The 57671-nt window shown below is 58.4% G+C and carries 52 protein-coding genes (1 of these 52 running past the window's edge); 48 read left to right on the top strand and 4 right to left on the bottom strand.

Going from position 1 to position 57671, the window contains the following annotated elements:
• The 15 genes from ACS5Q1_RS11035 to ACS5Q1_RS10965 form a co-directional block, all read left to right on the top strand.
• Window positions 1-989, top strand: the end of a protein-coding gene (locus ACS5Q1_RS11035; RefSeq protein WP_473098221.1) for a VirB4 family type IV secretion/conjugal transfer ATPase. Its footprint begins 1462 nt before the window's first position; 989 of the gene's 2451 nt are visible here — the last part of the coding sequence; its start codon lies off the left edge, out of view; the stop codon is at window positions 987-989.
• Between the two features lie 92 nt (window positions 990-1081).
• Window positions 1082-1840, top strand: a complete 759-nt coding sequence (locus ACS5Q1_RS11030) for a hypothetical protein (RefSeq protein ID WP_473098220.1) — start codon at window positions 1082-1084, stop codon at window positions 1838-1840.
• A 34-nt stretch (window positions 1841-1874) separates the two neighbouring features.
• Window positions 1875-3158 (top strand): hypothetical protein, encoded by a 1284-nt coding sequence (locus ACS5Q1_RS11025; protein WP_473098219.1) that lies wholly within the window; start codon window positions 1875-1877, stop codon window positions 3156-3158.
• 163 nt (window positions 3159-3321) lie between these two features.
• A complete protein-coding gene (locus ACS5Q1_RS11020) occupies window positions 3322-3498 on the top strand; it encodes a hypothetical protein (RefSeq protein ID WP_473098218.1) in 177 nt (58 codons plus the stop codon).
• A gap of 24 nt (window positions 3499-3522) precedes the next feature.
• Entirely contained in the window at window positions 3523-4341 is an 819-nt protein-coding gene (locus ACS5Q1_RS11015) for a VirB8/TrbF family protein (protein WP_473098217.1), read from the top strand.
• Window positions 4342-4380: 39 nt separating this feature from the next.
• On the top strand, window positions 4381-6057 hold the full coding sequence (locus ACS5Q1_RS11010; RefSeq protein ID WP_473098216.1) for a TrbG/VirB9 family P-type conjugative transfer protein: 1677 nt from the start codon (window positions 4381-4383) through the stop codon (window positions 6055-6057).
• Between the two features lie 11 nt (window positions 6058-6068).
• Window positions 6069-7838 carry a TraB/TrbI/VirB10 family type IV secretion system protein gene (locus ACS5Q1_RS11005; protein WP_473098215.1) on the top strand — a complete coding sequence of 590 codons (1770 nt, stop codon included), beginning with the start codon at window positions 6069-6071 and terminating at the stop codon, window positions 7836-7838.
• 11 nt (window positions 7839-7849) lie between these two features.
• Window positions 7850-8872 (top strand): ATPase, T2SS/T4P/T4SS family, encoded by a 1023-nt coding sequence (locus ACS5Q1_RS11000; RefSeq protein WP_473098214.1) that lies wholly within the window; start codon window positions 7850-7852, stop codon window positions 8870-8872.
• Window positions 8873-8885: 13 nt separating this feature from the next.
• Window positions 8886-9185, top strand: a complete 300-nt coding sequence (locus ACS5Q1_RS10995; RefSeq protein ID WP_473098212.1) for a hypothetical protein — start codon at window positions 8886-8888, stop codon at window positions 9183-9185.
• A gap of 4 nt (window positions 9186-9189) precedes the next feature.
• Window positions 9190-9705 carry a hypothetical protein gene (locus tag ACS5Q1_RS10990; RefSeq protein WP_473098211.1) on the top strand — a complete coding sequence of 172 codons (516 nt, stop codon included), beginning with the start codon at window positions 9190-9192 and terminating at the stop codon, window positions 9703-9705.
• A 73-nt stretch (window positions 9706-9778) separates the two neighbouring features.
• On the top strand, window positions 9779-12139 hold the full coding sequence (locus tag ACS5Q1_RS10985; RefSeq protein ID WP_473098210.1) for a type IV secretory system conjugative DNA transfer family protein: 2361 nt from the start codon (window positions 9779-9781) through the stop codon (window positions 12137-12139).
• An 85-nt stretch (window positions 12140-12224) separates the two neighbouring features.
• Window positions 12225-12851: a hypothetical protein gene (locus tag ACS5Q1_RS10980; protein ID WP_473098209.1), complete on the top strand. Its 627-nt coding sequence runs from the start codon at window positions 12225-12227 to the stop codon at window positions 12849-12851.
• A 232-nt stretch (window positions 12852-13083) separates the two neighbouring features.
• Entirely contained in the window at window positions 13084-13569 is a 486-nt protein-coding gene (locus tag ACS5Q1_RS10975) for a hypothetical protein (protein ID WP_473098208.1), read from the top strand.
• Between the two features lie 113 nt (window positions 13570-13682).
• A complete protein-coding gene (locus tag ACS5Q1_RS10970) occupies window positions 13683-15584 on the top strand; it encodes an ATP-dependent helicase (RefSeq protein WP_473098207.1) in 1902 nt (633 codons plus the stop codon).
• Between the two features lie 40 nt (window positions 15585-15624).
• A complete protein-coding gene (locus ACS5Q1_RS10965) occupies window positions 15625-16218 on the top strand; it encodes a VUT family protein (protein WP_473098206.1) in 594 nt (197 codons plus the stop codon).
• Window positions 16219-16518: 300 nt separating this feature from the next.
• Here ACS5Q1_RS10965 and ACS5Q1_RS10960 read toward each other — a convergent pair whose 3' ends face one another.
• Window positions 16519-18072, bottom strand: coding sequence for a hypothetical protein (locus ACS5Q1_RS10960; protein WP_473098204.1), 1554 nt, complete (start codon window positions 18070-18072; stop codon window positions 16519-16521).
• A gap of 452 nt (window positions 18073-18524) precedes the next feature.
• Window positions 18525-19640: a hypothetical protein gene (locus ACS5Q1_RS10955; RefSeq protein ID WP_473098203.1), complete on the bottom strand. Its 1116-nt coding sequence runs from the start codon at window positions 19638-19640 to the stop codon at window positions 18525-18527.
• 198 nt (window positions 19641-19838) lie between these two features.
• Between ACS5Q1_RS10955 and ACS5Q1_RS10950 the strand changes: the two genes are divergently transcribed.
• The 24 genes from ACS5Q1_RS10950 (at window position 19839) to ACS5Q1_RS10835 (ending at window position 44541) form a co-directional block, all read left to right on the top strand.
• Window positions 19839-20753, top strand: coding sequence for a hypothetical protein (locus tag ACS5Q1_RS10950; protein WP_473098202.1), 915 nt, complete (start codon window positions 19839-19841; stop codon window positions 20751-20753).
• 40 nt (window positions 20754-20793) lie between these two features.
• A complete protein-coding gene (locus ACS5Q1_RS10945) occupies window positions 20794-22002 on the top strand; it encodes a Rad52/Rad22 family DNA repair protein (protein WP_473098201.1) in 1209 nt (402 codons plus the stop codon).
• A 102-nt stretch (window positions 22003-22104) separates the two neighbouring features.
• Window positions 22105-23100, top strand: coding sequence for a hypothetical protein (locus ACS5Q1_RS10940; protein ID WP_473098200.1), 996 nt, complete (start codon window positions 22105-22107; stop codon window positions 23098-23100).
• Between the two features lie 113 nt (window positions 23101-23213).
• Window positions 23214-26576 carry a hypothetical protein gene (locus ACS5Q1_RS10935; RefSeq protein WP_473098199.1) on the top strand — a complete coding sequence of 1121 codons (3363 nt, stop codon included), beginning with the start codon at window positions 23214-23216 and terminating at the stop codon, window positions 26574-26576.
• Between the two features lie 73 nt (window positions 26577-26649).
• The gene (locus tag ACS5Q1_RS10930; RefSeq protein WP_473098198.1) at window positions 26650-27078 is read left to right on the top strand and encodes a hypothetical protein; all 429 of its coding nucleotides are present in this window, start codon (window positions 26650-26652) and stop codon (window positions 27076-27078) included.
• Between the two features lie 137 nt (window positions 27079-27215).
• A complete protein-coding gene (locus ACS5Q1_RS10925; protein WP_473098197.1) occupies window positions 27216-27626 on the top strand; it encodes a single-stranded DNA-binding protein in 411 nt (136 codons plus the stop codon).
• Complete coding sequence (locus ACS5Q1_RS10920) at window positions 27623-28099, top strand: hypothetical protein (RefSeq protein WP_473098196.1); 477 nt, start codon at window positions 27623-27625, stop codon at window positions 28097-28099. The genes ACS5Q1_RS10925 and ACS5Q1_RS10920 overlap by 4 nt, the downstream gene beginning before the upstream one ends.
• Before the next feature lie 2 nt (window positions 28100-28101).
• Window positions 28102-28422, top strand: coding sequence for a hypothetical protein (locus tag ACS5Q1_RS10915; protein ID WP_473098195.1), 321 nt, complete (start codon window positions 28102-28104; stop codon window positions 28420-28422).
• 14 nt (window positions 28423-28436) lie between these two features.
• Window positions 28437-30593, top strand: a complete 2157-nt coding sequence (locus ACS5Q1_RS10910) for an ATP-dependent helicase (RefSeq protein WP_473098194.1) — start codon at window positions 28437-28439, stop codon at window positions 30591-30593.
• A gap of 74 nt (window positions 30594-30667) precedes the next feature.
• Window positions 30668-31225 (top strand): hypothetical protein, encoded by a 558-nt coding sequence (locus ACS5Q1_RS10905; RefSeq protein WP_473098193.1) that lies wholly within the window; start codon window positions 30668-30670, stop codon window positions 31223-31225.
• A gap of 157 nt (window positions 31226-31382) precedes the next feature.
• The gene (locus ACS5Q1_RS10900; protein WP_473098192.1) at window positions 31383-33263 is read left to right on the top strand and encodes a hypothetical protein; all 1881 of its coding nucleotides are present in this window, start codon (window positions 31383-31385) and stop codon (window positions 33261-33263) included.
• A gap of 195 nt (window positions 33264-33458) precedes the next feature.
• Window positions 33459-33800, top strand: a complete 342-nt coding sequence (locus ACS5Q1_RS10895) for a hypothetical protein (protein ID WP_473098190.1) — start codon at window positions 33459-33461, stop codon at window positions 33798-33800.
• Window positions 33801-34609: 809 nt separating this feature from the next.
• Window positions 34610-35005: a hypothetical protein gene (locus ACS5Q1_RS10890; RefSeq protein WP_473098189.1), complete on the top strand. Its 396-nt coding sequence runs from the start codon at window positions 34610-34612 to the stop codon at window positions 35003-35005.
• A gap of 42 nt (window positions 35006-35047) precedes the next feature.
• On the top strand, window positions 35048-36814 hold the full coding sequence (locus tag ACS5Q1_RS10885) for an AAA family ATPase (RefSeq protein ID WP_473098187.1): 1767 nt from the start codon (window positions 35048-35050) through the stop codon (window positions 36812-36814).
• Between the two features lie 58 nt (window positions 36815-36872).
• Window positions 36873-37442, top strand: a complete 570-nt coding sequence (locus ACS5Q1_RS10880) for a hypothetical protein (RefSeq protein WP_473098186.1) — start codon at window positions 36873-36875, stop codon at window positions 37440-37442.
• Between the two features lie 2 nt (window positions 37443-37444).
• Window positions 37445-38047: a hypothetical protein gene (locus ACS5Q1_RS10875; RefSeq protein ID WP_473098185.1), complete on the top strand. Its 603-nt coding sequence runs from the start codon at window positions 37445-37447 to the stop codon at window positions 38045-38047.
• 40 nt (window positions 38048-38087) lie between these two features.
• Entirely contained in the window at window positions 38088-38798 is a 711-nt protein-coding gene (locus ACS5Q1_RS10870) for a hypothetical protein (RefSeq protein WP_473098184.1), read from the top strand.
• Between the two features lie 77 nt (window positions 38799-38875).
• A complete protein-coding gene (locus tag ACS5Q1_RS10865; protein ID WP_473098183.1) occupies window positions 38876-39343 on the top strand; it encodes a hypothetical protein in 468 nt (155 codons plus the stop codon).
• 170 nt (window positions 39344-39513) lie between these two features.
• Window positions 39514-40074, top strand: coding sequence for a uracil-DNA glycosylase family protein (locus ACS5Q1_RS10860; RefSeq protein ID WP_473098182.1), 561 nt, complete (start codon window positions 39514-39516; stop codon window positions 40072-40074).
• A 74-nt stretch (window positions 40075-40148) separates the two neighbouring features.
• Window positions 40149-42551 (top strand): DNA cytosine methyltransferase, encoded by a 2403-nt coding sequence (locus ACS5Q1_RS10855; protein WP_473098180.1) that lies wholly within the window; start codon window positions 40149-40151, stop codon window positions 42549-42551.
• 29 nt (window positions 42552-42580) lie between these two features.
• Window positions 42581-43390 carry a hypothetical protein gene (locus tag ACS5Q1_RS10850; RefSeq protein ID WP_473098179.1) on the top strand — a complete coding sequence of 270 codons (810 nt, stop codon included), beginning with the start codon at window positions 42581-42583 and terminating at the stop codon, window positions 43388-43390.
• A gap of 104 nt (window positions 43391-43494) precedes the next feature.
• Window positions 43495-44025 (top strand): hypothetical protein, encoded by a 531-nt coding sequence (locus ACS5Q1_RS10845; protein ID WP_473098178.1) that lies wholly within the window; start codon window positions 43495-43497, stop codon window positions 44023-44025.
• Complete coding sequence (locus tag ACS5Q1_RS10840) at window positions 44018-44236, top strand: hypothetical protein (protein ID WP_473098177.1); 219 nt, start codon at window positions 44018-44020, stop codon at window positions 44234-44236. The genes ACS5Q1_RS10845 and ACS5Q1_RS10840 overlap by 8 nt, the downstream gene beginning before the upstream one ends.
• On the top strand, window positions 44233-44541 hold the full coding sequence (locus ACS5Q1_RS10835; RefSeq protein WP_473098176.1) for a hypothetical protein: 309 nt from the start codon (window positions 44233-44235) through the stop codon (window positions 44539-44541). The genes ACS5Q1_RS10840 and ACS5Q1_RS10835 overlap by 4 nt, the downstream gene beginning before the upstream one ends.
• Before the next feature lie 29 nt (window positions 44542-44570).
• On the opposite strand, the gene ACS5Q1_RS10830 is transcribed toward ACS5Q1_RS10835, so the two are convergent.
• Window positions 44571-45515 carry a COG3904 family protein gene (locus tag ACS5Q1_RS10830; RefSeq protein WP_473098175.1) on the bottom strand — a complete coding sequence of 315 codons (945 nt, stop codon included), beginning with the start codon at window positions 45513-45515 and terminating at the stop codon, window positions 44571-44573.
• A 106-nt stretch (window positions 45516-45621) separates the two neighbouring features.
• Here ACS5Q1_RS10830 and ACS5Q1_RS10825 point away from each other — a divergent pair, with 106 nt between their 5' ends.
• Genes ACS5Q1_RS10825 through ACS5Q1_RS10815 form a run of 3 tightly spaced genes read left to right on the top strand, consistent with a single transcriptional unit; the run spans window position 45622 to window position 47872 of the window.
• A complete protein-coding gene (locus ACS5Q1_RS10825) occupies window positions 45622-46440 on the top strand; it encodes a DUF7007 domain-containing protein (RefSeq protein WP_473098174.1) in 819 nt (272 codons plus the stop codon).
• Window positions 46441-46470: 30 nt separating this feature from the next.
• Entirely contained in the window at window positions 46471-47523 is a 1053-nt protein-coding gene (locus tag ACS5Q1_RS10820; protein ID WP_473098173.1) for a hypothetical protein, read from the top strand.
• The gene (locus ACS5Q1_RS10815; RefSeq protein ID WP_473098172.1) at window positions 47507-47872 is read left to right on the top strand and encodes a hypothetical protein; all 366 of its coding nucleotides are present in this window, start codon (window positions 47507-47509) and stop codon (window positions 47870-47872) included. The genes ACS5Q1_RS10820 and ACS5Q1_RS10815 overlap by 17 nt, the downstream gene beginning before the upstream one ends.
• A 9-nt stretch (window positions 47873-47881) precedes the next feature.
• Here the strand turns inward: ACS5Q1_RS10815 and ACS5Q1_RS10810 are convergent, their stop codons facing one another.
• Window positions 47882-48514, bottom strand: coding sequence for a hypothetical protein (locus ACS5Q1_RS10810; protein WP_473098171.1), 633 nt, complete (start codon window positions 48512-48514; stop codon window positions 47882-47884).
• Window positions 48515-48688: 174 nt separating this feature from the next.
• Here ACS5Q1_RS10810 and ACS5Q1_RS10805 point away from each other — a divergent pair, with 174 nt between their 5' ends.
• The 6 genes from ACS5Q1_RS10805 to ACS5Q1_RS10780 all read left to right on the top strand — a co-directional run bounded on the left by ACS5Q1_RS10805 (window position 48689) and on the right by ACS5Q1_RS10780 (window position 57491).
• A complete protein-coding gene (locus ACS5Q1_RS10805; protein WP_473098170.1) occupies window positions 48689-48967 on the top strand; it encodes a hypothetical protein in 279 nt (92 codons plus the stop codon).
• A 32-nt stretch (window positions 48968-48999) separates the two neighbouring features.
• On the top strand, window positions 49000-49272 hold the full coding sequence (locus ACS5Q1_RS10800; RefSeq protein ID WP_473098169.1) for a hypothetical protein: 273 nt from the start codon (window positions 49000-49002) through the stop codon (window positions 49270-49272).
• Window positions 49265-49615 carry a hypothetical protein gene (locus tag ACS5Q1_RS10795; RefSeq protein WP_473098167.1) on the top strand — a complete coding sequence of 117 codons (351 nt, stop codon included), beginning with the start codon at window positions 49265-49267 and terminating at the stop codon, window positions 49613-49615. Before ACS5Q1_RS10800 ends, ACS5Q1_RS10795 begins: the two co-directional genes overlap by 8 nt.
• Before the next feature lie 201 nt (window positions 49616-49816).
• Window positions 49817-55951 carry an Eco57I restriction-modification methylase domain-containing protein gene (locus ACS5Q1_RS10790; RefSeq protein ID WP_473098166.1) on the top strand — a complete coding sequence of 2045 codons (6135 nt, stop codon included), beginning with the start codon at window positions 49817-49819 and terminating at the stop codon, window positions 55949-55951.
• Window positions 55952-56019: 68 nt separating this feature from the next.
• Complete coding sequence (locus ACS5Q1_RS10785; RefSeq protein WP_473098165.1) at window positions 56020-56514, top strand: hypothetical protein; 495 nt, start codon at window positions 56020-56022, stop codon at window positions 56512-56514.
• Between the two features lie 164 nt (window positions 56515-56678).
• Window positions 56679-57491, top strand: a complete 813-nt coding sequence (locus ACS5Q1_RS10780) for an outer membrane protein (protein WP_473098164.1) — start codon at window positions 56679-56681, stop codon at window positions 57489-57491.
• The last annotated feature ends 180 nt before the right edge of the window (window positions 57492-57671 follow it).

Below are 57671 nucleotides of genomic sequence, written 5' to 3'. Positions count from 1 at the left end.
ACCTGTTCGATAGTTTGAACGGGTGTGAGGTCTTCGTCCGTTGCGCCGGAGGCGATTACATTGTCTTCGACGGGGATGCCTCATCTGCCAAGATGAACCCGCTCCTTCTGGAAGATACCCCCGATAACCGTCAGTTTCAGCAGCGTTGGCTCCGCCTCCTAGGTGACGCCAAGGATGCGTTCGACGAGGAAGAAATCACCCGAGCCCTCGACATCAACTATGCTCCGTACCTGGACGCGAGCTTCCGCAAGCTGGAGTCCCTGCACAAGGCGGCCTTCTCACCGCACGGTCATCTAAGGAAGTCCCTGCAGCCTTGGATCGATCCCAACATGCTTGGCGGCTACTTCAACGCGGAGCAGGACAATCTCGATCTGACGAAAACCCGATTGGTGGGGTTCGATATGACCAAGATCCTCACCGACCAGCGCCTTGCTCCTCCAATCGTTGAGTACATTATTCATCGCATCCGCTCGAACGCGACAACAACGGGCTCTCCGTCGCTCGTGTTCATCGATGAGACGGAGCCGATGCTTCAGAACGAGTTGTTCCGAAACAACTTCGTAAAGGTAGGCTTGCAACAGGCTCGTAAGCTCCGCCAGGCATTTATCTTGGCCTTCCAGCGGCCAGAGGCCATCAAGGCAACCGGGATGTCTGAGTTGATCCGCGGCCAGTGCCAGACCGTCTTCTTTTATCGCAACAAGCTCGCCAAACCTGAAGACTATGATGATTGGGGCCTTAACGAGAGCGAGCTCGCCTTTGTTCTGGGCAAAGACTTTGCAGGACCGGAACACAAGTACGCTGTCCTTGTAAAGAAGTACTCCACGGGTCAATCGGCGATCCTGGATATCGATCTGTCCGTTCTCGGTCGGTACCTCAAGGTCTTCTCGTCCGGTCGACCGGCCGTCATCGAACTCACCAAAGCTATCGAGAAATACGGCCAGGACGCATTCCTCGAACCCTACCTCAACGGCGAATTCGCCACTCGCTAAGTCCCTCCCACTGACCAACAGAGGCTATTATGACCCTACATTCCCTTCGATCCCGGCCATCGGCCATCTCTTCGATGCTGGCTGTTATGCTCATGTCCATCTGGCTGAGCGCGGCGGGTGGAAGCTTCGCCAACGCCCAGGTGCCTGTTCTCGATTCCAACGTCTTCGGCCAGGTCCAGCAGACCATGAAGACGGTGACCAACCAGCTCGGCCAGTTACAGAACATCCTTGGCACCGTGAACCAGTTGCAGCAGGCGCTCGGCGAGCTTGGGCCGAGCCAGATTTCCGGACTCCTCGGCCGCCTCTCGTCGATGTTCTCGGAGATCAAAGGGGCCGGCGGCATCGGCCAGATGATGAGTTCCCTTCATGGGATCAAAGCCACTCTGGGCTCCCTCGAGAACTTCGGAAATCTCGGGCGCAATGGCAGCTTCACGTCTTCCTTCAACACGCTGCAAACGGCTTTCGGCCAAGCCTCACAGGGCGTCGGGACGATCCAGAGCGGGATTACCCAGGCTCTCTACGTAAACAAGGCCAGCGGCACCCAAGCGGACGTTGAAGCTATCAATGCCGTGCGAGCGATCAATACGCGCACGGCAGCGACAAGCGCCATGGCTATTGCCATTCAGGGCAAGGATCAGGTCTCCAAGACTTCCCAGGACATCCAGAAGATCTCGGATCAGGCCAAACAGTCCCAGGACATGCGCGGCGACCTCGCCGTCAACAACGCGATCATGATCAAGATGTTGGAGCAGGTCATCCAGAGCAATGCCCAACTTTCCGCCATGCTCCATCTCCAGTCGGCCAGCGCTATCGGCAACGACAGCTACAACAGCCAGTCCAGCGGCCAATAAGACGTCTGCTCACGTCAACGAAATGAGGAGTGCCATGCAACGCAAGAAGGTCATACTCGCCTCCACGGCGATCATCGTCGGGCTCTTTTCCAGCGATATGATCGGGCAAGCAAACCGGCCCCTCATTTCAGAGGCTCAGGCGAAATGGAAGACACCCTGCCAGTGGGCGAGCGGCGGCGCCCTCTGGGGGTGGTTCCCCTGCCCTATTATCGATCCCAAGCGACTTGCAGATGAAGTCCAGACGACCATGGACGAGAACCTGAAGCTAGGAGCCATGATGGAACAGCTTCAGGCATGGCAAAAGACCCTCAGCAGTGTCACGGCTCCAATCTCCCAGGTCCGAGCCTTCCTGAACAGCCTCTTCTCATTTGGCGGGTCCGCAGGGCCGCTCACGACCTTTAAGGATGACGGCAGGATCAACCTTCCCCAGGTGATGGCCTCGGCAAACCCGGCGAACGTCCCGGACATGTCACGCGCGGTCGCGGACTTCTACCTCCGCCCCGGCTCTTCAAACCCGGCTGAACGAACCCAACTTTCCCGCTCCGTTTACACTGACGGCTTAGGGGCGGCCGTGGCAGCCAAGTCTGTGGTCACCAAGAACCAGGACGAGATCAAGAAGCTCTCCGAGGAAGTCGGAAAGGCTAAGACGCTGCGGGACGACTTTGTGGTTAACGCGAAGATCCGCCTGACACTTCTCCAGGTCCTTGAGGAGCGTAATCGTCTCGTTTCTCGCCTGACATCGGGCCAAGCCGTCACTCACCTTCGGCAGATGGGCCAGGATTCGTTCGCCAGCAACAGCAGCTGGACCTCTAGCTCCAATCCCTATGGAAACCCCCAGGCCTACGCGAACAGCGTAGAGCAGGAAGCCCGTTCAGAAGATGCTTTGAGCGCGAAAGCCCTCTTGCAAGCTCAGGATGCTCTAAACGCCGGTCGCCAGTCTCTTGTGTATGCTGTCGAACTCCACAATGGCCTTATCACTGGACACAATCTTAACCAGAGCATTCAATCCGGCGGCGGGTCCGACACCAACTACCTCAGAGACGAACTCCAGACCCTCAGCCAGCGGTATGGCGCTCCTCTCGATACGCCAGAGCAGGTCCACGCGTTCATCAATAAGCTCGCTGCGGAGACCCAAAAGGGTATCCGAACCGCTACGCAAATCATGCAGCAGCATGCCTCTCTCCGCTCAGAGGCATCGCTGCGGCGGATGATTGCCGATCAAGAGACCATTCTGGAGAATCTGCGCAACGATTCGAGTTACCGGTCATACATCTCGGTTAACGCAAATGTGCCTCCATCAGGCGCGCTCACTGACTGATCTGACCCGCGTTAACCATCTGAAACTCTTACATTTTAACTTACCTAGTCATTTCCTACTCATATCCCCGCGGATTGTTCCGCGCGCCGTCGAAATAGATTGGACGAGCGAATTTAAAGGTATAGAAGCGAATTAAAGAACACCGATCACCAGGAAAGATCGAATGTTGATTCGCATTGTTGTTATCGCTCTTACTGCCCTTGCTCTTAGCGCCTGCGGAACCTTGACCCAGGACGATCCTATCGGCATCGGCCGCTCACCAAACGACCTGAAGAAGAGCCCTTGTGCCTGCATTCAGCTGCCAAATGCAGCGAATGACGTGCTTGTGCTGCCAGTTTAATCCTTTCAATCGGCGTCGTTTACCATGACCTCCAGCGTCTCCCGCCTCCAGCGTCTCACCGATCGTATCTCTCCTAAGAAGGAAGGGGATGCTGCACCCGCAACCTCGGCGCCCGAGCCCCAGGTTCATGCTGAGCGTGTGGCCCACTTTCCCTCCATCTCTAACCAGAAGCCGAAGGACAAGATCGGCGGCTACCTGCGTGACCATGATGCGCCTCATGCCGCTGGCCGGCGCGCTGCGGTCTCGGACAAGCTCCTGATTGCCGTCGCGGGCGTGTCGCTTGCCATCAACGTGGTGCTCTCTGTCGCGATCATGCAGCTTATCCCGCTCTACCGTGTCGTACCTTTCTTCGTCACCTGGTCCGACAAGTCCGATCAGGTGGTTCGCGTCGAGCCGCCGACAGGCAACTTAAAGTCGCTGGCCATCCTCGAAGAGGCGAATGTTCGTGAATACGTGACGATGCGCAATACGATCACTGACGATCCGCAGCGCACGATTTACCAATGGGGCACCATCGTCCGGCTGATGTCGGCCAAGCCCGTTTACGACCAGTTCCTTGCGGAGACGAAGCCTGTTTATGACTCCCTCAAGGAGAGGCGCTTTACCCGTAGCGTGTCGCTCAAGAGCGTTCTGAAGATCCAGAACGGCTACTGGCAGGTTGAGTTCGATGTCATTGACCGGCGCATCGGCTCCGGCCTCACCGACGGCGGCGACGAACGCAGGACCTTCGTTGCACAGCTGCGTGCTCAGAACGTCGAACAAAGCATCAGCTACGACAACCGCTTCCTGAACCCGCTGGGGTTTACGGTCACCGCTTACACAGTGGCGTCCAAGAAAGACTAAGCCGTCGCGGCGCCAATAAGATCACCAGGACCTAACCCAATGACCTCCTCGCGCTCTCGTAATCTCTCAACTGTCGCGCTGGCTGCCTTCATCGCCGCTTCTGGGGTGAATGCTGCCCTCGCGCAAGGCACCCCAATGGGCGGTGCCGGCCAGATCACCCAGGCACAGGCAAACGTGCCAGTCGATTATGCCAAACCCGGCGTTCCCGGCCTGGCGCCGGAACCCCTCGACATGCCCTCGCAGGTAACGTCACAAGGAACGTCTCGGATTGCGACGGCAGTCGCCTCGAAGCCCCTCGGGCTAGAGCAGATGGCATGGCTCGATCCGAATAAGCACAAGTCGCCTCGCCAGACCCGTCCCGGCTTCGTGAAGATCTCCTGGCGTCCTGACGACGTGATGGAGGTTAATGCTCGCGAGGGGCTTCTCAGCGTGATCAAGTTCCCGCGCCAGGAAGAAGTCGTTCAGGTCATGTCCTCGGATCCCGGTTCGTTCGAGACATCGACTGCCCCCAACAAGCGGTCGGTTGCCATTCGCGCCATCTACCCGGGCGTTGACGGCAACCTGATCGTCTACGGCAGCTCGGGCAACGTTTATAACTTCTATCTCCGCTCTCTTCCCTTCAACGCTGACCGTCTCCCGGACACAACGGTAGAGGTCGTGGTCGGCGGCATGGAGGCTGGCACGGGTGAAACCCTTGCGTCGACTGCCCCCGTTTCGATGCCGTACACAAACTACAAGGACCTCTACGAGCCAGCGGTGAACAAGGCGACTGCCTACTTCGACGCCGGTGGACGGGAATATGCCCGTGGCGCTCCGGTCAACCCAGGCGACATGCGCAACAACATCAGCATCGAGGCCCGCTCGCAGGAAGATGCCGTCATTGCTCCGATCCGCGCTTGGCACGATGGCCGGTTCACCTACCTGGATTTCGGTCCTAACGCCTCGTCCATGACCGAGTGGCCCGTAGCTGCCCTTGTCATTCAGGGCGTCGAGAGCCCAGTTGGCACCCGCGTTGCTGGCAAGGACCGATCGATGATGGTCATTGAGGCCATTGGGAACATCACGCTGCGCAATGGCGGCCGTCTTGTTTGCCTCCGTCTGGCTCGCCCCCTGGACGATAATCGCTACGCCAAGGACGCGCCAATCGTCGACCCGCGTCGCACCGTCGTGGTTGAGAAGCCGGTGATCGTAGAGCGCGAGGTTCCTGTCGAGGTCCAGAAGACCGTCGTCATCGAAAAACCGGTTCCCGCGCCTGCCGCGAGGCCCGTTGCCCCAGTGCCCCAGCCTCCCCTCATCCGGAAAGGTGCAGTCGAGCCTGTCGAGAAGAAGATCGTGGCATCGGCCGGTCCTCTCGTCGCTCCAATGGCAATTCCCGCAGCAGCGGTTGCTCCTGCCCCGGCCGCAGCTCCCATTCCCGCTCCGGTAGTCGTTCCCGCGGCCCCGCCCCCGCCTCCGGCTCCTGTTTCCGGCGCCATTATCCTCGGCCCATACACCAAGGCAGAGGGCGAGCAGGTCTGGAACCTCTATCGGGCAGATAACCGCCTGCAGGCAGGTAAAGCGAAACTGTCGTGGCAGTCCCAGACCGGTGGGTCCCTCAAAGCAGCTCCCTCCTCAGGGCGCGCCATGATCAGGATCAGCGGCGTGAATCCCTCTGCGGCGGCTTCGATCTGTGACGTTCGTCGTCGGCATGGCGACACCTGCTTGGTTGCGGAATAAGGGGCTAGACAATGAGCGATGATCCCAAGCGCAAAACCAAAATCCGGCTCCTTACTGCAACCAGCGCCTTTGCCCTTCTCGGCGTCACCCTGTTCCTTCTGACATTGCCCGAAAGGAACACCGCGCTTTCGATGAGACAGGCTGCCCTGCCGCCGTCTGAACCCGTGTTTGCGCCCGCCCAGCCCGAGGCTCCAAAGGCACCGCCACGGGAGGGCGATATCTCTCCTGATCGGGCGACGATTGAGGCGCGTGACATTCCGGCAGGTAAGGAACGCTTCACGTCGACATTCTCGATCCGAGCCACGGACATGCCGGCGACCATCAAGACTGTCACCATGCCTTATGCGCAGGAGGCTGGAATTCGTCTCGACGCCAGCAATTGCGAGGGCATCCGCCTCGAAGTGGATCAAGCCTGCTTGGTCCAGTTCGTCTATGATCCCGCAATCCCAGGGCGCGTCGATGGCCGTATCCTGATTACGGCCGCCTCTGAGCGGTCCGATGGTTCAGTCCGTAACCTCACAAAGGTGGTCAGCGTCGATGCCACGGCGATCACTCCCGTTGTCGCCGAGCCGGTGGTCCTTGCTCCAGCTCCGCCCCCGGAGCCGGAATACGATCCGGCCGCAGAGGCGGTCCTCAGGAATCGTCGCTCCGCCAGTCTTCTGACCTCCCAGTCTGATGCTGAGAACCTGACCTACCTCGGCCCGCAGCGACCGAGCGAGGAGGATTGGGAGTCCATTGGCTACAAGCGGAATTCCTCGAGCTACCCGGTCGACATGAGCCGCGTCGTCACGATGGACAAGCCCATTCCCGCAGTCATCAAGATTCCGATCGATACCCGCAATGCATCCCGTGCTGTTGCAACCGTCGAGCGCGACATCTACGGCGGCGACGGACGTCTTGTGGTCATCGAACGTGGATCGACCCTCATCGGAACCGTCGAAGCTATTGGATCAACGGGCGAGGAAAAGGTCGCCATCGCCTGGGAGCGCTTGGTTCGCCCTGATGGTGCGGCATTCGCCTTCCAGGCTACCAGCGGCGATGCGATGGGACGCGCCAGCATCCCGGCCCACATGGATAACCGCTGGTTTGAGCGCTTTGGCACCACAATGCTGATGTCGGCGCTCAACGTGGGCGTGACCTTGGGGCTCAACGGCTCCCAGACGGTTGTCACTTCGGTCAGCCCCTACGGTGCCGGCTCAGCCAATATCGGCCAGGACGCCAGGGGAATTGCCACCCAACAATTCCGCGAGGATACCCAGCCTCTCATTCAACAGTTCACCGAGGAGCAGCTGGCACTGCCCCCCATCCGCACTGTCCCGGTTGGAACCCGCATCACCGTCTTCCCCAACACCGATCTGTGGCTCAAGCCGATCAATCCCACCCAGAAAATGCGTGAGGACTACGCCAGCAAGGTTCGTGCCTCGCCAGAGTACCAGGCAGCTCGCAACAATCCAGGCCGCTCGTTTGGCCAAGGCGCTACTCAGCAGGCGGGCGCGGCAGGGCCGAACCGCTTCAATGCTCCGATTGGTACCAGCGTCCCGCAGTACATGCAGAACGGCGGCGTCGTTCAGAACCCGACCTCCGGCATGAACAGCCCAATGGTTCAGGACCTAACCCAGGCCGGAACTCAGAAGCAGCGGGCTAAAGCAGACGACAGCCTGGATTTCATCACCGCCCCGTCGGCGAGTGAGAAGCTCCAGCAGCGGCAGCAGGCTCGCCAGAACTCGCAACAACAGTCGGCGGCCGGGACCCCTATGGGTCAAAACTGGTCACCCTTTTGAGAGACGGTCCAATGAGCAGCACGAGCACCCAGGTCCTCCTCCAGAAATTCATTGGGCCTCTCTATGAGCGCCTCCTCCACCCTGAGGTGGAGGAGATCGCCATCAACAAACCCGGCGAAATCTGGGTTCGTCGGCGCAAGCCTGACGAGCAGGGGCGCCAGTGGATCCCCGAAGAGGCTCCCGACCTCACGGGACGGTACCTCGAGAACATCTGCCACATGGTGGCAAACCTGCAGAACATCCCGAACTTCGGCGCAGCCGGAATGCCGGTCGTATTCGGTACCGTCCCAGGTGGGCATCGTTTCGCCGCGGGAATCGGCCCGAACATCCAGTCCGAAACACCCGAGGGAACCAGCGAAGAAGGCTCGATCTGTGTCTGCGTCCGCCAATACAACAAGGAGCAGACGGTCGACCTGCAGGACTACGGCATCACACCAGGCCAAAGGCTTCGCCCTCCGGTAGCCTCGATCTTCACTCGGGCGACCGACCCTGATGACCCCTTCGCCCAGATTGTGAACTCCCTGACACGAGGCGACCACATCCTCCTGTCCGGAGCGACCAGCAGCGGCAAGACTACCTTCCTGAACCGCCTTGTCTCGTTTCTCGATGACCGCAAGCGGATCCTCACAGTCGAAGACACGCGCGAAATCCGCGTTCTTCAGCCCAACCGGGTCCACATCCTGATGAGCCGCACGCAGCAAGCCAACAAGTTCGACTACCGTGCTGTGCGCGACCTGATCGTTCGAATGACCCCGGATGTGGTCATGGCCGGCGAGATCTCCAACTCAAATGCGGCCACGATCTGGGAACTGATGACGACCGGCCACGGACACTTCATGACAACCATTCACGCAAGATCCCCGGACGAAGCGCTCACCACCTTCATCAACTGCATCTCAAATGCACGGTCGATGGCGGGCAACACGGATGCCATCGATCGCGACGAACTCCGAGCCCAGATGGCGGAGCACATCCGCGTCATCCAGATCGAAAAAGACTCTCTCGGCCAGCGCCGCATTTCTGCCGTTGCCTAAAATCGAGGCTCCCATGATTTTCCTGATCGCCATATTCGTCCCGCCTATCTCTCTCGTGATCCGAGACGCCAAGTATGATGCCATCGCCAGCTTGGTGATGATCTGCCTCTGCATACTGCTTGCGCCAGCCGTTCTTCCGTACATCTGGATCGCGGCTGTTGTGCACAGCTTCCAAGTCATTCGCCGCCAGGACGACGACCGCAGAACCCAGGAGGTCATTGCTGCGATAAAGGGCCACCCTGCCGCAAGCGACCTTATCTCGGCTCCTGAGGCGACGGTGGGCGGCCAGATCGCCCTACAGACGGGAGCATAAGGCGATGGCAACCAAACTCCCCACGGGTCAAAGCCTCAGCGCGACGCTGACCGCGGTCAATTCCATCGCACTCAACGTTTTTCCTGCTCAGCATTATGGGGCCCATCTTCTGCCGGCTCGAATGCTGTTCAAGGGTTTGATGCTCGCTTTTATCGACAGCCGTGCACAACACCCTGGACTAGACGACGAGGACGCTCCCGCACCGACGCTCGAACAGTTCGCCGATGCCACGCTCTCCGATCTTCACGGCCACTTGGCTGGAGGAGCCAATGCCCCCTTGCTGCAATGGGTCAACGACAAGAGCGCACTTGGCAAATCGCCGACACCGCTGCGCCAGATCGCGGTCACCCATCTATTGACGGTCCTGCAGGATCAACCGGCGGCACGTTACGGCATCATGGCTGTATTCGATGCTCTCGGCCAACATATCACGGATCGTTTTGCGATCGTGGATGCCCAGGAAATATCTGCTGACGCCACTGGCGCTGAAGCTCCGACGACTCTTTCAGCCGCAGCCTGAGATCTGAAATCCGGGAAGCTCCGCCTCCCGGGCTCCTGTTACGCCCCTCGCTCTCTCTATTCCGGTTTCTGTCATGAAGCTCCACAACCCGCTCAAAACAGAGTATCTGCCCGAACACATGACGGAAAGTCAGCGGAAGCATTACCGCTGGCTCGGGACCACAGCTGCCATTGGCCTTCCGCTGGCCGGTGTCACAACCCTGTGCACCCCGCTCTTCCGCTGGCTGATCGACCAGTCGATGAACCAGCGAACCCTGGACGGCGTCGGCGCCTTCTTCGGCCGCGTTGCGGGTGGCGACATACTCTCGATGAACTATGCCTTCGTCGTCTCGCCTAACTACGGCGGCTTTGACGCGCTGAAGGCCTATCTGGGCGTGGCGTTGGTCAGCACTGTGATCTACATGGCCCCGGCTCTCCTCAATCCCTATCTCCGCCAGGTAATGAAGGGCGGCTTTGCCGATTGGTGCGATGACGAGACGCTCGGTGAGATGGAGGCTCGTGAACAGGTAGGCATTAAGGGCGGGCACCTGATGGCCCTAGGCCGATGGCCGAAGGGTCCTCGTAAGGGGCAGATGGTCATGATGATCGAGACCCTCTCTGCTCTTTGCCTTGCCCCTCCCGGAACAGGTAAGACCGCAGCCTTCGTAGTTCCAACACTCCTGAAGGGCGACAACGTTTCCTTCATCGTCAACGACCCGAAGCCCGAGCTATATGAGATGACCGGACACTATCGGTCACAGGTGAGCCACGTCTTCATGTTGAACTGGGCAAAGGTGGACGAACCCAATTACGTTCTTACATTCGATCTGAATAAAGCCAGCCCGTTCTGGGACGTGTTTCTCGAGCTCTACGGTAAGGGCACCAAGGGTCAAATTCCCGAAGAACTGGTTGTCGGCTACAAGGCCCGGAACGCGGCCGGGCGCGACGACGGAACGTTCGACGCTCCGATTGCCCCTGCACGGTTTGAAGCGGTCAAGGCTTGGATCAATGAGCGAGATGGCGCAGGGGTCTACGCAGTTCGGGACCCGGTCTACTATCCGCGCTTCAACTTCCTTTCGCCGAAACTCGTCCCGCCGCAGGGACCGGACCGTGACACCTATCTGGACACAGTCGCGAAGACCCTGATCCCGAACCCCGATGGCGGTAAAGGGAACGACTACTTCGTAACCAAGGGTCGTGCTGCGCTCACTGGATTCATGCACTACCTGATTTCCAAGGTGGGCGACAAAAAGCATTACGACGGGCTTCCGGCTAAATGGAATGGCTACGAGCCTTCAATCCCGATGCTGTCTGACTGGCTTGCCGTCTCGCAATTTGAGAGCACTAAGAAGACCGGCGACGAAGATCCCATGGCAGCAATGGGCGCTGACAAGATGGGCGACTGGATTCGCACCCTCTGCGACGATGTTGTTCCGGCCGAGCAGGGCGGGAAGTTCCCCTCGCCGCGAGCCTTCGTCGAGTTAAGCTCGCTGGTCAACATGGCCGACAAGGAAAGGTCCGGCGTGTTCGGCACAATGGATCAGGCCCTGCTCCCGTTTAAGAATGCCGCCGTTGCGCAAAGAACATCCGCCTGCGACTTTACCCCGGATGACATGCGCGGGATGAAAGCTCCCGGATCGGACGAGGTAAAGCCGGTCACCCTCTACATCTGTGTGAACCAAGCCGAGGCTGGAGCCTTCGAAACTGTCACAGCGCTCCTCTACGAGGTCTTCTCGCAGAGTTTGATCTCCTACGGTCCCGGCGAATTCAATCACAAAACCGGCCGGGAGCTCGGTCCATTCCCGGTCTGCTTTGCCTTGGACGAATTCGCCAAGCTGCCGCGCATCGAGTCCGTCATCACCGGCCCGGATCTTGGCCGGTCCAAGAAGGTTAGCTACCTGCTGGCCGCCCAGGACTTCGGTCAGATCCGGAAGAAGTACACAGCCGAAGACGAGTCGGTCATTATCACGACCACCGCCGTCAAGTACGTATTGGCTCAGAACAACACCGACACGATCGACAAGTTCAAGAAGATGGTCGGTGAGACGACGATCCAACGGGCGCAGAAGACCTATAACGAGGGCCTCTCAAAATCGGCAAACCCGATGGCTTGGAGTCGTTCGGAGCAGATCGAAAACATCAGCTTCTTGCGCAGTGAGGATGTGGCCTCTCTCAAGCCAGGTAAGAACATCGTCCTCGTCCAGAACTTCCTGAACCGACCCATGAAGCTCGATACCCCCTACTTCTTCAAGGACAAGGACATGGTGAAGCATGTCCGCTCCCGCGGGAAGGGGCCGATCGCGACCCAAACCGTTCCTGAGTTTATCTTGAGAGACCGCCTGACTGCAGTCGATCCCGCCGATGCGGCGAAACGGAAGGCCGGTCGGCTCAGGAGGGAACGGGATGACCAGGAAACCCGGCACCTCACGCCGGAGGTTGTGGCGTACGAAGGTTAAAGGCCCTTGCATCTCTACTCAGGCCTCATCAGAAAGGCACGCTCGTAAGAGCGTGTCTACCCCTGTAGTTGTCCATGAGGTCATCATGAGCGCCCAATCGCCGCAAACAGAGTTGCCATTTATCTTCATTCCGGCGGTGTATCATGCCGGAAATCTGACGATCCTCGAGAAACGGGTCGATCCCCTCTACAATCGCAATTGCGACTTCGAGCTTGGATTACTTCCGGTTTCCCTCGATCCGGCTGAATGGGTGGCCCGGAGTCATCTTAAAAACCCTACGATCTACAAACTCATCTCTGGCGAGGACCTAAAGTTTCTCGACGCTGAATGGACAGTTGCGACTCATGCTGCCAGGATCGCTCGCGACGCTGAATATTTCGGCATCGCGGACGCTTCTTCAGGTACTCTTCAAGGCACAAAACAACTTTGGGACGCGCTCAAGATTGCCCAGAATTCAATGCCGAATGGTGGAGGGCATGACCAGAAGATTTGGCTGCTTCATATGTGCCTCGCGGTTCTTGCGACGGAGGATAGATCTATCGACGGTCTTTGGTGGAGTGACCTCCAACAGGGCGCATTTCCGACACAGCGAGGAGGTCTATATCAACATCGGCTTGCCCAGTACACGGTAGCCGAGACCGAGCTTCCATGCTCGAGCACACCTGCAGCCCCATTGACTATCCCAACCGTCATTCTGCCTGAAACCCGATAAGTCGAGAGAACCCAAAGCGGGATCTCTGCTCATTTGGTGCGATCCGTCTGCGTCTAAACCCCAAAAGTGAAATGGCTGTGACCACTTCTAAGAACATCCTCGTACAGCTGATCTCAGAATTAGCGGATCTCGCTTGGTTTGATCTGATCCGGTTGTGGCCAATTCCGACGATACTTCTTGCGCTAATCCCAATCGTAATTGGCAGTCGTCGTGCTCTGGCTGGAATTAGATCTTGCCGGACCGAGATCGAAAGGCTCAGGTACCGGGTGAATTGGTATCGGAGGGGGTCGACTTTCACTCCAAAGCGCTTGCCGTATCTGTCGTTCTCGCCGTTGCCTTATGGGTTCAGGAGGCAGTGCTTTCCGAGAATGGGCCTGGACTTGTACAGTTCCTCCAGCCGTTTGGCTTTGCCTTTCTTGGTGCGATCATAACCTTGGAGGTCATTACGAACCTAAAGCTGTCGGCGCGTCGCTGTAGTGGCAGCAACATAGTCACTCGGCTCTTCAAGCGCGGTCCGGTAGTCTACATAGCCTCGTTCCTGATTGCCGCTACCATCATGGGCGCGATGGCTTTAACTATGCAGTTTTGGGGGGCAGCAGTGAACAATGCCGACGCGTGGAAGGGATTCGGGACTATAGCGTCCGCCGTAGTAATTGCCGCACCAATCTTCCTCTTCCTTACACGTCGATCAGAGGAGAGGATCTACAAACCGCGTTGAAGGCACCCAAAGCGGAAGCTTTAAGCACTTCTAGGATTAACAGAAACCATTGATACCAGTCTCATTTTTGTGGGCGAGAGAATTGTCCTTTCAAACCCCAATAAGAGACCACCATGCCAGACTTGGCCTTTCCGATCTCGGCACAACCCTCGATCGAGGCTTCGCTCACTGATGGCCTGAACCCCCAGCAAAAGGCTGCTGTCGAGGCGTTCCATAAGCCGCTCTTGGTCCTGTCCAGTTCCGGAACCGGGAAAACCCACGTTCTGGCGACCAAATTCATCTACGCGGTCCAAGTCCTCGGCTATAAGCCCGACGAGATCATGGCAGTCACTTTCACCAGAAAGGCCGCTCATGAGTTGAAAGAGCGCATCGGCCGGAAGATCGTCGCTGACGTAGAAAACCTCTATGTCGGGACGTTCCATTCCCTTTCTTCCCGTATGCTGCGGATCCACCAGGCGATCCATACCGGCGAGAAACCCTTCACCATTGTGGAGCCGGAAGAGATCAAGATGACCCTGACGGGCATCCTCGCAAGCCTGGACGGTTTCGGAAACTCCTCCAGCAGCCGAGAGATCGACAAGCGGATCAATGCGCTCCTCAAGACGATCGATGCCGCAAAGAACATTGGCGCCAGCCTTGGCACCGACAGCAAGTCGACATGGATCACGAGCGCTCCGGGGCTATCCAAAGAGGATAGCGATATTCTCGCTCAGTATGAAAAGACGATGCGGGAGAACCGCTGTCTCGATTACAACGATCTGATCCTGGATTTCATCCGGCTCACGAACGGTAATCCTATTGTTGCGCGATCCTGGCGAAAGAAATTCAAGCTCGTCCTGGTGGACGAGTATCAGGACACCAATCCCGTTCAAGAACGCTGGCTACAGATCTTCTCTGACGCGGGGAACAATCTTGCATGTTTCGGAGACGATGATCAGGCTGTCTATGGTTGGCGCCACGCGACTGTCGATAACATCCTGACCTTCGAGAAGCGGTATCCCAATTCTGTCGTCATCAAGCTCGGAATCAATTATCGCTGCCCTGAGCAGATTGTCAGGAAAGCAGGGAAGCTAATTTCCGCTAACCAGAAGCGACACTCGAAGACGGTCCGATCCGGCAACAAAGGTCAGGGCGATATCGCAAGTATCTCCTGCAACGGGCAGCAGGGGATGCTCAACCAAGCTTTGGTTCTGATCCAGTCAGTCGCAAAAGCTCAGCCCAGGGACATTACCGTCCTTGCCCGCACGAACAGCGATGCCGACGAGGTGGCCCAGTTCCTCAGCCGCCACGGGGTTAACATCTTTCGGTTCAATCCCGATGCGGACTCCTCCCCTCAGCTTCAGACGTTCCTTGCTTGGCTGCGTCTGTTGGCAAATGAATCCGACAGCCCGGCAGCGATCAAGATCATGACGAGCCTCGCCGGCCTCGGTACCGCTCAGGCAGTTTGGCGAGCCGCCAGGATGGAGGGCCTTCCGGTGATGCGGTGGCTGAGCAAGCGTGCGGACGCCGGCAGCCTGAGGCAGGACGGCCTTCTCAGGCTGATAGAGATATATCAGGGCCTCCGGAGTGCGACGATGATCTCGAGCACATCCGAGATGATCGAGCTCGCTCTCTCCTATACGGATCTCGATAAGGACATCGAGGCTCTCAATCCAGCCCGCCGGGCTCGCTTCTTCCGCCAGTACATGGCGATCTCAGAGCACGCGCATCGGGTCGAGGATCTCGCCACAATCATCGCGACGGCCCAGACGGAGATCGCTGATGTCGATGGTCGACCCGACAATGCGGTGGCGGTTTCAACGATGCACGCCATGAAAGGACTGGAATCGCCCGTTGTGATCTCCCCCGGATGGAGCAAGGGGAAATTCCCAAGTGGCTTCGATAAGGGAGATGAGATCGACGAGGCCCGCCGCCTCGCCTTTGTCACCATCACCCGCGCGTCGGCCCGATGCTACCTGCTCTGGGACAGCCAACTCGGCCCCTCTCCGTTCCTCAACGAGATGGGTCTCGCCTGATCCTGAGCCGAACTTCTACTCCGAAAGATTGAACCCCAACATGATCAAACACCGGATAGCCGGCTTTGCCAGCCTGGTTGGCTTTCTGCTGACCGTTCCCCTCGCCAACTACTTCGTCTCACGGATTGGCACGATCTGCCCGCCCGACGGACCATGCCTCATCCCCGTGGCTCCTGGGATCATGTCCCCGAGTGGCGTGATCTGGGCCGGGGTCGCCCTCATCCTCCGCGATCTCGTCCAGCGGCAGCTCAGCGTCGCGTGGAGTACGGTCGGTGTCCTGGTGGGGGCGGCGCTCAGTTACTTGATCAGCCCTGCCTTAGCCCTTGCGAGCGCCGTCGCCTTCTTGATTTCGGAGCTCATCGATCTGGCCGTCTACACCCCGCTTCAGCGCAAGGGGCTCGTCATCGCCGTCATCGGGTCGAGCCTAGTTGGACTGCTGGCCGATTCAATATCGTTTCTCTGGCTGGCCTTCGGCTCGCTCGAGCATTTTGCAGGACAGGCCCTGGGGAAAGCGTGGATGATCGTTCTTTCTCTGCCGCTCCTCTATTGGCTGAGAAATCGCGATACACGAGAATTGAAATCAAGCGATCGCCTCCCGAAAGGGTCGGCGCCCACTCATTTCCAGACATCGTAGTTTCAGCACGCCGGGGGAGCCCTCCTGGCTCCTCCGGGATCGCATTTCATGGCCCACTCTTCCTGCCTGCACGCCAGCCTCGTCCTTTCTGTTGTTCTTTTTGGAGCGACAGCGGCCCATGGCAGGGCCGCAAAGAAGCAAGAGAACGTAGCCCAAGCTCACAAAGTTGAGACCGTCAGCGCAGTTCCGGTGGTCCAGCCGGAGACTTCAACTTGCCGGAAGGTTCGGCGCCGCCTCTGGGTTGAAGATCAAGGATGGGTCGTTCGACAGGTTTCGGGCTGTTCTTAGGATCACTGCCTCTCAGGGAGCGACCATTCCATTGGTGAGAACAAGCTTACCGTTCGCTTCCTGCACGAGTCCCTCGACACGGGCGTTACACTGAGACCTTGGGACGGGGCCACTACAGTTCGCCAAAACCCATTTCATACTTCCCAGGTCCAGCGTACCCCGATCGAGAATGATGTCGCCCACCCGTTTCGACCCATCGTATACGGCACAGGAAGGCGTGCTCATCCCGATCAGGTAAATGGTACAGAATTCGACCGCGACGTGTTCCCCGATCACTTCCCGCCACAGGCTGATGAAATCACGGCTGTCGAGGGAACCATCGGCAGCCCGTTTCAGCTTTAGGGCCTTGCTGGATGCGTCGGAATGCTCTTGCTCAGTCCGCTCCACGGTGCATTCGGTTTCATGGACTGTCCTCAGGTAGCGAAAGTCACTCCCATCGAAAACGAAATAGTGGAATCCGCTCTTACCATCACTCGGATCGTGCCAGGTACTTTCATCGTACTCGAACTTGCCAGTCATCACGATGAGGGAACTGTCCAACTCAAATCCGAAATCTGGCCCGCCCACAAAATGTGTTTTGTCGCTACACCAATTCCCGGTCCCGGTGACCACGCTGAAGGGAAGCATCTTGACCTTTCCGGTGGCCACATTAACCACGGCACCGCGATTACAGCCGGTCCCGCAGCCCCAAGTCGTGATTACGTATCGGCCGGCGAAGTTCGGGGGCTGTTGAGCTGCATCCCGGATGCGCGTGCGGTAGTTGTTTTTGTCTGGGTCGTCTAAAATCGGTTTCGCGTTGGCGCCCCTGTGGATTTTACTGACCGGATAATCCGGGAATTGTGGGACCGACACCGGAGGTTGCTTTAGCAGGGCGGCCTCTGCCTTTGCTACCGCAACCTGCTCCTGGACAGACGTCTTTGTCGCCTCGAGTGTGTGCACCAGTGATGGATCTGCTTCGCCCGGCTTAGGGTTCGCCTCACGAGTGCTGGGCGCGGTTTGGGGGGCCTCTGTGACCACCTGGACACCGTGACCAGACCCCGATGCAACTTCGGCCTGCCGCATGATTTCGCAGCTGGTCCGGGCCCATTGCCCATCAGGCGGAATATCCGAGGTCTCTGGCTCCTGATCATTCCGCATACGGAACTGCCTAAAGGATTCCGAGATGGCATTGAGGCTTACCGAGCCGATCTCCCCGGCCGCATCCTTGTATAGGCGCAGCTCTCCTCCAAGCTCTTTCCCGGCCTCGGATGCTCCTACCGCAACGAGCATTTCCTGATTGTCGCTCTTCCGCCGCTGCTGCCGGAATTGAAAAGTCTCGCCCGTTTCGATGATCCTCAAGTCCCACGGCGCGTCGGTTCTCCGGGAATCAGAGATCAGGAAAAATCCGAAGGCGTCCTGGATAGGTGCGAAGACGATCCGATCAGTGTTGCACGGATAAGGACCCGGCGCATACCGCAACCGGCCGATCATCTGGTCAACCGCCCGGGGAAGGTCCTGCAGATAGGCACCCGCCACGAAGCCGGACCCGGTCCCCTGGCCAAAGATCCGGTCATGCTCGGCTGACATTCGGTCGACATCAGCCTTACAGGCCTTGAGACCCTCGCTAAGATGGGTGAAGACGTCCTCCGGCTGGTGCTGACGCTTTAGGGTGCGTTGCACGTGATCAGCGACACATTTCGTGGCAACCCTGACGAAAGGCACATGGGCCCTTCGTTTCGCCTCTCCGGAAGCCTCCTCCGCTGACAGGCGAGCACCCGTTCCGGTACTCGCACAAATAGCTAAAGACAAAACCCCAAGCACGAGCCCCTTAGATAGCATCCTGCTCTCGCCCCCACCCATAGCCACCCAGTATGAATATCGTCCAAAGGGAAGTAAACGGATGCCGGGTGATCCAAATGGCGCATTGGTCGAGATCTTCGTGGGGAGCGCCTTTTGGAGAGACAAGGGATGTCAATGCCCATAAGAAAAGAGCGGCCCACCGGACCGCTCTCGTAGACGAATAAATTTTGATCGATGGGTTACAGCCCTGGGCTGTTTTGCTCCATCATACGCCGGCGCATCTGAAGCCGAGAGAGTTGGGCTGGCTGCGCTGCCGGGTCTTCGGCAGCAGGCTTGGACTCGGCCGCCTGGGCAGGCCGCCCCTGCGATTGCAGAGCTGCCTTATAGACCCCACCCTCCGATCGGCCAATCGTCAGCCGATAGCCCGACGGCATCCCGAAACGCTCGACGTGGATCTTCTCCAGGGCATTGAAGCCGCGCCGAAGGGAGTCCATCGGGATCTTGTCCTGCTGATCCAGCGTGACACCACCGCCCAGACGCTTTTGATCGTCGAATTCGAAGCGCATAAATGCACCGCGCAGGACGAACTTCGCCTCGGTGTTCTTTCCAGACTGGATGTTCTCGACAGCCCAGGTAATCCGGTCTTGGAACGCCTTGTCGTGATCAATGGCGCGAGCCAGCTTCTCGACTTCAGGCAAATGATTTTGGATAGCGTGGTCGAAGCGCGCGAACTTCTCCTTGTTGTCCAATTCCTGGAAACGCTTCACCGTCCGGTCCAGAACCTCGGTAATTTCCTCACGGGAGGCCTCACGGATCATGTTGAGTTGCTGATCCCGTCGATCCGGGTTTCGGTCACCGGCAAGCATCAGACCGCCGCGGATGTAGGCTGCTACCAGCTTCAAGCCCTGATGGGCAGCCGCCTCGGCCCGGGCCGAATGTGCAACCTGTTCATCGCTCACCTGGCCCTGCTGCCGACGCTCCGGGGTCGAGGTAACTTTCGCCGAGACCGGAGCGGCAGCCTCGCGGACCTTCGCCATCTCGGGCTCCCGGCTGATTGCGTCAGCCGCCCCGAAAAGGATTTCCTCGAGATTGAGCTGGTTGGACCGGTCTTCCTTCCAAAGCGCGTGCGATTTGGAGTCCACTCCATAACGTCCGACCGCAGGATGGTTAACATCCGGGATCGCTCCAGTCGGGGCCGCGTAGCAGCCGAAATCCTCATTATAAGTGGCGCGGATACCCGCTTGGCCGAGCTCCTTGAGCATCGTGTCCGCCTGGGCGCGGGGCGCGAAGAAGCCTGTGAGCCCTTCGGACACGAGCCCCAGAGCCACGAAATCAAGTCCTGACTTACCACTCACACCAGCTTCCATACTTACCTGACTTGTCTGCATCGCGGGATCTCCGTCTCCGATAGCGAATTAAGGACACAAGACCTGTACCATAAATTCGGGTACAATGCACCTAATTCGGTACGATTTGCAAAACTCGGACGCCCGAGAGGCAAAAGGCATGTCTGGTCAAACAAACCTATTGGTTTCCAATCCCCGGAAAAATCGATGAGCCCAGATCCAGACTATGTCATTCAGGCCCGATACGTGCCGACGCTCCTTGGCCTCAAGAAGACCCCGTCCCCGTGGGAACTCTGGCACGTGCTCAAAGGCAACATCCCATCCGCGCAGGTCGAGTCCAGCCGCGGGTTCTGGAGCCGCCGCCTTCACAGGGAGTTCGTCATTGGACTCCAGGAGCGCTACTCCTGCATTCTGTTCGATCGCAGCAAAGAGCAAATCTATCCGACCAAGCAGATCCTCTCCCGGAATCTCGTTGAGGTTCGATCGCGCGGGCAGCTTCCCCTTAGCCACGATACGAAGCACATCCACCTGGTCCAGATCTCGTCGGAGAACTACGCGATCAACTGGAATGTGAACGGGGTCGTCCAGGCTCCTCCATATATCATAGCCGAAGTCCACCCCATCATGGCGGCGCTCGGGGTCGAAAGTCTCGCGGTCGCTCTGATTGTGGCCGGCGGTGAGTTCGAAGCGTTTGTAGAGATCGATTTTGATCCTCCCCTTTGGGAGCAAATCAAAACGGCGACGACCGAATTCATCTTCTCTCTTGATATGGATGACGAGCCGGCGCCCGACTTCGCCATCGACGGAGACGCTATCGAGAAGCGGTACCGCCCGACGAACACCGAGCCGGCCGATTACACGGAAGACCGGGCATTCAACAAGCTCGTCACGGAATACGAGACCATCACTCAGGAGATCCAGGGCCTCGAACGCGACGTGCGGGAAAAGGATAAGACCAAGCGCAAGTTGAAGGCTCAGCTCATCACTGCTCTCGGGGACCGTTTCGCAGCCCAGGGTAAGGGGTTCCGGCTCCTCCGGGACGAACACCACGTCGGAGAGCAGAAACGACCCGCCTATTCCTATTCCAAGCTGAAGATCGACCGCCAATCCCAGGCGGTCTGATCGTCGCTGAAAATCTTAGAACGAATTTCAAGAGGTTCACATGCCTGCACGTACTAACTCTGATGTGGCGATAGCCCTTAAAGAAAAGGTCGCCAACGAAAACAAGAAGGATCGCCAGGGCGATAATCGCTCGAAACTCTATTATGTTAAGATGGAGTACGACGCGACAAAGCTGGACGAGATTTTCGGCCCGGAGAACTGGACTGCGGAAATCCTTGATCAGGGCTCTCGTGTCTGGGAGCAGGAGCTCATCAGCTTTAATAGAGACAAACGGGAACCCTACAAGGCACGGGTCGCGTCAGCCTGGGCCACCGTTCGCCTCACAGTCAAATTCCCGGACGGAAGAGAGACCTTCCGTGACGGCGTCGGCGCTGGGGATGCCATCCGTCGCGCCGATAACCCGAACTCTGTTGAAGCCGAGGGCTTGGCTCTTAAAGCCGCAGGCACAGACGCAATCAAGCGAGCCGCCACCCTCCTCGGCAATATCTTCGGCCGCGGCATGGAGAAGGACGGCAGCCAGCGTTACGACTATGACTTTGTTCCGCCCGAAGAGGACGAAGCTGACGCCGAGACACGACCCACCTCGGAGGTCGAGATCGCCAACGACGTCGGCCAGCCTCAGTATCAACCCCAGGGGCGGTCCCAACGCCCTCAGGTCGAGCCCCCAGCCTCACCGCAAACGCTCCCCGCTGCGCAGCCTCAGACGAGGCCCCAGTCCCAGTCCGAACCCCAATCGCAGCAGAGGTCGCAGTCTCCACAGGCGTCCCGTCCACAACAGTATCAAGAGCCGCAGGTGACGAGTGGGCTGGCACGGCAGGCGCACGGACAGGGTTCGGCTGCTCCTTCGTCCCCACCGCGCTCTCAGCCTGACAGCCAGCGCAAGCAGGCCGATGACTTCGAAACGGCACTGGGCGAAGCCCCCGTCGATATCCGCACCCTCACCGATCCGCTCTCCGAACACCTCCGGCTGATCATTCCGCAGGGCAACCTGCTTGAGGTTGGTATCCCCGACCGGTGGAAGAACATCTTCTCGCAGCTCAATGAGGCCCGGAAGAATTGGGTCACGACGGTCGAAGAGGTCGGGACGATGAAGGTGCACATGGCGGATTTCCGGCGGCGTGCCACCAACGAAAACATCATCTCGGGCAATTCCGCCGGTGCGAAGGACATCAAGCATTACTTCGACACGATGGACACGTTCATCGACAAGCGCCGCCTTCAGATCCTAGGCATCAACCAGGCGGCATAGGCCTAAACGGGCCCCGCATCCGTGCGGGGCTTTTTCTGTGCTCCCATCAATAATCCCTTGGAACCAGGGGAAAGTGAAAACCCCAAAAGCTCGTTGAGTACAATGACAGAGAACCTCAAGCTCTCCGCAGGTGACCTTGCCAAACAGATCGGAAGTGGAAAGGAGCGCCGCTACAGCGACGACGAATGGGAGACGCTGTGCCCTGCCCATGATGACCGGAAGCCTTCGCTTGTCATCACGCAGAAAGGGGACCGTCTTCTTCTCTACTGTCGGGCCGCCTGCGCCCAGACGATCATACTCGATAGGCTCAGGAGCAAATACCAGATCGAGCCCAGGCAACTCGGGCGCACCCAGAAACGGGAACTGCGCTGCGACGGTGCCCAGCCGCGCCAACGCGTGGCGCCCACGGAGCGTCGAAAGAAAAAGGGTCTTCCGGATGGTGCAATCTATGTGGGGACCTCCCAGCAGGGGAAGCCTCCCGCGTTTCTACTCAAGGACAACAACGGGGTTTGGTCGTGGCACGACAGGCATGGCCGCGAATGCTTCTACACGGTTCGCTTTGACGACCCGGCCGGCGGGAAGGATATCAAGCCCCTCACGCCCTGGATGATCGAGGGCAAAGTGAAGTGGATCAGGTACGCGCCGCCGGATCCGCATCCGATGTACGATCTTCACCTCGATGATGGGGAAAGCCCTGTCCTCGCAGTCGAAGGGGAAAAGACCGCTGAGGCTGCGAAGAAGCTCGTTGCCCGCCCCTCGGAGATTTTCGGCGGCGCTGTTCCATGGACCACGACCACCCTCGGAGGGTCCCGTAAGGTCCACATGGCCGATCTCGGTCCCTTGGAGGGCCGAGACCTCTTCATCGCTCAGGACATGGACGCCGCCGGCCTCAGTTATGCGTCCCAGTTTCTCAGGAGCAAAGCAAGGACCATCACTTTGCTCCGAATGCCCAGATCCGTCCTGCCGAACGCGAGCGGTGCTCGGCCGGAGGACATCGAGCCCGGGTATGACTTGGACGATTTCCGGCAGGAGGGCTGGACAATCGACCATTTGGAGGAGATCGCCCGCAAAAAATATCTGCTTTTCCGCCTCCGATAACAGATCAAGTGACGAAACCGATATGAAAAGCGGCAAAACTGCGTTATAATTCGTTTTGCCGGGATACCCCATCCACCCTTTGTTCTTTTCATCGTGCCAGGAGCAAACTCCCGATGAGCGCTAAGTCCTTCCTGAACCATTCCGATGCCCCGTTCCGGCGAGACATTACTGTCATCACCATCGGTGACCGTCACCCGATCCAGGACCCCAACCGCCCGCAGTTCGGCAGCGACCGTGATAAGGCCGCCTCGTTCGCGTTCCACATCGAACAGTCCCTGACGCAGGATAACGATCTTGCCCGGGCTTCCTACTGGAATGAGCTTCGCGCCATCGCCGCAGTCGCCACTCGCGGCGTCCTGTCGGCGGAACAAGGCCGTCGCCAGGTCCGCGACCGCGCCAATCAGGCTCTCGAAGCCAGCGACGTCGACCTGACCCCTCGCCAGATCGGGGGCACGATGAATGTCACAATGGCCAAGCGCCAGCTGACGGACCTCATGCCGAAGAACCTGACGGTGGCTCAAACCAATCAGGTCCTTACCCGCTTGGTCAACGAGGCCATCGGGACCGCTCAGGGTCACGTCATCACGGATGATAGCGACTCCACCGTGGTCCGCCTCCGCAACACGCAGGCCTACCGTACCCTCACCAAGGCAGTCGGCGACATCTATGCCGACACCACGGTGCCCTTCAAAGACGACGAGGATGAGCTCGGGAATATCGTCGACGTCTCCGCTGACCGGCGCGAGCAGATGACCCGCCAGATCCTTCGTTCCTCCTTTGCGCCCGAAGGCAAAGCTCCGGTGCAGCAGGTTGCAGACCCGTTCGTCGGCAACGAGACCTTCGAGCGCGCCGTCTACAACCGCCTGCGCCTTGGCGCGGTGATCTCGGAGGTGATTTCCGACGAGAAGGAGCGCCGCATGTTCACGGCGTTCCTCGACAACGCCGCCATGGGCGTCCTCGACGGCACGAAGGACCGCCCCGAGTGGATCCTGCGGACAGATATGGAGAAGCAAAAGGAGAGCTACGACCAACTCGTCGCCAGCGGTTCTGAGCGGGCCGAGAAGCACGGTTTCACGGCTGACCTCAATGCTCTCGCCAAGGAAGTCCTCGCTTCCGACCTCTTCCAGAACCAGAAGCAGACCCTGGCCGACCTTCAGAATGGCGGTCTCGACCGGAATGCGATCACGGCTGCCATGAGCCGCCATGCCTCGCAGCAGATGGACCGGACCGACTTCGTCATGGCCTCCCGTCAGCAGGCGCTGATCGCCGAGGCCTGGGTGTCCTTTGCGGCCTCGGCAGGTCCGAACGTCCCTTCCCGCTCGGCGATCGCTAACGCTGCGAAGCAGATCCGTGAGGACTTCTCCCGCCCGGTGGAAATGGCATCCTACAAGAAGGCTGATGACGGCAAGATCGTGCCTGTGAAGATGACGATCCGCCCGGCGCTCTTCGGCCCCGAGACCAGCGGGCTGAAGTTCCCGACGGTCGCTGTTGAAGGTTCCCGGTTCTATAAGAATGCCGGCGCCATTAACGACTACGTGGCTCAGATTGCCGTGGCCAACAAGGCTCTTCCGCCCCACACCCGCACCAGCCTTGTCGTGACTGTGGATGACAAGTCCAAGTCCTATAAGGCCCTCACCGAGGCCGCGGAGAAGAACGGTTTTGGCGTGATCAACGCCACCGTCTCCGCCAAGACCACCCGCATGAAGATCGTCGGGGAGAACGGTGCCAAGTCGTTCAACGAGCGCAAGATGCAGATCACGGTGCCGAACCCGGCCAATCCGGACGAGGCATTCGATCTGTACTCCCGCGACGGCCAGCGCGCTGCTCGCGGCAAGCTCATCGTCCTGCACCCGGACGGCAAGTCCGACAACCAGGCTCGCATGATCGGCTGGCAGGTTGCCCAATCCATCTCCAACAAGGTCGCCGTCTTCGGCCTTGAGCAGAACGATTACAATACCTGCCAGCACGTCCGGCGCGGCGTCGAGGGTGGCAAGCAGATCGAGGTCCGGGATAACGCCGGGGCCCCGGTAAACCTGGAGGAGGCCTACAAGACTGCCGTGATGGGCGCTCCGACCCCCCAGGAACGTGCTCGCCGCGAGATTCAGAGCTGCGCTGCCGGTCTCATCAATCCTGAGGCTCCCGGCATCACCCCTGAGCAGAAGACCATTGCGACGGTCAACAGCCTCGCTCTCGCCCAGGTCTGCGGCATCAAGAACCTCGGCGTCATCCAGAAGCAATTCTCGACCCTGGGCGACGTGGTCGAGTTTGCCTCGCGTTCCGGCAAGAACGTCGTGACGCTCAGCAAGGAGGAAATGGCATCCCTCCGTCCGGTCGCCGCGGCCCTCCGGGGCGGTGTCGAGAAGCTTCGCAACCCGGCCGCTCTCGAAGCCCTGCTTCTCGAATCGTCCATGAAGGTCGAGGCCGCGAAGCAGAACGACATGCGGTATGACCTCACCTCCGACTTCGCCAAGGCTCGCAGCCTGCCGGTCGTTGTCTTTGGTGAGCCGTCGGTCGGCAACGCTGTTGCGATCATTGGACACAACAACGAGATCGGCGACAAGACCAAGGGTGCTATCGCCCAGCTTGTGGTCGAGGCTCGCGACAAGGGAGCCATCATCCACACCACGGCCGAAAAGGGCATTGGTGAAGCTGTGATCGAGGCAGCCGCGAAGCACGGGGCGAAGTTCGTCGCATTCTCGGCCGACAAGGACGCCTCTGGACTGTCCGACAAGGCCGTGGATGCTCTCTTCGTTGCCATTGAGAACGGCAGCGGCTCCATGGTTTCAGCCCAGGGCTTTGGAAAGAACGAGGTCGCGGCCAACCGGACCAAGGTGCTCCAGATGGCCACCGAGACGGCAAAGAGCGTCGTGCTTGCCGCTGCCAGCGATAAGGACGTTTCCGCTCTCATCGCCGTCGAATCCGGCCAGACCCGCCCGGTCGCCACTCTCTCGCCCAACCCCGAGGAGTTCATGAACTTCACGGCCAACGTCGCCCTCACCCGCGAAATGGGCTCCATCACGGCCAAGACCGGCCGCGGCGGAAACACCGTCAGCCCGGTCGGCGTGGGCTTCCAGGGCGAGGACGGTGTCTTCGAGAGCAATGGCTACAACGCAGACGGCGGCATGGACCCGCAGTCCAGCCCGATGGTCCGCGTCGCGTCCTTCTCTCGTCCGGCCACGGTCATCATGAAGTCCGGCGAAATGGGAGCGTTCATCGAGAACGTCGAAGCTGGAAAGGCAAATACCCTGACCCGCGACGACCTCAATGGCCTGACCGCGGCTCAGATTGCTCTCAAGTATGGAGTTGTGAGGCACCCAAGCGAGTATGAGCAAAAGAGTGCTAAATCCCCTGAAGAGATCTCCGTTGCCATCGCGGATAACGACAAGCGCGAATTGGAAACGAAGCTCTCGAAGCTGGCAGCCAACGACAAGTTCCGTGTTGTTGCCAGGGCCCAGCAGAATGGGGTTGGGATCTAAGCTCTTCTGACAATCTGACGACCATCAGCCCCGGCCCTCGGCCGGGGCTTTTTCGTTTCAAAGGAGACAGACAATGATGCAGGACATTCAGACCCGCCAGCAGGCGTTCCTCACCGTAGGTGAATGGGATGCCCGCCCGGTTTATGTCACCCGTCGGGTCTACCAGCGTGCAATTGGCACAGATCCCGATTTCACGGGTTTCGATGGGGCTGATATGCGGGCATTAGCACTGGTCGAGGCTTTCGCCAGCGCTGCAGCAGCTCCGCTGCGCTCCGACCCAGAGGCGAAATCGGTCACCTTCTCCCACAAGGTCGCCGATCGCGACTGGAATGGAGATCCGGAAAAGATTGAGGATCAGCGCGTTGCGCTCGTTGCCACCATCTCCCGCCGGTCTGTCACTATTGATTTCAACGTGCGTCGCGTTTCCTACGACAAAGCCGATGAGGCACGGTGGCTCGATTTGTGTTCCAAATCCCGCCGGCGCTTTGCCAGAGATGTGTAATCACCGCCACTGTTAACCATCAAATCCGGCGCACGAAATAATAAGCGTTCTTTCTGCATTACACTTCGCACTCGGGCGGGGTATACACGGATTAAGAGCAACCAAGTTTCTTGATTTGCGAATCAACGGAGAAAGCCATGTCGTGGCTTAATCAAATCTCCCTCTGCGGCACCGTGAAGGGCGATATCAGCATCAAGTCCTTTGACGGTTCTGGAGGGATGATCGCTGAGTTCACCCTTACGACCAAGGCGTCTTTCACCAAGGGCAAAGGGTCTCCAAAAGCCTCAGTGGTGGAAAAGGACGAGAACCACCGGATCGTGGTCTATTCCAAGGAAATCATCACTGATGAGATCCAGGGCGTTCTCAAAGAGGGCGACTGGGTCACCTTGAGCGGCCGCCTGCAATACCGTGCCGAGAATGAGGGGGACATCGGATCTCCCTACATCTCCATCAAGCGCGGAAACCACTTCAATCGGTTCAATTTTGCTCCCGCCCATTCGGCGGAAGTAAGCCCTGAGCGGGCCGCTCCCAGTGAGCTCGCCGCATGACCCTCCGTCTCGTCTCTTCGACAGATCGACTTTCCCACCCCTCCAACAAGCCACGTGAAGGTTTTCTTACTATGGTCCCCCAGCCCAAACCCGACGATTCAGGATCCCGCGTCGTCGTTACCAAAGTTGTCGTTGAGCAATACGCCGTTGAAGGCCAGCAGACGCCTGCCAGCATCATCTCCAGTCTCGAGCGGCAGCTTGGCGACCAGTTCACCCTGAAACGTATTTCCATCGCCGAGCCTTCAGAGGGAGGCCTGATGGGCGCCCATGTCCTGAAAGAATATGACGCAAACGGCAAGGACCTGGCCCGTCGCAGTGCGGACATCGTCGACCGAGACAACAAGCTGGTCGTTCGCTTGAAGTTCGACGGCGAAGAGGTTGCCGGCTTTGAGTTCAAAGGAAACGGAAGCGCAAAGGCGGTCATCGCGCCGCAGCTCGCAGCTCTCTGGCGTGACGGTTCAATCGAGATTTGAAAGTGGCGGGAACCCAAACCCCAAAAGTTCTGACGGCCGAAGGCAGGATCGTCTTTGTCGATTTCGACACTAAGACGGTCCACCCGACGACCGACACAGGATCAGCGGACACCGTGATCATCGGAGCACTCACTCCGGAGGGCGCGGTGAACGTGGGCGGCCGGGTTTACCGATTCATCGACATCGCTGGCAAACGTCCTGACGTCGCTGTCAGGGCGGGCCGGCTCATCGCGCTGATTGGCGCCGAGCCCCGCCAGGAGCCCGCCACCCAGAAGGTCGCCATACGAAGTCCCGAGAGGGCCCTAGAGCCCGCCGGAGGTTAGAAGGATAGAATCCCATGTCTCTCGATCTCGTTTCTGCCAATCCCTTTGATCAGTTTGATCTCGACGAGTCCGAGAGCCCGTTCCTGCCTTCGACGCCAGACTATGCCCTGGAAGACGATGTCTTCTCCGAAATCGAAGACCATAGCTCCCTTGGGCATGCTGCGGTCTTCGATGCGGAGGAATCCCGCACCAGAGCTCTTACCAGCCTCATTGAGATCCAGGAGGCTGCGGTCACCCATGGAATCGATCCACTCCTGATCCTGGCCGGCGCCGGAACCGGCAAAACGAAGTCACTTACCTCCCGCATCGGCTATCTTGTCGGGTCGCAGCGCGTTCAGCCTCATCAGGTCCTGGCGGTTACGTTCACCCGTAAAGCCTCTCAGGAGATGAAACACCGCCTCGCGAACATGATGGGACCCGTGGCGAAGGCCATGGACGTGGGCACCTTTCATGCCATTTCGGCTCGCCTTCTCCGGGACAATGCCGACCGGGCCGGTCTGGAGCCGAACTTTTCCGTCTTGGATGCCGACGACCAGAAGAACGTCGTCAAGGATTGCTACGCCAGCCTCACCTATGGCGAGCATATCGTTCCTCCCGATTCCACTGACGCCCGCCGCCAAGTCGACTATGCATTCATCCTGGACTGCATTGAGGCCAAAAAGACAGGCCGCGGATTCCCGCCCAATTTTAATCGCGGCACGTTCCTGACGCCCCACGGTATCGAGCAGATGTACCACCGCTATGAGCGTTCCAAAGAGCGCATGAACGCGGTCGATTACAACGATATCCTGATCAAATGCCGTGACCTTCTACGGGACGATGAAGCTGTCCGCCGCTACTATCAGACCCTCTGGCGTGCCGTCCTGGTCGACGAGTATCAGGACACCAATGACATTCAGCAGGAATGGCTGGATCTCATTACTGACCACGGCCAAGGGTGCTACTTCACCTGCGTTGGTGACGACGACCAGTCCGTCTACAGCTTCCGTGGCGCCAACATCGACAACATTCTCAGCTTTGCCGACCGTTACCCCGGTGCCCGGATCATTCGCCTTGAGCAGAACTTCCGCTCGACCCGGGCCATCCTCGATGCCGCCAACCATGTGATCGCCGGAAACGAGAGCCGTCACGGCAAGGCCCTCTTCACCAAGGGAACCCAGGGCAACCCTGTTCTCGTCCACGAATTCTCTGAAGATCGGGGGGAGGTCTCCTGGATCGTCGATGACATCGAGAGAAAACTGAAAGGCGGTCTTCGTCCCAGCCAGATTGCGATCATTTCCCGGGCATCGATGGAGCTCAACGGCTTCCAGCCGGCACTGACGATGCGTCGAATCCCATTCACCGTTACCGCGGGCCGGAAGTACAACCAAACGGCCGAGATCAAGACCCTTTCGGCATACCTCCGCCTTATGCTGAACCGGTCCGACAATGCGGCCTTCGAATATGCGATCGACGCCAAGCCCAGAGGGTTCGGCAAGGAGAGCCTGGCGAAGCTGTCAGATACCGCCCGGATCACTGAACTTCCGATGATCGACATTCTGGCAGACCAGATCCGGAACGGCGCAATCCGAAAGGCAGCTGTCGAAAAGGTCAAAGCCTTCATCGAGTTTATCGACGAGATCGGTGACGATTACCGCCTGGGGGTTCCCCTAGACGAGGTGATCCAGAAGGTCATTGTCGAATGCGGCATCAATGAGCACGTCCAGGAACTCCGCGAGAAAGCCGAGAACCAGTCTGACCGCAAGAAAGCCGACCAGTTCCGCAAGCAGGCGTCCGCCATCGAGGAGCGCGTCGAGCAATACCTGTTCCACGCCAAGGAGCAGGCGAACATCCAGGACTTCGTGGACTCGATGAGCCTTCTGGAGACTGACAGCTCAGTCGATGACGCCGTATGGCTCGGCACAATCCATGCGGCCAAGGGGCTGGAGTTCGATTACGTCTATCTGGTTGGCTGGGAGGAAGGGATTTTCCCTGTCGTTCGCCCCGACACCGACCTCGAGGAGGAGCGTCGTCTGGCCTATGTCGCGATGACCCGCGCCAAGCTCAGCCTCCTCATCAGCTATGCCAAAAGCCGGATCAATCGGACGAACGACGGATCAGAAAGGCGCCCGAATGTCTACATTAACGATATCATCGAAGCCAATCTGTGCACGTTCAAGCAGTTCCATTAGAGCAATCTCTTGCTTCCTTTCCCGAAGCAGCGGTTGAGGATATGACTTTTTAATTCCCCAGGTAGGAATTCACGATGAAGAAGACACTTTTGACCTTTCTCGCAGCGACCTTCAGCCTTTCCGGCGCTGCTTTGGCTCAGGACTGGCAGGTCCTGACCTACAGCAATCTGCGCAAACCTGCTGCCGAAACGCCAGCAATGTCGCAGATCTGGGGCGATCTCATTGCGGATAACAACCGCTACTTCCGCGACGAATTGCAAGATCCCCGATTCAAGACCGGCAACGCTCCGGCCGAATTCCTGTCCCACACCTTTACCGACGGCCAGGAGCAGATCACCGTGAGCCTGATCAACATCGCCCGTCGGTGTGACAACGGTGCTAATTCTGCATCGAGCACGGACATTCACGGCATTTGCCCGCTTCGGGTGGTGGTGACCGGGCCCAGCGGCTCCAAGACAACCCGAACCACGGGATGCTTCCTTGTGGTCCCGCCAGGCGATCCGTCAAACCTAGACCCGCGCAAGAACGCCACCTTTGCCGCTTACGACCCCAAGCAGCGGACGGTGACGGTCCGGGCCCTCCGCGACGGCCGCCCGCTCAATGGATGCACCGCAACCGTGAAAATTGACTAGACCGATCTGCGAAGTATAACGCGAAAGGCCGAGTTAAAAAGCATATTCCCGATAGAAAGAGGGCTGGCGCCGTGGTAACCCACGAGATGGCGTCAGCCCTTTTTTTGTTGAAGGGCCGATGATTTGAGAACGCAACCACGGTGTCGGCTGAATGAGAATGAGCGCCCCCTTACGCTGGATTGCCCTTCTGGCAATCCTCCTTGTTGGTAGTGTCGGCTTCATATCAGAGGCATGGGCTGGAAAATCGCAACTCGGGCCCAAGACAAACTACTCGGCCAGCGATATTGCCAATGCAGTGCGCAACTCCAACCTCAACCCGAGCCTGCGCCAGTATGCCGACCAGATGGGCAATCTTGGAATGTTCGAGTCCGGAGGCAACGCAGGCATTTACAACGGAAGTTGCTGCACCGGCGTGTTTCAGCTCAACCGCTCAAATCTCGCTGCCGCCGGCTACACGCCCGAGGAATACGCAAACTCCAGCCTCGACGAGCAAGTACGGGTGTGGGCCAACCTCACCAACCAGGGAGCCAATACTGCCGTCGTTCGCCAGCTTCAACAGATGGGAACATTCGATGGCCAGCCCGTCGATGGCGCCATGATCATGGCCTGCATTCAGCTGGGCACAGGGAACTGTCAAAAGATGGTTCAGTCCGGCAAATGCTCGGGCTTCTCAGATATCAACGGGACCACAATCTGCAAAATGGCAGACAAGATGCGGACCGGCGCGTCGACTCCAACGGAAGTCTCTGACCCATTCCAGAACATTGCCGACGGGACCGACACCTCCGATCTGTCCTCTCGCCCCGACCTCCAGGTCTCGGAATGCTGGGGCTGCGATGGAGTTGCCCGCGTCATTGAGATCACGGGCCGCATCGGCCCCGCTCTCATCAACAAGTTCGGCACGGAGGCAGCGAAACTCATGGGGGTGATCTTCAGCATCGTCTTCGCGCTGCTGATCGCCGGCAGGCTGTTCTGGATCACCCGGTCAGGCGGATGGAACGACATCTTCTGGTTGGTGATGCGGTTTACCTTCGTGATCACGCTGATCGGAACCGGATCCGTCTATACAGAAATCGTCCGCCCCTATGTCCTCGTCCCGTCCATGTCTCTCGGTGGGGAACTCGGAACGAAATTGGCCAGTGTGGGAAACAACGCGTTCAAGAACAACAAATCCACTGGTGTCTGCCGCTATGATCGGATCAGCGGGACCGACCAGGAAATCATCCGTGCTGGTGAGAGCGTGATCAAGCTAGTTTGCGCTGTCCATCTGACGGTCAGCGAGGCAATCAAGAAGGGTTCGGAGCCAGCAAGCAAAATCGAAACAGCTGATTCCTCGGTAAGAAGCACAATAGTCAGCTTCGCCCTTTCGATCTTCTTTTTCATTGTCTTCGGACTTTACTGGCTCGCGCTCTTGCTCTTCGCCTTCCAGATCGTCGAAGCACTGGTTCGCATGGGGTTTTTCGTGGCCTTCGCTCCCTTCCTTGCCTATGCGTGGGTCTACAAATCCACCCAGAAGACCTTCACCAACGCGCTCCGGAGCTTCTTCTACGGCTCGGTTCTCCTCGTTATGTCCGGCCTCCTCTCGGCCATTGTCCTCTTTGTTCTCTCGCAAGGGATACAAAAGGCTGGCACCCCGACCGACATCTCGATCGGCAGCGCACAGGGTATGGGCAACGCCATCTACTTCCTGATCTATTCCTTCGCTACCGCCGCAATGTCCGCCTCCCTCATGCGAGCCGCGCCGAGCCTCGCGGCATCGATCTCGAGCTATCAGGGAATGGCAGGGGAGAATTCCTTCGCTGCAGGCGCTGTCTCTGGCATCATGCACGGGGCGCGTGTTGCAGCCTCGCTGGGTGGGACTGTTGCCCTCGGGGCTGGAGGACTGGCAGGCAGGACCATCGGGTTTGCCGGCCCCAAAGCCTTCGACTTCCTCAAGGGCGCAGCCAAGGGCGCTGTTGGCGGCGCCACAGGGATCCCAAATATCCCAGGGGCAGCTTCGACCACGCAGACGGTCAAGGCGTTCTCCGCTGGCCCATAAGCATACCATTTTTCTATCAGGAAAAGCCCTCGGCCGGCTGGCGCGAGGGCTTTTGATTTTGAATTTGGTTGACAAGAACGGGCCCGGGAAACTCTTATGAGCCGGAGATCGCCGGGGCCTACGTTGCAATGTTATTTCTGATTAGTGAAGTGTGAAAATCGGGACGCTAGAATCCCCTAAAAGAAAGATCATCACATGTTCATCTTCGCCATCATCCTCGCTTTCCTCGCGCCGTTCTTCTGGCGTGTGTTCTGGAAGAGCTACGATGAATTCGACGACCTGGAGAACCGGCTTCTGGCTGGCATGCCTGAGGTCGTCGGGCACATCATCGGCGCTCTCGTCTTTGCCGCGATCATCGCACTTGGCCTCTACAAGCTGGCTGAGTTTACGATCGAGGCTGCCGCCGGCACCGCCATCACGGTTGCGGCCGTTCTCCTGCGGCTCAATCTCGGTACTTTCGAGAGCCGGATCATCGCCAGGATCGTCGCTTCGGTCTATGGCGGCGTGATGGCCCTTAAGGCTCGAAGCATCCGGTAGTCTTACCAAAACGAAGGGGGCGGTTTTCCGCCCCCTTTTTCTATTCGCTCCGAGTGCCCTCGTCCTCGTCTCCAGGACGTTTCGGTTGCGCATGGCGTACCAAGCCAACCAGCCTTCGGCGGGCCTCTGGCTCCCTTGCCCGCCAGCACAACAAGCCGATCAGCCCGAACAAGATCAGGACAGCGAGGCCCAAAACCACTCTGATCACCAGCTCGCCTCCAGTTGAGGTCAAGAATGTCAGAGCCAGGTAACCAACCACCCCGATCACGCCTAACAGGGCTAGTTCAGATCGGTGGCGAAATCGTCTGTCCCGGGTGCCGGAGGATTCGAACCAGCTCATCCTCTATGCCTTGTGAGTCCGAGAAGTTTCCTCCTCAAGGAGCTTACGCTCGACGTACTGGCAAAGGCTCGGGTAGGTCACCAGGAACCCGTCACCAGTAGGCTCCTCACGGCGGCAGAGTGCCGGTTTCAGGTTTTGATAGTCGGCCACAGAGCCCCAGCACGCGAGGATATAGTCGTAAATACGCCCCTGTTGGATTTCGCGCTCCGAGATCTCGAAGTGGTGGATGAAAGGGGCACCGTCAGAGTTCCTAAGGAAGATTACGCTGCACTTCGTTTTTGGCTCATCCTGGGCGGCTCTAATTTTTGTTACGGCGTTCATCAGCGACAAAGCTCCATGAGAAAGTTTCGACCACCTGGGGGAACTCAAATTCGCAAATCAAGATTTGCAATGCGTTAGAAGGTCGGTATAACTCTTACCATAAACGTCGGGTTTGAAGCACACATAAAAACCCAAAAGGGTTGGTCCCATGCGCGGCACACCATTTGCGATTGCCAACAGCTTTAAAAGCGCCTCCCTCGCTTTCATTTTCCTCGTCGAGTTGGCCGCCCCGTACTTGCCTGACTTCATTGCGAGGTACGTCGTCGGCACACTCCTTCCCATCAACGAGCGATACCCCATCATTCTTCTTCTCGTAGTGGTGCTCGCAGTTATCTTCATCGCAGCATCTATGAAGGAAGTTCGCCACTGGATGAGGTTCCTGTTCAATGGCCTGGTCACCCTAACAGTGATCACCGCACCCATCGTTGTGCTCGCTCGCTTCGTCCCGCTCACCGTTGCGGTCGCCGTCGTAACCGTCTTCTTCCTCCTGACTGGGCTTATCATCACCTATCTCACTCCCAGGTCAGACAGCCGGCTTGCCTGACGCAGGCCCGCCTTAAAACCATCTCTTCACTTCAGGATCGAAATGCACATCAGGCTTTCACGCGCTGATATCGACCGTTATTGCCAGGACACCAGAGACTACGAAGATCTCGACCAGCCCGAACTATGGCTATCGCACAAAGCCCGAAAGATCCTGTTCCATACTTGCGGAATCAGCCCAAAGCTGCAGGACACGCTGGAGGCTCATTATGGAGGGCGGCTCCCCTTCGTCCTCGCTACTGATCCCTTTCGCCTCTTCGCCGAGATCGACGCCATCTCCTTTGAAAAGGCCGCTCGTCTTTGGCGGAGAACCGCGGAAAGCGCAGACCGGCGCTGCATGCTCCGGGCCGCGATCCTCGAAGCCTTTGATCACTTCGAACGGGCCGGCCACACCTTCGCCGACAGTCTGACCATTCTCGACCGTATGGCGACGACCTCAGGCGCATCCACCCAGGAAATCCAGTGGGGGTGGCGCCAGGCTGTTGAAACAGGCCTGATCGTGGAACTCAGTCTGCACGGCGTCCGGCGGGCAATGCTCAATCGAGTGTTTTATGAGGAAGCCACGATTGCCAATGAGATAAAGCAACGCCTTGGTACGGTGCCGTTCCGCGTCACGGCCGCCGATGTGATCCGCCACGCCACGCGCCTGGGTATCCCGCAGATCGACGACAGCCAGGTTGACGCGGTCATGGCAGCCTGTACCCACCGCACAACGATCATTTCGGGCGGTCCAGGGACAGGAAAGACGACGATCATCAAGATTATTGCCTCTATCCTGATGGAGGCGGACCAGACGCTTGTTCCCCTATGTCTTTCCCTCCCCGCCCGGATCGCGAGAACGATTCACGAAAAGACCGGATTGGCCGCCGATACGCTCCACAATAGGCTTGAATACCTCGACGGCACGTTCGGGCGAAACAAGGAGAACCCACTCGATGAAGGACTGATCTTCCTTGAGGAAGCCTTCATGATCGGAAACTCCCTTGTGCTTGCTCTCCTCCGTGCTCTGCGCCCGTCAGCAAGGCTGGTGATCATCGGCGATGCAGAACAGATTGCGCCGATTGGCCGAGGCAAGCCGATCGAGGCCCTTCTCGCTTCGGGCTCGGTGCCCTCTGTCATCCTGAACACGAATCATCGCTCGGGAGCAGGATCTACGATTCCCAGTTCAGGTAAGCGGGTGATGAAGGGCCTTATGCCCTTGGTTGGTTCTGACATCCTCTATACCCAGACTATAGGGCCAAAAGACACCCTATTGGCTGTGACCAAGGCATGGCACGCAGCCAAGAACGCCGTTGGCATTGACAATGTCCAGGTCCTTACGGCCCGTCATGAGGGCCCGGTCGGCACCAAAGCGATCAACGACGCTATCACCGGTCGACGGGAGTTCGCCGTCGGCGATCGGGTCATGCAACTCAAAAATGATCGCGATCAGGACTTCTTCAACGGTGAAACGGGAACCATCGCCGACATCAGCTCAGGCACGATCAGCGTCGTGACCGATGCCGGCGTTGTCGCCGAGTTCGACCTCAGGGCTGCAGGTACCCTGTCCAAGGCCTACTGCATCACCTTCCACAAGTCGCAAGGATTGGAATTTAACACCAGTATCATAGTCGCCGATCCTGGTAACGCCAACATGCTGGACCGCAACATGATCAATGTCGGGATCACCCGAGCTCGCGAAAAATGCGTCATCATTGATGAACGGAACCAGCTTCGGGTCGCCCTATCCAGGTCATCAAGTGCCAAACGCCGGACCCTCCTTGCACCCCTGATGGCAAGCTCGCCTCAGGTTCATAAGCTCGGCGGCTGATGTTTTAATTCGGATTGCCGTGGTATATAACGGGCGCGAGATAAAAGGAGCGCCTGCGATGGATGACGATAGCCTCGAAGATCAGATCAATCAGACCAGGCACAATCTCCCGGCGCGGATTCCGGAGCTCTTCGGAGACGGGCCAAAGAGCGGGACCACCGGGCCGGAACTTCGAACCGCTGTCGCAGAGCCGACTTCGGAGGACAAGTCCAACGATACTCGTGGCAAGTCAGGGGCCAATGATCGTAACCGAACCGGCTCCCGACCCGACTACACGATGAGAAATCAGGCGCGCAAGGTCGGCCGGGCTTTGAAGGAGGCTGCGCTCTCAGCAAATGAACTCGGGAGGGATAACCTGAACTCCGCCTCCCAAGAACTGAATACAGAGGCTGCCGATATGGCTTTCGCAGGAGCGGCTGGGTTCATCCGTGGGCTCAAAGCCGGATACGCCTCGCACAAGGAGCACGCCAAATCCTCCCCCAAGGGGAAGGACGGCGAGATTGCCCCTGCCGATCCCGCGGCCATCGATACCTTCATTGCAAGTTTGCCTCCCCCGCCAAAAGCCATCGCGGCCCCCCTGAGGCGGTTACCCCCGCCAAGGCGCTACTCCGGCCCTGAAAGGGATTGATCATGCTGATGGATCGACAGACTGTATCGGATGCCACCCTCGGTGTTGTCTCCCAGGGTGTAGGGTCAGCCACGGAATGGGCTGCGGACAAGGTCTCCTCAAAGGTCGCCGCTCGGTTTGCCGCGAAGGCCGGCTCGCGAATGATCCCAGGTGTCGGCACAGCCCTACTCGCTTACGATGCTGTAGACCTCGGGCTTTATGCAATCACTGGAAAGTCGCTGTCCGACCGTATTGGCGAGACGGCCGTAGGCCAGGCCATCGGTTCGACCGTTTCCAGTGCCGGAACAAGCGTTTTCGGAGCGGCCGGTAAGCTCTTTGACAATATGGGCTTCACATCAGTCGGTAATTACGTCCGCCAGGACGCCTCCTCCTACTTCTTTGGAGCGGAGGTTCCTAAACCATCGCCAGCTGGACACGAGGCATCCGTTTCTCAGAATAAGTCCCAGGTAAAAGAGCTCGAGGACTATCTCCCGTTCGGCACAAAACAAAATCCCCGGAGCGTCATCGATCAAGCTCTCAAAATGTTCGGATCGGCAGAGCGCATGGACGAACCATCCATGCCTGCCCTCGGCAGAAGGAGAGGTCGAGATTTCGGTCTCGATTAGGCGAGGACCAGGGGCACAGATCACAGAGGATGTGCTCTTGATGATGAACTATCTCTCTCCATCCCAAGATGGCCGGTCAAACCCGGCCATTTTTGTTGATAAGCCTACCCACGTTTTCTTAGGCGAGAAACGCGCCACAAAGGATAATGGCGACGGATTGTTCTCATTCACCGTTGCATCCCGACCGGCTGACATTCCCGATGACCTGAAATTCGCCCCAGCGCGCAGCAACTTTCGGCTCGCCGTCGCGGTGATCGATGACGCTGCCCCGGTCATGGGAGTAACGAAAGCGCAGCGGCTGCCGATCAGCGACCTCGGCAACGGTTTGGTTTCACTCGCCTTCGCGGTGCTTCCGAATTCCCTTTCCGACGAGATCCTCTATGCGAAAAGAGGAACGCAGATCAGGATCTCGGCACAACCCGACCCAACTGATGATGTCGACCACACTGGGTACGCTCCAGAGCAGCGCCGCAAGACAATGCAAAGGATTGTCCTTCTTTGCAAAGAGGACGAATTCCGCCTCTGGCTTGGGAAGCACCATGACCCGGCTGGACTGATTGCAAAGGTCTCGGGCTCGCCTGACCTTTCAGAGCAAGCCGCAGCTGAAGCTATCCTGAGGCGCATTGGCGCCCATAGCCGGGCCGAGATCCTCAGGAATGCCATCGTTTGCGAGCGAGCCGAACTGTTAGTTCGGCTTTGGAGGGAAACCCGATTTGATCCTATCCCGATTTCCCTTGGCATAGCTGCTTAAACCAGCCTGTAGAAGCTTGAATTGTTGCGCATAAAAGTTCATTTTCGACATCAACGATTTATGATTTGAGTTTGTTGATGGCCGACGACGCCGAATTGAAAAAGTTAGTATCCGGCGCGGCCGAAAAGGTGCTGGAGCTTGTGCAGAATAAACACGAACTGCAGCATACGATGCTGATGCTCGATCCCCAGGACGTTATCCGATCGATCAGCGTCGCGTCGGACCTGGTCGAGGAGATCAGTTCCAGTTGTGATGACGAGGAAACGGTTAACGAGTACCTGCGCGACAGCTATGCGTCGATCTTGCGAGTTCACAAGGCGACATCCTACGCGATTGTGACCCCGGCCTACTTCGAGGACCCTAGCACCGGAGCCAGTGATCTGGTTGTGGTGATGGGAGCTTACACCGGGCATAGCAGCATGACCGGCTACTTTCCCATTCGCACTGTGGCTGGAAATCCGAAGGTCGAGCCATTCGTTAGCGATCAGGCGGTCGAGAAGGCATTCAACTTCAAAGGCCTTCTGTCCCCCATCACAGTCCACTGAATTGACCATGAACCGCGGCAAGCCAAATCGAGTGGCAAACCCCGAAAAGAACCTCTTCAGATCATCAGGGGCGAGATCGACACGACGATCGACGCCCTGGTGACAGGATCCATAGAACCATGCGCAATGCTCTCCCGCCCGGAACGCTGGCAGGTCCAATCGGACCCCAGTTGCCGATCTCCTCCTGGAATGGTCTAGCGATCATCGGCGAGGCGCCAGGACGGCAGGAGATCATCAATGGCGCACCATTCACTGGGCCTGCTGGCGAATTACTGAACAAGCTACTGGATCGGGTTGGGATCAAGCGCGAGGAAACTCTCATCACAAATTGCTTTGCGCACCAGCCCGCATGGAGCGCCAATCAGGATGGAAAACGTCGTAATAACGACATCCTGAATTTCTTCACCCTCGATCAAACTATCGCAAATCCGAATTTGCCCGCTTATCGCGGCCGTTATCTCCTTGAAGACCTCGCAAGTGACCTTCGTGCCACTTGGCGATTGCTCCGCGACATGAAGCCCAAAGCCATTCTGGCAATGGGATCGACAGCCCTATGGGGCATGGCACACCTCGAGGGTCTAACCGAGAACCGCGGCCAGACGTTAAGCACGCGCGCCTGCGATGCCCCGCTGATCCCAACCTACCACCCGGCTTTTGTCCTGCATCGCAAGGACGACAAACTCGCCGACCGGATCGAAGAGGATATGAGGAAGGTGCTTCCTCTCCTCTGACTTAACCAGAAGATCCAAATCTAAAAACCCCAACATAAAAATCGGCTGTCGCCTTAACCCGTTGAGGATTCTCAATGTCCGGGAACAATCCTGCTTATTCTCGTTTCGCTGCAAACGCTGCTGCTCTGGAAGCAATCAGCGCAGCAACAATCAACTGCACCGACGACTCGACCGGCACTCCTGCCAATGACGATGCTGCCGCATCAAGTGATCGTCCGGCTCTCACCTTGTATGAGAATCGCAAGCACCACCAAACTGCACTCGATGCCCTGGTCGGAGGATTGATTGTTGATTCCTTCGCTGGTGGCGGCGGAGCCTCAACCGGAATCGCAATGGCGCTTGGGCGACAGCCTGACATTGCCATCAATCACGATGGCGAGGCTTTGTCGATGCACGAGGCCAATCACCCCTCGACAGTTCACGTCCGGCATGATATCTGGCGTGTAGATCCGCGAAAGTATACCAATGGTAATCCCATAGGTTTGGCGTGGTACAGCCCAGATTGTAAGTCATTTTCAAAAGCTAAGGGCGGTAAACCGCGTAGTAAAAACATCCGCGATTTGGCTTGGGTTGTTATTCGTTGGGCTAAGGTTGTTCGTCCGAAGGTCATTCTGCTTGAGAATGTCGAAGAGTTCGCAGATTGGGGACCGCTGAACGCTGACGGAAGCCCGTGCGAAAAGCGCAAAGGGCAGACGTTCGCAGAGTGGGTGTCAAAGCTTGAGCGCCTTGGCTACCGCGTCGAGAAGAAAGAGCTCCGCGCTTGTGACTTTGGCGACCCGACCATCCGGAAGCGGCTCTTCATGGTCGCCCGTTGCGACGGCAAGCCGATTGTCTGGCCGGAGCCGACGCATGGCGATCCCAAGAGCGCCGATGTTCAGTCGGGTCGACTGCTCCCCTGGCGAACTGCTGCTGAGATCATCGATTGGGAGCGTCCTTGCCCGTCGATCTTCATGTCGAAGGCCGAGGCCCTCCAGTTCAAGGAGGAAACCGGCATTCAGACAAAACGTCCGCTTGAGCGTGCGACCCTAGCTCGCATCGCCAAAGGCGTTAAGCGGTACGTAATCGATGCCGAGCGGCCTTTCCTTGTCTCCCTAACTCACCAGGGTGGCGACCGGTCTGAGAGCGTCGACGATCCGATGCGGACCATCACGGCAGCCAATCGTGGCGAGAAGGCGCTTGTTCAGCCTTTCATGACGAAGTTCCGCAACGGCGCCGTCGGCTCGGCCGCAAATGATCCGCTGCCGACGGTCACCGCCAACAGCTTTGAGAAGGGGCCTGGTTGCGGCGTTCCGATGGGCCTCGTTGCACCGGTGATGACATACGCCCAGCAGGGCGGACTTAATCGCTCGCCCGAGAAGCCGCTCCATACGGTCACCGCCAGCCGCAAAGACCAGAACGCAATCATCGCGCCCTACCTTGTGCCTCGCTACGGCGAGCGTGCCGGGCAGGAGCCCCGCACCTACCCGATTGACCGTCCTGGGCCGACCATTGTTCCTGACGCCAACGGTGGCTCCCTCGCTGCCGTTTCGCTGGTCCGCCACTTCGGTGCCTCTGTCGGTTCTGCCGCGGATGAGCCGGTCGGCACCGCAACAGCCGGCGGCGGCGGAAAGACGGGCCTGATCGCCACGTTCCTGTCGCAGAACAATACCGGCATGATCGGTCATTCTCCGGAGGAACCGCTTTCCACAATCGTCGGCAAGGGTTGCACCCAGAGCGTCGTTGCTGCTCACCTGACCAAGTTTCAGGAGAACAGCATCGGCCAGATGCCGGACGAGCCGATCCATACGGTCATGGCCGGCGCTCCCCGCCACGGTGTCGTCGAGACCCATATGGTTGCTCCTCATGTGATCAACATGAAGGGCTCCGACATGCGCTCTTCGGCGGCCAATGATCCGATGCCGACCGCGACGGCCCAAGGTAACCACATCGGGACGGTCGGCGCGTCCCTGGTCGCCTACTATGGGTCAGACCAGGACACCCCTGTTACGGAGCCTGTCCATACGATCACGACCCGCGATCGCTTTGGCCTGGCCGATGTAAAGGGCGGTATCCCACCGCTTTCTCCCGAGCTCATGGAGAAGGCTCGCAAGGTCGCCGACTTCCTTCGGGAGTTCGGCTGCTGGGACGACCGGGAGGTGGTCACCGTCGGGGGGACTCACATCGTCGTTGATATCGGATTGCGTATGCTCACCCCACGGGAGCTCGCACGTGGCCAAGGCTTTCCGGATGACTACATCCTCGAGGCCCTCCACGACGGTAAGCCGCTGACCCGTACGTCGCAGACACGTATGATCGGCAACTCGGTCTGTCCTGGGGTCGCAAAGGCACTGGTACACGCCAACATCGTGGTTGCGTCGATGATCAAGGAACCGCCGCCGATCTATCGTGCCTGGGGTGCTGACCTCAAGGCTCGCCTCCTTGCTCGTCAGCAACAAGCAAGCATCCAGCAGATGTCGTTGTTCGGTGAGGCGGCATAAGCCGCCTCACACTACCTTCTAGGGCCCACATGACTGACGATGTTGCCAGGGTCACTGGCGTCGAAGCATACTGTCTCGGCAAGATCCTCAGTGAGGCCGGGGAACTCAGCCAGGTCGCCGGAAATGCTCTTTGCTTCGGTATGGACACCCCGGATCATAAGAAGTCCGGCCGCCAGCGGATCGAAGAAGAAATCGGCGACCTTCACGCAGCCATGACCTTTGCTTGTTATCATGGGCTCATCAGCGGTGATGCAGTCGCGTTGCACTCCAGACGCAAGCTACAGAAGCTCCTCGATCCTACTCAGACCGACAATCTGGGGCGACAGTTGGCTCCCCAGCCACCAGCTCCTTCGAGCGACCCCGTCCCACCGATATTCACCCCAGATGATCCAGGACAGAAGGCTGCGAACGAAACCCTGCTTGTCTCCAGTCAGGTGGCCGATGCCCTGCGGAAACTCACCAATCACAGCCAGGTGACGGCCGACGTCCTTCTCCGCCGCCTTCTGAAACTCGGCTCCCCTGTCGACTTCGCTCAGGATAGACCTGTCGGATATCGCGATCCCGGTACAGGGCTAACACTCCCAGAAGGCTTCGAGATCTCCCGCGTTTGGCAAGGGAAGACCTATCGAGCCAAAGCCGAGGGTGGTCAGTGGGTAACTCCTGAAGGCCAACGATTCGACAATCTCAATCGACTAAATGCTTCCCTGGGGAAACCGAACCCCGAGAACGCCTGGATCTGCTGGAAATTTCGCGCGGCTGACGGCCAAGAGCATCTCTTAAACACCATCCGTCCCATGCCGAAGCCGCGAAACCGCAAACCGCGCAACTCGCAGCTTTAAGGCTGGCATATCAACGCGCTTCACGATCGGGCCTGCAGGAATCCTGCGGGCCTTTCTTGTTCGAGCGCAAATTCCCTCAAACCCCAAAATTCAAAGGATCAGGTGTGAGCAACCCTGTCATTGAGATCCCTGAGGACCTCCGCGATAAGCTCGTTCTCGTGTTGAACGACCATCCGAAGGACGAAGTTCAGCAATTCCTCGACAAGCTTCGCAAAGACAGCCTGCGGGATTTTAACGGCTTCTTAGCCGGGCTATCCAATCTCCCCGGCCTTTCTCCCGTCAACCGAGCACTCCAAGCTACCTGGTGGTTCATCGAGAACGTACCGGAGGACGATTGGCGTCGTAACGAGATCTACTTCAAGCTCCGCGACCTCGTTCGCCAGGTGTCCGCCCAGGAGCAACCGCCGGCAGAGACGAAGCCCAGCAGCTTTATTCGCTTTGAGTACGGCCGTGAGGACCGGTTCAGTGAGAACCATGGTCCCTTTGAGTTCGTCCAGGCTACCTATGGGACCATCCGGGTCGGCCCCGACGGAGACCGGGAGATTGCGCACTTCAAAGACGGGCTCTGGCACACCGAAGACGGCCAGACTTGGTCCGATTTCGTGATCTACTCGGAGACCAGCTCCCATGACTGACACCCGCACACGCTTTCAAGACGGAATGCGCGTCCGTTGCACCGCCCTCTTCGCTGGTGTTCCCAAGGACACTCTCGGCACCGTTGGGAAGGTCGCCACTGGCCGCGGCCCTTCGGTCTACTGCGATCCGGGTAAGAACATGGTCTTCGTGAACTGGGACAACGGCCAGCAAAAGGGTGTCTTCCGCGGTGAACTGGAGAAGATCCAATGAGCGACGATCCGCTTTTCCCAGAGGCCGAAGCAAAGCAAAGGGCAATCGCCGATTATAAGGCTGTCCTTGGAACGGTGATCCATCCGGAATGGATCATAGCCTACAAGGACGACAACTCCCACGACATCAAGACAGATGGGAAAGTTGCAGCTCGGGTGAAACCAACCGTCGAATCCGACGTGACACGGGTGTGTGACACCCATGTGGATCCCTACTGGGACCTCGAGATCGTCGAGGATCCTGACGATCTCCTCGCCGGCTACACCAGTCCCTGGACCTGGGGCAAGTCGTATCGGATCCAGTAGGCCGGGCCCGGCCCTTTGCCGGGTCCTTCCTACTCTGCCTTCGGATTAGCTGGCTCAAATCCTTCAAACTGATCATAGCTTTGTCTAAACTGCCTGTACCGAGCTATCCGGTCTCCCGCCATAGCATCTGCAAGGCATCCCGACCGCTCCCAGGTATTGTTGAGCGCGGCCAGCAAACCTTTCCTCTGCAAGACTTCAGCAGCCTCACGATCACTGCCGGTCTTGCACCGAGCCATAAGCCACTCCATGATCTCGGGCGGGTAGCCTAGGAAGTCTGACCGTATCTCGGCCGTCGTTGGAACATATATCTCTCGAGACGATGTCGCGAACATGATGTCTACGTACTTACCTGGCACTCCCATTTCCTGAAGATAGTTGACGACAGGCTGCCTCACGGCCCGCATCCTGTTGACCGATTCCTGCAATGTGAGCTTCGCATTTGCACTGGGGTCGATATAGAATCTGTGTATGCCGACCGCTGCTTCGTTTCTTCTGACCGCGCCGACGTAGATGAAAAAGCACGCAGACGCACAAACGCAGGGGCCGGGGCGTCTGCGGCCGCTACGCTTCATTGTCGCTGTATCATTCTCGAAGCAGACGCCTTTACCTTCTTCAATTTGAGCAGGGGCAATCGCCTCCAGATAGAGTTCCCTCGCAAGACGACCTATCTGCAGCGCTTCGTTAACGTCTCCTCCTGGGGATCGCAGATACAGCAGCGTCGGAACGGACCTCCCTTCCGCCAGCGCGGCACGGAATTTATAATAGTCGCCCTTGACGATTTCGCCGCTGATCAGAATCCCGTGGTCGCTGGCGTCGCTACACTCGGCGAACTGGAAGCAGTTCGGGCTGACCCTTCCGATCGTTGCTGCTGTCGCTGGTAATGCGCCGATAAAACTCCAGGCGACAGCCACCGCCGCAGCCCATTTGGCTCCTGCTTTTAGAATCATCCTGCCCCTGCCCCATTCAAACGCCACGAGCAATGCTCGCCCGCAGAAGGCTTCAACTTAAAGCGGACTGAACTCCCTTCCAACAGCCATTCTGGAGAAAAACAGAACCTAATCCCCAAAAGCAGGAGCGGCTATGAGCGAGCACGAGATCGAACAGTCCTCAAACCAAGACTCCGGTTACACCCTGAGAGTTGTTGAGCTGTCGGGTGCATATCCCGGGTTCCGTGTTCAGCGCCTCGAAGAAGGAGTGCTACAAAGCAAGCCCTACTGGTACCAACTCGCCTTTGTTGACACGCTGGAGGACGCTCGCGAGGAGGTACGCCTCATTCATCTGGCCGGCGTCGAGCTGAAATCCCTCACGCGCGAATATATCTCTTTCGGGAATAACCGCCCGCACACCCCGGACGGCGCGGCGGATTATGGATACAAGTACGCTGATGGCGTCTGCAAATTCAACACTCCGGGTCACGGCTATATGGTTCTCGATGAGGAGCGAAACCAGACAGTCCACGAAGCCTGGCGCAACTCAGCCGGCTTTTACGAGGAAGATGTCTGCTGGGCGATCGTCGCCCACCACTTCCCCGACCTGTTTACCACACGGGACCGGCGCGACGCTAAGCGAACCTTGATCAACTACATGCCGCATGAGTACATGGCTGTGACTGGAGAAGTGCTTGCGGTCACCGACAGCTTCCGGCTCCAAGAGCAAGCCTTCGCTGACGCCACTAAGGACAAATGGGTCACAGTTTCGGCCAAGAGCGCTCCCGCCGGCATGGTTCAGGTTACGGCTGTTCTCGGTGCTGATCGCATTTCCGGTCGGCTCAATCGGAAAGAGCGAACCTTCCTCCTGACCGAGGCTGAATATGATGGCCGGTCAAAGTTCGGTCTTATCATCGACCCTGAGAAGAACCAGGAAATCACGCCGGTAAGCGCAGCTCTAGCCGCTGCCTGACGCTCCTCACTCCCCATTCTGGAATTTCCGATGATTGAAATGACGGCACGCCCGCCGCAGCTAGATTTCTTTGCAGAAAACACCTCGCCTGTGATGGCCGCGGCCGGACTTGGTGTCGATTCAGTAGCGATGCTTGTGGAGCTTGTCGAAAAGGGAGAGCGCGTAGACGTAGCTCTGTTTGCTGACACAGGCAGCGAACGGCCGCAAACCTACCAATACCTCCCGATATTCAAAGAATGGCTTGAAAAGCGCGGCGTGCCGCTGATTGTCGTCAAATACCAGCCCAAAAACTATAAGAACTTCCCTCCTTATAGAACATTAGAGGAAAATTGTCTTACAAATGGCACGCTTCCAAGTAAAACCTTTGGCTATGGAAGTTGTTCTCAGAAATGGAAGATACAGCCGCAGGACCAATGGGCGAATAGTTGGGAGCCTGCGCGGCGGTGTTGGGCCGCTGGGGGCAGGGTAATCAAGCTTATTGGCTATGATTGTAGCCCTGCCGATCAAAAACGCTACAGGGAACGTGAAGGTTCCACAGATAGTCTTTATGAATACAGATATCCCCTCCGGGAGCTCGGCTGGCACAGATCCGACTGCATAGAGCGAATTAAAAAGGCGGGCCTGCCAGTTCCGATCAAAAGCGCTTGCTTCTTCTGCCCTGTGACGAAGGCACATGAACTCCATGATCTAGAGAAGCCTTTGCTCCGTCGGATCGTTCTGATGGAGGCAAGGGCGAAGCCCCGCCTAACCGCCGTAGATGGGCTTTGGCGTAAGCCGATTCTCGGAATGCGAGGTGCAACTCCTCGACCTGGATCGATGACGGAATACATCGTCGACAAAGGTCTCCTGCCCGAGGAAGAGGTCCGTATGATCATCGAAATCGCCCCTGAAAACCTCGTGTCCTGGCAGGCGTCAGTGGCCGACATCGACATATCCGAACGTCCTGAAATGCGCCGGTGGATCGAATTTTTCGATATGACCTCGGGTGATCTGATGCGAACCGGTTCGACTCCATCGCTCTATCCTGAGATGGAAGTACCGTCAGCAGCAAACGAGGATGCCTCCCGTGGAGCAGCAGCCTAAGGACATGTCTATCTCCGCGACTGATACTCCCCTCCTCGTCCTGGCCTCCGAGGAAGAAGCAACGGCGATCCTCTCCATGATGGAAGGCATGCTCGACGTCCTCAAGGACGATGGGCTCCAGGCTTCTCCCGACTTTGAAGACCTGGAAGCAGCCCGCGTCTGGCTCTCCCAAGCGGTCGAGGAGCAGGCCTACCCCGCTCGCATTCCGATGGACCTTTCCGCAGCCCAGCAGACGATGCTCCGCAACGTCATAGCAAATGTGTGCGACCAGGGAGAATTTTGGGATGACGGAAACGGCTCCGCCAAACCCTTTACGGCTACTATCGAGAACTATAGCGGGAATCCTTAGTTGACCCCGCTACCAATTTGAACACCGCGCCTGCTCGTACCGATAGTTTTCAGCCGTATCCAACGAACCATTCAGTCGCCGGGACTCTTCCATCATCTGGTCGAACACCCGCGCTGTCGCCTCAACAACCTTATTGAAGGACAGCTGTTGGGCCTGGGGGGAGCTGAGTTGTTGTGGCGTCAGCGAAGCCACCGCATTGTTGATGTCGAACTGCAGCCTACCCGCATAGGTCGTGATTGAATTCCGGTAGATCCGGACGTGCTGCATCTCGTGCTGCCGAATGTTTTCATACTCGCAGGTTCCCGGTCGATACTTCGCCGCGATAAAAACCTGGATCGGCTCCTTGAACCCGAGGGTAACAGCCACGCCACGGGGTCGATAGCAATCCTGCATCACCTCACCCTGCAGTTTAAGATCATAGCTTGGTCGGGCCTGGGCCAACCCGTTGATATGCCAGCCAGACATTGTCCGGATCTGTTGCTGCGCTGACGCGGCAGCCACGACGTTGGCTGGGGAACTTATTACAACCTGCGGCTCAGGAGTCTGCACGCTCACTTGCACAGGTACGGGGCGGCACTGAGCATATGCCCCGGTAGAAACGATACTGGCAACCGCAACGGTCGCCAAAGCGAGATAGCGCAACGTTCTCTCCTGATTTGCGTAGCCGAAATAAAAAGCGGCCGTTGTGCACTATAATGCGGCATTCCTTCAGCCAAAAGCCGCAGTTCGCCCAAATTCGCCTGATTCCGCAGGATTTCAGCCAATCCTGAGCCGGACAGAATTTGTTCCAATCCCCAAAAATAGGAGAACAGCCACATGGCAACCCTGATCCTGAAGACTTTCCAGGCTTTCCCGGCCGAGGGACCGCACGGCGCGCCTCGTACGGCTCTTGCCCGCCTTCCCGAGACGATCCCCTTCCCCGACCGGTCGGTGACGATCACATCTGCTGCCGATGCCCAGGCCGCATTCGAAACCTACTGCGAGCATGTGACTGCTAATGGGAAGCCGGCCCACGCGTTCGGTGACCTCAAGAGTGGCGACCGTGCTCCCCGTGGGTTCAAGGCCCTGAAGCTTGATCGCTACGTCAACGTCTGATCCTCGGGCCAGTAAGGGAACGGTACACTTCTATGCCAACACTCATCCTTTCCTCCCAGAACGCGTCCTCCGACGGGTCGGGCTTCAATTCGATCCATTTCAGTCTCTGCAATGAGGAGACGCCTCTCCCGCGGGAAAACGTGGAGATCCGGACTGCTGCCGACGCATCGGCAGCAGTCGAACAGTATGTCGAGAAGGCAAAGGCCACCTCGAAAGGAACCTGGGTCTCTGCCAGTCTTAGAAAAGGCGACCGCGCTCCCAACGGCTTCCGGCAGTTGAAGCTGGATCGGTTCGTCAATGTCTGACGGAAACATCACTCCCGATCTGTCCGAGCAGGCTTTCATCATCGAGGGGAATGGCGACTCATTCATCATCCGCGATCCCAATAGCGATCTGATCGTCGCGGAGGTCCAGTACCATCCTGTCGAGGGCTTGGAGCCGCTGGAAACCCCCTCAGGCCAGACCGCCACCCAGATGGCAGCTTCGCCGGTCCTCTTGGCAGCATTGCAGGATGCCGAACAGGAGATCGAGAACCTTCTGAGTGATCTCACGGAGGAGCCTGAGGAGGACAGCCTCGCCCAGCAGACCTTGGCGACGGTCAGGGCAGCCCTCGCGCTCGCAAAGCGGAACGCCCCTTCTGAGGATTAGGCACCGTCTCCCACGAAGCCGCCTGATTCTTTTTATCACCAAACGTTTCATTTGCAGACCTGAGATGAGGCCTGGGCGCTAAGCGCCTGGGCCTTTTTTATTTTTAGCCAATTCAGACGTTGGAATTTCCCACATCAAAACCCCCAAACGCTGGCTTCGGCCAAGCGGCCTTCGGCCCAAGCCAAACGAATGAGATTGTCCATGATGTCAGATGCCTCGAACGTCGCGATCAACCTCGCGGATCAGATCGACGAGTGCCGCGAGTTTTCGCGCTCGAAGCGCGTGAATATCAGCGAGATCGCCACACGCTTCGGGATCACCTTGAAGGAGGCCCGCTCCCGCGTTCAGCTCACAACCGTCGCTCCCCAGATCATCGCGCTGTTCCGGCAGGGCCATCTCGATCTCGAGCAAATTGAGGCGTTGAGTATCACTTCGGACTTCAAGGCCCAGGAAAAGGTCATTTTCCACGCCCTCAACGAGTGGGCGGCCGAACCAGACCAAATTCGCCTCATCCTCAGCCCCATGGGCATTTCCGAAGGCCACCGGCTTGTCGGCTTCGTCGGCCTTGACGCCTACAAGGCTGCCGGCGGCTTCGTCCAACGCGATCTCTTTGGCGAACCCGGCAATGGCACCGTTTCGGACTCCTCGCTTTTGGTACAGCTGGCTTCGCGAAAGCTCAACGCCGTCTCTGGCCAGGTTAAGGCTGAAGGCTGGAAGTGGGTTACCACCGGAACCGCACCGGACGCCGCCTGGGATATGATCCCCTATCGCTCCCCGGATCTCTCACTTGCTGCCCCTCTGCCGGCCGTCACAATCCCCGCCGAGTGGCTCGCTGTCTCCGGCGCCCTCGTCGGCATCGATGAGAAGGGGGCACTCAGGATCCAGCGCGGCCTGGTGAAGCCTCAGGACCTTGAAGCTGTAAAGCAGCTTGCATCGGCGAACGAGAATGTCCCAGCTGCCGAGCGGATCGAGATTGTCACCGAGCCCCTGCCCTTGCAGGTCGAGCAGCAGGGAGTCGGCGCCTCTCCTGAGGCGGCGTCCACGAATGCAGGTGAAGCCCTGCTTCCCGAGACCGAAACCGCCGAACCCGTGGTTACCCCCGAAACCGTCGTAGAGAATGCCGACCCCTTTGTTGGCGATGTCGTCATCGATACCGTCCTGGAAGAAAAGGACCTCGTCGCGATCGCGCCGGAGCCCGAGATCGACGGCCGGCGCAATTACCGTATCCAGCCCGGTGAACTGAAGCGTCAAGGCTCCTGGAAAGAGACGGCTAAGCGCAATATCGAGATCATCGAACTCGCGAAGGCCATCACTGCCGAGGGACGGGAAGCCACGGATGAGGAGAAGTCCCTCCTCACCAAGTATACAGGCTGGGGCGCCAGCGAGATCGCCAACGGCATGTTCGGCGTCGGCTACCGCCATGACTGGTACCAGCTGTCCGATCGCCTGAAGGCGCTTCTCACGGACGATGAGTACCAGGAGGCCAAGCGCACCACCCAGTATGCCCACTACACCAGTGAGGCGGTGATCACCGCGATCTTCAAGGGCATGCACCGTCTGGGCTTCCGTGGCGGTTCGATTCTAGAGCCTGGTATGGGTATCGGTCTGTTCAATGGCCTCATGCCCGAGGATATGGCCGCAGCCAGCACGTATACCGGCATCGAGTATGATGCTGTTTCGGCTTCTATCGCCCGTATCCTCTATCCCCGCAGCCACATCATTACAGGCGACTACGCCAAGACCGCCTTGCCGCGTGACTTCTTCGACGCCGCTATCGGAAACCCGCCGTTCAGCTCCACCAAAGTTCTGAACGATCCGGAGTACAAGAAGCAGTCGTTCCTGCTGCACGACTACTTCATCGCCAAGACCATTGATCGCGTGAGCGAGGGAGGCATCGTTGTCCTGATCACCAGCAAGGGCACGATGGACAAGAAGAACGACAAGGCCCGCCGCTACATCGCCGAGCGGGCCGACCTGGTGGCCGCTATTCGCCTACCCCAGACCGCATTCAAGGAGAATGCCGGCACCCAGGTCGTGACCGACGTTCTCTTCCTACGTAAGCGCAGGGCTGGTGAAAAGGTGCGCCGGACCAGCATGGGCGCTGCCCTCTACCGCACGAACGAGCGCGGCGAAGCCGTTGGTGAGCCGATCATCCACCTGAACGACTGGATGGAGACCGCCAAGATCGAAGTCGAAGGGTACGATTTCGAGATCAACGAGTATTTCGTTTCCAACCCGAACATGGTTCTGGGCCGCCACAGCGTCAGTGGATCGATGCATCGCGCAGTGGAATACTCTGTCGATCCTCTGACCGACGTCACCATTGAGGACGCATTCGAGGCGGCTATTCAGACCCTGCCCGAGGGCATCTATACCCGGCGCCCCAAAACCTCTTCGGTCTCCTCGACCGCGGCCACCGGCCCGACAATCGATCTGGATCCGAGCAACCGTAAGGTTGGTGGCCTGTACCTCTCTGAGGACGGCACCGTCATGCAGTTCGAGAACGGCATCGGACAGCCGTTGACCCAACGATTCAACTCGTCTGGAAAACCTATCGATCTGCGCCCGAGCGAGCTCTTCTGGCTCAAGGGCTACATCAAGCTCCGTGATGCCCTGAAGAAGGCTCAGGCAGACCAGCTCAACGATGGAAACTGGGAGTTCTCGCTGGCTCGCCTCAACGAGACCTATGACTCCTTCGTCAAATCCCATGGCCGGATCCTCCAGTACACCGTGATCGAACGGTCGAACCCCGATGGCACCATCACCGAAACCAAGCGCTTCAAGAACGATCCCCTAATCCGGATCGATGCCGAAGGCGCACTTGCGTACGCCCTGGAGACCATCGCCGAAGATGGGGAAATCCGCCGCGGGCCGGTTCTACAGGGCCGGGTGCTTAAGCGCGATCAAGAGCCCGCCATCAACACGACCCAGGATGCCCTGTTCGTGTCGCTGAACCGCCTCGGCCGGCTCGACGTCGATGACGTGGCACGTCTTGCCCAGTTGAGCCGCGATGAGGTGATTGCTGACCTGGGAACCTCCATCTTCAAGGATCCGGCAGGTTGCCAGTGGGTCATGGCAGACGAATACCTGTCCGGGAACGTGGTCCAGAAGATGAAGGACGCTATGGCGGCCTGCAGCCTCGATCCGAGCTATAAGCGGAACGTCGAAGCCCTGATGGAGGTGCAGCCCAAGCCGCTGGCGGCCACGGACATCATGGTCCGACTTGGCGTCAACTGGATCCCGACCACCGACATCGAGGAGTTCGCTCAGGAGGTCATCGGCGACCGGATGAAGGTTGTCTATACGGCATCCCTCGGGACCTGGACGGTTACCTGCCACCATCATGCCGTGTCCGAATGGACCTTCGACCGGATGGAATCTTCCGACGTTCTGCAGGCCCTGCTGAACAGCAAGCAGATCAAGATCGTGGATCGCCATGAGGACGGCTCCTCGACCGTCAACGTGGAAGCCACCGAGAAGGCGAACGACATTGCAACAAAGATGCGCGAAGCCTTCCAGAAGTGGCTTTGGACCGATGCTGATCGCACGGAGCGTCTCGTTTCCTACTACAACGAGAACTTCAACAATATCGCGCCGCGTGTCTTCGACGGCTCACACCTGACCCTTCCGGGCCTCTCGCTCAGGTTCTCGCCCTACGCCCACCAGAAGCGGGCCGTCTGGCGGATCATCCAGCAGGGTGACGTGTACCTAGCGCACTCCGTTGGTGCAGGAAAAACCTTCGAGATGATCGCCGGCTCGATGGAGCAGAAGCGTCTTGGACTGATCTCCAAGCCGATGTTCGTCGTTCCCAACCACATGCTCGCCCAGTTCTCGCGGGAATTCCTCGAGATCTATCCGGCGGCGAACATCCTGGTGGCCGACGAATACAATTTCCATACCCACAACCGCCGTCGGTTCGTGGCCATGGCCGCTCTGAACAATCCGGATGCCATCATCATCACGCACTCCGCTTTCGGGCGCATCGGGATGAGCAACGAATTCTATAAGGAGTTCATCGACGACCAGATTCGCGAGTGGGAATGGCTGCTCCAGGATGTCGAAAGCTCAGACCGTCGTACCCGCAAACAGATCGAGCGGCGCATCGAGGGCCTTGAGCGCCGTCTCGAAGCCCGTCTCGCCTCGGACAAGAAGGACCAGGTCCTAACTTTTGAGGAACTCGGCGTCGACTTCATAAACGTGGACGAAGCGCACACTTTCCGGAAGCTGGATTTCGCAACGAACCAAGGAAACATCAAAGGCATCGACCCGGCTGGATCTCAGATGGCGCTCGACCTGTTCATGAAGGTCGATTACCTCCGCCGGAATAATAAGGGCCGTGCCTTGGTCATGGCGTCGGGTACCGCTATCACAAACACCATGGGCGAACTGTTCACGGTGCAGCGGTTCTTCCAGCCCGCCCAATTGGAAGCCGACGGTCTGGGCAGCTTCGATGCATGGGCGGCCCAGTATGGTGACATCGTTGCCGGCTTCGAGCAGAACGCCGCCGGGGGCTACGAGATCGTCAGCCGCTTCGCCAAGTTCTACAACGTGCCGGAGCTCATGCGCCGTGTGCGTAGCTTCATGGACATCCTGTCCAGCAAACAGCTTGGTGAACTGGTGGAACGCCCACTCATTGAGGGTGGTCAACGCCAGATCGTCGTGACGCCAGTCCCCACGGGCTATAAGGAGTATCAGAAAGAGCTCGAAGCCCGTATCAAGGCGATCCGCAATCGTTCCGGCGCCCCGAAGAAGGGCGACGACATCATCCTGACCGTGATCGCCGATGGGCGTTTCTCAGCCATCGATATGCGCTTCGTCGATCCGAACTGGCCGGCTGATCCGGACAGCAAACTCAATCGGATGCTCAGTGACGCCATCGACTCCTACCACGAGACCGCCGACTTCGAGTTCTTCGATCCGGTCACGAAGAAACCCGAACCACTGAAGGGAGCAACCTCCATCATCTTCACGGACATTGGCTTGGGCGAGCAATCCGCGATCAATCGCGGGTTCGACATGAAAGCCTGGATTCAGCAGCGTCTGATTGAGGGGGGAGTCCGTCCGGAACACATCGCCTTCATGCGCGATCACAAGCAGCATGCCAAAAAAGAACGCCTGTTCGCAGAGCTGCGCGAAGGCAAAAAGAGGATACTAATTGGCGGACGCGATATGGAAACAGGAGTGAACGTCCAAAAGCGCCTCTATGACCTTTTCCATCTCGACGCGCCGTGGTTCCCGGCTTCGGTCCAACAACGCGAGGGTCGCATTGAGCGTCAAGGCAACCAGAATAGCTCGGTTCGTATCCGTGCCTATGCGACAAAAGGCTCTTATGACTCCACCATGTGGGGCATGAACGCCCGCAAGGCGAGGTTCATCGAGCAGGCTATGAACGGCGACGACTCAATCCGGAGCATGGATGACGTCTCCGAGGCCTCCGCCTTCCAGATGGCTGCCGCTCTGGCGTCCGGCGATGAGCGTTATATGCGCGTAGCCGGCCTCAGAGCTGACGTTGAACGCCTTGAGCGTCTACGCCAGGCCCACAACTCTGAACAGGGTAAACTCCGCAGCGAGAGGCGTTGGGCGGAGAAGACCATAGAGTCCTCGACATCGACGGTCGATATTGTCCGGGAGGCGATCAAGCAGCGGGAACCCGTTCCGGCCGGAGAGTTCAACGGTACAGTCGACGGTGTCGTATACGACAAGCGCGAAGCTTTCGGTAACGCCATCATCAAATCGGTTGCACAGTATGTGAACCGGCAGACCGTCGGGAACCGTGAAATCGGCACCCTCGCCGGTTTCAAGATCCTGTTCGTCGGCATCCGCCCCACGAACTTCACGAAGTATAGTGCCGAAGTGTATATGGACCTCCCCGGAGATCCTGACCCGATCGTCACGTACCCCTTCGATCAGGACCTCGCCCCTGGTGGCATCGCAACCCGTGGACTGAACCAAGTCGGTGGACTGGAACGCCTCCTTTACCGCCACGAGGACGAAATCCAGCGCAACCAGCGCAAGATCGAGCAGATCAAGAACCGCCTTGGCGTTCCATTCGCCGAGGAGGCAGTCCTGCTCGAAAAGCTGGCTGAACTCGATGCCCTCGAGGCAGAGCTCGCCGCCGAGAAGGCGGCCGAGGCCGCGTCCACTGACGATGCTGAGGACGATGGCGAGGCAGAGAGCCCGGTGGCCACCTCCGACGAGGCAATCCAAGACGGCATCGAGGAGGTTGCCCTCGAAGTCCCTTTAGTCTCATCGGACCTCAACCAGTTCGAGGAGCCGCCGCAGCCTGCCAATGATGACCTCTCGTTTACCCAAATGGCAGTCGGGTATGCACTTTAATTCGGATTGCTGCTATAAGACGCAAATCGGGCGAACGAGAGTTTGCGAATCGTAACATGACTACATCGATGATTGACGATAGGACCGTCTCGGCAGCAATTGAGGAACGGGTGGCATTAGCTCTGCTGCTCGTCCTCAACCTTGCCGGTCTGGCTGGATGGCTCACATTGGGCATCCTGGCGCTTATTGCTCTTGCAGGGTTGTTCCGTTCCCCGGAACGCCGCTCTCTTCTTCACGCCGTTGGCTTGGAGCGGATTACGTGGAAGCAGGATCTCTATAGAGCTTGGCGCGCCCGATATATGCAAAGCCGGATGGCAGCGAAGGAGAACCTCGGTAAACTGGACGCCCTGAAGCGCCTCCGCCGGAATGTCGAATTCTACCAGAACCGAACCTTCTATGCTCTCACGTTCATTCTGGCCGCCGTTCCTTACGGCTTCAACATGCCTCCGGTCTTCGCCGTCGGCATTCTCCTGATGCATACGTTCGTGGCCACCTCACGGTGGCTCGCAGTCCGGGAACACGAACGGACTATCGCTGCGCGAAACGTTCTTGGGACAGCTTAATCTTATCTCCCAATAGGAAATTGCCAGAGACAATCTGAAAACCCCAAAAAAGCGTTCCCTGAACGCTCGACATAGCCAGCTGCTCAACAAATCTCCCGCAGTTGCTATCCCGGCACCATGCCCCGGGCCGGAAACGTTCCTCTAACAGTCACACTGAGGTTGACATGCGTTATCGTTCTATCCTTTCGCTCGCGGCCTGCGCAGCCATGGCAATGTTCGCTCTGCCCGCTGCTGCAGCGGATCTGCCTTTCGTGTCCCAGCCAGTTCCGGTCCCGGCCTTCACCGCCGTCGGCTCCGGCTATAACTGGACCGGCTTCTACGCTGGCGTGAACGCCGGCTATGGCTGGAACAACAGCGACGATGTGTCGGTATCTGGGTCGGAAGGCTTCTTCTTCAACGACGCTACTTTCGGCGGCTTCAATACGTCCGGCGGCGATGGATTCACGGGTGGCGCGCAGGTCGGCTACAACTACCAGATCGGCAAGTTCGTGGTCGGCGCTGAGGCTGACATCAACTATGCCGACCAGGAGACGAAGTCCTTCGGTGCTCTCGCCACCGGCCTTGCCGACGAATCTCTTGAGTTTCGCTCAGAACTCGAATGGTTCGGCACCGTCCGCGCCCGCGTCGGTTTCGTCCCGGCCGATCGCTTCCTCGTTTATGCGACCGGCGGCTTAGCCTACGGCTCGATCGACGCCTCCGCGACCAACACGCTGACCACCAGCGCCACTCGTCCGGCCGACGTTTGGGCTGGGACCGAGTCCGACACCAAGTTTGGCTGGACCATCGGCGGCGGCGCCGAGTACGCGCTGACCAACAACCTCACGCTTCGTGGCGAAGCCCTCTACGTCGACCTTGAGGACACCAAGATCACCAGCACCTACACCGGAGACACCGACATCCTGGCTGAAGACACCTTCACCGCAAAGGCAGACAACAAGTTCACGGTTTTTCGCGCTGGCCTGAACTACAAGTTCTGATCCTCGAACGCCCCCTTTGAGGAAAAGAGAAGGCCCGGTGCTTTTTGCACCGGGCCTTTTTCGTGTGCCGAGCATGTTCGACAGCTTGGAGGTGCAAGTCCTCTACCCAGCCTGATGGCGGCGAAGGGTTAGCGAAGCGCAAGGGCGTCACCGCGAGGTGGGGTCTGAAGGAAGCGTGGA

It is taken from the genome of Microvirga sp. GN3 (assembly GCF_055792825.1).
Note: the sequence above shows the minus strand (reverse complement) of the source record. Positions and strands in the feature narration are given on the sequence as shown.

Bases quoted from the DNA above. Each gene is read 5' to 3' on its own strand.
- ACS5Q1_RS11030 (WP_473098220.1), top strand. From the start codon at position 1,082: ATGTCCATCTGGCTGAGCGCGGCGGGTGGAAGCTTCGCCAACGCCCAG.
- ACS5Q1_RS11025 (WP_473098219.1), top strand. From the start codon at position 1,875: ATGCAACGCAAGAAGGTCATACTCGCCTCCACGGCGATCATCGTCGGG.
- ACS5Q1_RS11020 (WP_473098218.1), top strand. From the start codon at position 3,322: ATGTTGATTCGCATTGTTGTTATCGCTCTTACTGCCCTTGCTCTTAGC.
- ACS5Q1_RS11015 (WP_473098217.1), top strand. From the start codon at position 3,523: ATGACCTCCAGCGTCTCCCGCCTCCAGCGTCTCACCGATCGTATCTCT.
- ACS5Q1_RS11010 (WP_473098216.1), top strand. From the start codon at position 4,381: ATGACCTCCTCGCGCTCTCGTAATCTCTCAACTGTCGCGCTGGCTGCC.
- ACS5Q1_RS11005 (WP_473098215.1), top strand. From the start codon at position 6,069: ATGAGCGATGATCCCAAGCGCAAAACCAAAATCCGGCTCCTTACTGCA.
- ACS5Q1_RS11000 (WP_473098214.1), top strand. From the start codon at position 7,850: ATGAGCAGCACGAGCACCCAGGTCCTCCTCCAGAAATTCATTGGGCCT.
- ACS5Q1_RS10995 (WP_473098212.1), top strand. From the start codon at position 8,886: ATGATTTTCCTGATCGCCATATTCGTCCCGCCTATCTCTCTCGTGATC.
- ACS5Q1_RS10990 (WP_473098211.1), top strand. From the start codon at position 9,190: ATGGCAACCAAACTCCCCACGGGTCAAAGCCTCAGCGCGACGCTGACC.
- ACS5Q1_RS10985 (WP_473098210.1), top strand. From the start codon at position 9,779: ATGAAGCTCCACAACCCGCTCAAAACAGAGTATCTGCCCGAACACATG.
- ACS5Q1_RS10980 (WP_473098209.1), top strand. From the start codon at position 12,225: ATGAGCGCCCAATCGCCGCAAACAGAGTTGCCATTTATCTTCATTCCG.
- ACS5Q1_RS10970 (WP_473098207.1), top strand. From the start codon at position 13,683: ATGCCAGACTTGGCCTTTCCGATCTCGGCACAACCCTCGATCGAGGCT.
- ACS5Q1_RS10965 (WP_473098206.1), top strand. From the start codon at position 15,625: ATGATCAAACACCGGATAGCCGGCTTTGCCAGCCTGGTTGGCTTTCTG.
- ACS5Q1_RS10960 (WP_473098204.1), bottom strand. From the start codon at position 18,072: ATGTCAGCCGAGCATGACCGGATCTTTGGCCAGGGGACCGGGTCCGGC.
- ACS5Q1_RS10950 (WP_473098202.1), top strand. From the start codon at position 19,839: ATGAGCCCAGATCCAGACTATGTCATTCAGGCCCGATACGTGCCGACG.
- ACS5Q1_RS10945 (WP_473098201.1), top strand. From the start codon at position 20,794: ATGCCTGCACGTACTAACTCTGATGTGGCGATAGCCCTTAAAGAAAAG.
- ACS5Q1_RS10940 (WP_473098200.1), top strand. From the start codon at position 22,105: ATGACAGAGAACCTCAAGCTCTCCGCAGGTGACCTTGCCAAACAGATC.
- ACS5Q1_RS10935 (WP_473098199.1), top strand. From the start codon at position 23,214: ATGAGCGCTAAGTCCTTCCTGAACCATTCCGATGCCCCGTTCCGGCGA.
- ACS5Q1_RS10930 (WP_473098198.1), top strand. From the start codon at position 26,650: ATGATGCAGGACATTCAGACCCGCCAGCAGGCGTTCCTCACCGTAGGT.
- ACS5Q1_RS10925 (WP_473098197.1), top strand. From the start codon at position 27,216: ATGTCGTGGCTTAATCAAATCTCCCTCTGCGGCACCGTGAAGGGCGAT.
- ACS5Q1_RS10920 (WP_473098196.1), top strand. From the start codon at position 27,623: ATGACCCTCCGTCTCGTCTCTTCGACAGATCGACTTTCCCACCCCTCC.
- ACS5Q1_RS10910 (WP_473098194.1), top strand. From the start codon at position 28,437: ATGTCTCTCGATCTCGTTTCTGCCAATCCCTTTGATCAGTTTGATCTC.
- ACS5Q1_RS10905 (WP_473098193.1), top strand. From the start codon at position 30,668: ATGAAGAAGACACTTTTGACCTTTCTCGCAGCGACCTTCAGCCTTTCC.
- ACS5Q1_RS10900 (WP_473098192.1), top strand. From the start codon at position 31,383: ATGAGCGCCCCCTTACGCTGGATTGCCCTTCTGGCAATCCTCCTTGTT.
- ACS5Q1_RS10895 (WP_473098190.1), top strand. From the start codon at position 33,459: ATGTTCATCTTCGCCATCATCCTCGCTTTCCTCGCGCCGTTCTTCTGG.
- ACS5Q1_RS10890 (WP_473098189.1), top strand. From the start codon at position 34,610: ATGCGCGGCACACCATTTGCGATTGCCAACAGCTTTAAAAGCGCCTCC.
- ACS5Q1_RS10885 (WP_473098187.1), top strand. From the start codon at position 35,048: ATGCACATCAGGCTTTCACGCGCTGATATCGACCGTTATTGCCAGGAC.
- ACS5Q1_RS10880 (WP_473098186.1), top strand. From the start codon at position 36,873: ATGGATGACGATAGCCTCGAAGATCAGATCAATCAGACCAGGCACAAT.
- ACS5Q1_RS10875 (WP_473098185.1), top strand. From the start codon at position 37,445: ATGCTGATGGATCGACAGACTGTATCGGATGCCACCCTCGGTGTTGTC.
- ACS5Q1_RS10870 (WP_473098184.1), top strand. From the start codon at position 38,088: ATGATGAACTATCTCTCTCCATCCCAAGATGGCCGGTCAAACCCGGCC.
- ACS5Q1_RS10865 (WP_473098183.1), top strand. From the start codon at position 38,876: ATGGCCGACGACGCCGAATTGAAAAAGTTAGTATCCGGCGCGGCCGAA.
- ACS5Q1_RS10855 (WP_473098180.1), top strand. From the start codon at position 40,149: ATGTCCGGGAACAATCCTGCTTATTCTCGTTTCGCTGCAAACGCTGCT.
- ACS5Q1_RS10850 (WP_473098179.1), top strand. From the start codon at position 42,581: ATGACTGACGATGTTGCCAGGGTCACTGGCGTCGAAGCATACTGTCTC.
- ACS5Q1_RS10840 (WP_473098177.1), top strand. From the start codon at position 44,018: ATGACTGACACCCGCACACGCTTTCAAGACGGAATGCGCGTCCGTTGC.
- ACS5Q1_RS10835 (WP_473098176.1), top strand. From the start codon at position 44,233: ATGAGCGACGATCCGCTTTTCCCAGAGGCCGAAGCAAAGCAAAGGGCA.
- ACS5Q1_RS10825 (WP_473098174.1), top strand. From the start codon at position 45,622: ATGAGCGAGCACGAGATCGAACAGTCCTCAAACCAAGACTCCGGTTAC.
- ACS5Q1_RS10820 (WP_473098173.1), top strand. From the start codon at position 46,471: ATGATTGAAATGACGGCACGCCCGCCGCAGCTAGATTTCTTTGCAGAA.
- ACS5Q1_RS10805 (WP_473098170.1), top strand. From the start codon at position 48,689: ATGGCAACCCTGATCCTGAAGACTTTCCAGGCTTTCCCGGCCGAGGGA.
- ACS5Q1_RS10800 (WP_473098169.1), top strand. From the start codon at position 49,000: ATGCCAACACTCATCCTTTCCTCCCAGAACGCGTCCTCCGACGGGTCG.
- ACS5Q1_RS10795 (WP_473098167.1), top strand. From the start codon at position 49,265: ATGTCTGACGGAAACATCACTCCCGATCTGTCCGAGCAGGCTTTCATC.
- ACS5Q1_RS10790 (WP_473098166.1), top strand. From the start codon at position 49,817: ATGATGTCAGATGCCTCGAACGTCGCGATCAACCTCGCGGATCAGATC.
- ACS5Q1_RS10785 (WP_473098165.1), top strand. From the start codon at position 56,020: ATGATTGACGATAGGACCGTCTCGGCAGCAATTGAGGAACGGGTGGCA.
- ACS5Q1_RS10780 (WP_473098164.1), top strand. From the start codon at position 56,679: ATGCGTTATCGTTCTATCCTTTCGCTCGCGGCCTGCGCAGCCATGGCA.